The organism is Ralstonia condita (genome assembly GCF_958405655.1).
Classification (GTDB): domain Bacteria; phylum Pseudomonadota; class Gammaproteobacteria; order Burkholderiales; family Burkholderiaceae; genus Ralstonia; species Ralstonia condita.
The window spans coordinates 168,043-224,705 of the sequence record NZ_CATYWO010000005.1; the positions used below are offsets into that span (position 1 = coordinate 168,043).

A 56,663-nucleotide genomic window follows, 5' to 3' on the forward strand; every position below is an offset into this window, starting at 1 on the left:
TTCAAGAAGCAACTGACCGCTGCCGGCTTCCAGCTCAAGGGCTCTGGCTGGTACGTGACGGATTTCCGCGGCGGCTCGGGTGGCACCTCGGCGGCTGGTACGGCAGCCAAGACGGATGCGGCCGCGCCTGCTGCAGCGCCTGCTGCTTCGTCCGACAGCGCGTCGTCCGGCGCCAGCGCGGCTCCGGCAGCATCGGGCGGGTGCGGCACGTCGTGCGCGTGCCATTGACCGCATTGCCCACTCCTCGGTCCACCGCTCCATGAAACAGAAAACCAGCGCACTCAAGACATGGTTCCTGACCGGTCTTCTGGTGCTTGTCCCGCTTGCGATCACGCTGTGGGTGCTGTCGCTCATCATCGGCACGATGGACCAGAGCCTCGCGCTGCTGCCGTCGGCCTGGCAGCCGGATCAGCTGTTTGGCCGGCGCATTCCCGGCGTGGGCGCGATCCTCACGCTGGCGTTCATCCTGATCGTGGGGGTGCTGGCGCACAACTTCATCGGCCAGAAGCTGGTGCTGTGGTGGGAAGCGCTCGTGGGCCGCATTCCCGTGGTCGGCCCGATCTATTCAAGTGTGAAGCAGGTGTCGGACACGCTGCTGTCGTCCAACGGCAATGCGTTCCGCAAGGCGCTGCTGGTGCAATACCCGCGCGAGGGATCGTGGACGATCGCCTTCCTGACCGGCCGCCCCGGCGGCGATGTGGAAAACCATCTGCAGGGCGAGTACGTCAGTGTGTACGTGCCGACCACGCCCAACCCGACCTCGGGTTTCTTCCTCATGATGCCCAAGGCCGACACCGTCGAGCTGGACATGACGGTGGATGCGGCGCTCAAGTACATCGTATCGATGGGCGTGGTGGCGCCTGAAACGCTCCCGCGCCGCATGGACCCGCCTGACGCAACGTCGAAGATGGAGGACCGGTCGCCGGCAGCATCGCCGCGCGACCCTTCGAATCCGAACGCGCTGCCTGATTCCGGCGGCGCCGTATCAGCCCCTTGAGCCGGTAGCGCGAACCGATCCCTTCCGGCTTCCTACTCAACTTTCTCGCGCGACGCCCTGTTGGCGGCGCGCTTCGCGGAAAACCACAACATGCAAATGCGTACTCAATATTGCGGCCAGGTCACCGAACAACTGCTTGGCCAGAGCGTCACGCTGTCGGGCTGGGCGCATCGCCGACGTGACCACGGCGGCGTGATCTTCATCGACCTGCGCGACCGTGAAGGCCTGGTGCAGATCGTGTGCGACCCGGATCGCCCGGAGATGTTCAAGGTGGCCGAAGGCGTGCGCAACGAGTTCTGCCTGCAGGTGAAGGGCATTGTGCGCGCTCGCCCGGAAGGCACCACCAACGCCAACCTGGCCAGCGGCAAGGTCGAAGTGCTCTGCCACGAGCTGACGGTGCTCAACGCCTCCGTCACGCCGCCGTTCCAGCTGGACGACGACAACCTGTCCGAAACCACGCGCCTGACGCACCGCGTGCTGGACCTGCGTCGCCCTCAAATGCAATACAACCTGCGCCTGCGCTACAAGGTCGCGATGGAAGTGCGCAAGTACCTGGACGACAAGGGCTTCATCGACATCGAAACGCCGATGCTGACCAAGAGCACGCCGGAAGGCGCGCGCGACTACCTGGTGCCGTCGCGCGTGAACGCCGGTCAGTTCTTCGCGCTGCCGCAATCGCCGCAGCTCTTCAAGCAGATGCTGATGGTGTCGGGCTTCGACCGCTATTACCAGATCACCAAGTGCTTCCGCGACGAAGACCTGCGCGCTGACCGCCAGCCCGAATTCACCCAGATCGACTGCGAAACCTCGTTCCTGACCGAGCAGGAAATCCGCGACCTGTTTGAAGAGATGATCCGCACGGTGTTCAAGAACACCATGTCGGTCGAGCTGGACGCCAAGTTCCCGGTGATGGAGTTCCGCGAGGCGATGGCCCGCTTCGGTTCGGACAAGCCGGACCTGCGCGTCAAGCTGGAATTCACCGAACTGACCGACGCCATGAAGGACGTCGACTTCAAGGTGTTCTCGGGCCCGGCCAACGCCGAAGGCGGCCGTGTCGTGGCACTGCGCGTACCGGGCGGCGCCTCCCTGTCGCGTGGCGATATCGATGCGTACACCAAGTTCGTCGAAATCTACGGCGCCAAGGGCCTGGCCTGGATCAAGGTCAACGAAGTGGCCAAGGGCCGCGACGGCTTGCAATCGCCGATCGTGAAGAACCTGCACGACGCGGCCATCGCCGAGATCCTCAAGCGCAGCGGCGCACAGGATGGCGACATCCTGTTCTTCGGTGCCGACCGCGCGAAGGTCGTCAACGACGCCATGGGCGCGCTGCGCCTGAAGATCGGCCACTCCGACTTCGCCAAGAGCAACGGCCTGTTCGAAGATGTCTGGAAGCCGCTGTGGGTGGTGGACTTCCCGATGTTCGAGTACGACGAGGAAGATGCCCGCTGGGTGGCCATGCATCACCCGTTCACGAGCCCGAAGGACGAACACCTGGAATACCTGGAAACCGACCCGGGCAAGTGCCTGGCCAAGGCCTACGACATGGTGCTCAACGGCTGGGAAATTGGCGGTGGCTCTGTGCGGATCTTCCAGGAAGAGGTGCAGAGCAAGGTGTTCCGCGCCCTGAAGATCGGCGAGGAAGAGGCGCGCGCGAAGTTCGGCTTCCTGCTGGACGCGCTGCAGTACGGCGCGCCCCCGCATGGCGGCATCGCCTTCGGCCTGGACCGCATCGTCACGATGATGGCGGGTGCCGATTCGATCCGCGACGTGATCGCCTTCCCGAAGACGCAGCGTGCGCAGGATCTGCTCACGCAAGCGCCGAGCCCGGTGGACGAGAAACAATTGCGCGAATTGCATATTCGTCTGCGCGCCGCCGAAGCGAAGGTAGCTGCCCCGACGGCCGCAACGACGGCCTGATCCGCTCGCATCACGCTGCATGACAAACCGCGCCAGCCCGCAAGGGCGGCGCGGTTTGCTTTTGGGCGGCGCGATAGTGCTCAGGCACGTAGCTTGCTGCACGATTTCCTTTGTTGCAGTCGCGTCGGGTGACAAGACGGAGGAATGCCTTGACTGATTTCATTGATTTCATGCGCACGTGGGCGGTCGCGCATGCCGAACTTCTGCTGGCTTGGCTGACTGCTGCGCTGGTCGTCACGAGCGTGGCATGGATCGAGATTCGCCGCGCCACACGCCGCGCGGCCATCGCGATGACCGAAGCGGTGGCGACGACCGTGGCGGCGTGCGTGCCCGAGATCGCGGCGGCGGCGCAGAGTGCACATCCTGGCCTGCGCGCCTCAGGGTCGGGCTCCAGCCTGGCGGAGGCGATGTGCGCCCTGACCGAGTTGTCGACCGAGCGGATGCAGTGGCTCCAGGCGGTTGCCAATCTGCGCTTGGCAGAGGCGGTGCTGCCAACGGTTGTGCCGGTCGCACCCGTCCACCCGCTCATCTATGACACGCCGCGCCCACTCGCCGAAGCGCACCTGGCGGCCGAGCGCCGCTTTACCGACCATGCGCGCGCCTTGCTTGCGGAGCGCCGGTCCCTGCAGGCGCTGGAGACCGCCGAGCGCGAGGGCACTCGCGAACTGCTCCGTATCGAACGCGAAACATCCGCCATCGTTGAGCGCTTCGAGCAAGCCAATGCGCAATCGGAGCAGACCGAGGTGCAACGCTTCCTCATCCAGAAGTTCCACGCCCTCGGCAATCGCGAGCGCGAGTTGACAGCACAGCTCGCTGCGCTACGCCAGCAAATCGGAGAGCGTGCCGAAGCCCTGTGGGCGCAATCCCATGGTGCGGCGGAGAACTATGCTTCGATGCTGGTTCCCCTGCTGGCGGTGGCACGCCACGCGCTTGGCCACGAGACCACCGTCGACGAGACGATGCATTGGCTCGCCCACACCCGCACGGGCGAGCGCCCGTTTCCGCCAGCTTGATTGCCGTGGCATGGCGGTGCGCAGCAGCCAGCGCGGGGCTTCGCTGTGGCATGCTTCTGGCTGCGGTAAGCTATTGCCTTACGGTGCACTCGCGCCGCCCGTCGCAATACGCCCGCCATGTCGCACAAGATTCCCGTCTCCGTCCTCGTCGTGATCCACACGCCCGATCTGCACGTGCTGGTGATGGAGCGGGCGGACCATCCGGGCTTCTGGCAATCCGTGACCGGCAGCTGCGACGCGCTCGATGAGCCCCTGGCCGAAACCGCCCGCCGGGAGGTCTTCGAGGAGACCGGCATCGACGCCGGCGGGCATCGCCTCATCGATTGGGGCCACCATATCGAGTATGAAATCTATCCGCACTGGCGGCATCGCTACGCGCCGGGCGTGACCCGCAACACCGAGCACTGGTTCGGTCTACTGGTCAGCGGCAAGGTGCCGGTGCGGTTATCCCCGCGCGAGCACCTGCAGGCCGAATGGCTGCCCTACGAAGACGCCGCCGCGCGCTGTTTCTCGCGCAGCAATGCCGAGGCGATCCTCCAGTTGCCTGAGCGTCTGGCGGCCTGCACCGCGCGCGAGGCTGCCTCGTTCGGCAAGGGGCGGGCCTGACATGCTGCGCTTGCGCGTCGCCACCTACAACATCCACAAGGGCGTGACGGGGATTGCGCGGCGGGTGCGCGTGCATGATGTGCGGCAGGGCTTGCAGACCATGGACGCCGATATCGTGTTTCTGCAAGAAGTGCAGGACCGCAACGATCGCCTGGTGGCCGCCGAGCTGTTCGATCCCAACTACACGCAACTGCGCTATCTCGCGACCGACGTGTACCCGCACACCGTCTATGGGCGCAATGCCGTCTATGAACACGGACATCACGGCAACGCGATCCTGTCGCGCTATCCGATCCTGCTGTCGGAGAACCTCGATATTTCCGACCATCGCTTCGAGCAGCGCGGCCTGCTGCACGCCGTCACGGATCTCGGCTTTGGCGAGGTACACCTGCTCTGCGCGCATTTCGGTTTGTTTGCGCGCAGCCGGCAGCGGCAAGCCGAAGCGCTGATCGAGCGCGTGCGATCCGTGGTGCCGAAGGATGCACCGCTTGTGGTGGCAGGGGATTTCAACGACTGGAACAACCGGCTTGATCGCGTCATCTGCCAGGCGCTGGGCGCCACCGAAGTGGCAGACAAGGCCGCCGAAGCACGCCCCGTGCGAACCTTTCCGAGTCACCTGCCATGGTTGCGGCTCGACAGGATCTACGTGCGGGGCTTCGATATCGAGCATGCGCACGCCCTGACCGGCCGCGAGTGGGCGCAACGCTCGGACCACGTGCCACTGCTGGCGGAACTGGCGCACCCATGAAGGTCGTGCGCGATGCCGGCCCGCTGCGCTCGGAGTGGCGGCGTGGCAAGCCCTTGCCGGGCAACGACGTCGATCTGCTGTGCGGTGGCGCTGCCTTCTTTCCAGCACTGATCGCTGCCATCGACGCCGCGCAGCGCCGGATTGCGCTCGAGACCTACATCTACACGGACGACGCCACGGCCCGCCGCGTGACTGAGGCGCTCGTGCGTGCCGCACGACGCGGGGTGGACGTGCGTCTCGCCATCGACGGCTTCGGGACGGGCGCGTTGCACGCCGACGTCGCCGCCATGCTCGACGCGGCCGGCGTGACCCTGCGCGTGTATCGTCCCGTCCGCGGCTTCCGCCTTCAGCGCCGTTACCTGCGACGGCTGCACCGCAAGATCGCGGTCATCGATGACGACGTGGCATTCGTCGGCGGCATCAACATCATCGACGACCGCAATCACGCACCATTCGAAGATGAAGCGTTGGGGCCCCGCTATGACTTCGCCGTGCGCGTGCGCGGCCCGCTGGTCGGGCAGATTGCCCTGACCGTCGATCGGCTTTGGTGGCAGATGGGCATGCGTGAAGGTGTGCGCGAAGTGGGCGTGGCGGGCGTTGCTGCCGAGTTTCCGCTGATGACCGACACGCCCAGGCCGCGCCATCGGGGCGCATCCGGACGCGACGGCGCGCGCGCGCGGGGCAGCGTGCTGGCTTCGCTGGTCTTGCGCGATAACGTGCGCAACCGGCGCGCCATCGAGCGCGAATACCTTCGAGCGCTGGGGACGGCGCGGCATGAGGTGATCATTGCGAACGCGTATTTCTTGCCTGGCGTGCGCTTCATGCGCGCGCTCAGCGCCTGCCGCGAGCGCGGCGTGCGCGTGCGCCTGCTGTTGCAGGGGCAGGTCGAATACCGGCTGCAGCACTATGCGACGCGTTCGCTATATCACCTGCTGCTGCGCGATGGTATCGAGGTGTACGAATACACCGCCAGCTTCCTGCACGCCAAGGTGGCGGTGGTGGACGACCGCTGGGCCACGGTCGGCTCCAGCAACATTGACCCGTTCAGCCTGCTGCTGGCACGTGAAGCCAACGTTGTCGCTTGGGATGCCGAGGTGGCCGGCCAGTTGCGCACAGCGCTGGAAGCGGCCATCGAACAACAGTCCCGCCCCGTTCTGGCAGACGCGCACGCCGCGCGCCGCTGGTGGTGGCGCCTGGCGGATTGGTGCGCTTACCAGGTGGTGCGCCTTGGCGTGGTGATCAGCGGGCGCGCGGCACACTATTAGCCCTACCAATCAACACAGAACACAACACAAACAGAGGGAGACATGCAAGTCATCACAGCAGATCAAGCCGCGCGGCTGGTGCAGCCGGGCTGGACGGTGGCTTGCGCCGGGTTTGTCGGCGCAGGCCATGCCGAGGCCGTCACGCACGCGCTGGAGCGACGCTTCCTCGCCACCGGCGAACCTCGTGATCTGACGTTGGTGTATTCCGCCGGCCAGGGCGACCGCGCCACGCGCGGGGTCAACCACTTCGGCAATCCCGGCATGACGCGCTGTGTGGTCGGTGGTCATTGGCGTTCTGCCACGCGATTGGCCGACATGGCGCTCGCCGAGCAATGTGATGCGTTCAACCTGCCGCAGGGTGTGCTCACGCACCTGTACCGTGCCATCGCTGGAGGCAAGCCGGGCGTCCTCACGAAGATCGGTCTGCACACCTTCGTCGATCCGCGCACCAACCTCGACCCGCGCTATCACGGCGCGGCCATCAACGCGCGCGCCAAGGCAGCGCGTGCTGCGGGCTCGGCATCGTGGGTGGAGTACGAACGCTTTCGGGGCGAAGACTATCTCTTCTATCCGAGTTTCCCGCTGCACTGCGTCTTCCTGCGCGGAACGGCGGCCGATCCGCGCGGCAACATCAGCACGCATGAAGAGGCCTTTCACCATGAGCTGCTGGCCATGGCACAGGCCGCCCACAACTCGGGCGGCATCGTCATCGCGCAGGTGCGGCGGCTGGTGGATCGGCATGACAACCTGCAAGCCATCCACGTGCCTGGCATCCTCGTCGACTACGTGGTCGTTGCCGAAGACGAAGCCGAACACCAGATGACCTTCGGCGAGGCGTTCAACCCGACGTACATCCGCCCGTGGCAAGGCGAGGCCGTCCAGTGGAAGGAAGACGCCATCGAAGCCAGCGATGCGCTGCAAGCGAACCTGTCCGGTGCGCTCGACGCCCGCACGCTGGTGCAACGGCGCGCAGTGCTGGAGCTGATGGCGCAGCAACCCCGTGTCGTAAACCTGGGCGTCGGCATGCCGGCCGCCGTGGGTGCACTGGCCGAGCAGGAGGGGGCACGGGGATTCACGCTCACGGTGGAAGCCGGCCCGATCGGCGGCACGCCGGCGGATGGCCTCAGCTTTGGCGCCTCGGCCTATCCCGAGGCGGTGATCGATCAGCCCGCGCAGTTCGACTTCTATGAAGGCGGCGGCATCGATCTCGCCATCCTCGGCCTGGCCGAACTGGATGGCGCAGGCAACGTCAACGTGAGCCTGTTTGGCGAGGGCGGGGACACTGTCGTCGCGGGAGTTGGTGGCTTCATCAACATCACACAGAGCGCGCGCGCGCTTGTCTTCATGGGCACGCTCACCGCGGGCGGCCTGCAAGTCGAAGCCGAGCACGGAACGCTGCGGATCGTGCGCGAGGGGCGGCTCAAGAAGATTGTCCCTGCCGTATCCCATCTCACGTTCAACGGCGAATACGCTGCGCGCTCGGGCATCCCCATCCGCTACGTGACCGAGCGCGCCGTCTTCGAAATGCGTGATGACGGCAAGGGCGGCAGACGCCTCACCCTGACCGAGATTGCACCCGGCATCGACCTGCAGCGCGACGTGCTGGACCAGTGTGATGCCGAGGTTGCCGTGGCATCGGACTTGCGCGAAATGGACGCCCGTATCTTCCGTCGCGGCCCCATGGGCACAAGTGCGACGTCTGCCTGATTCCGTCGGCGGTTTATTTACTGACGAGTAGCACTAGAAACGCCGCTTTCGATGGTGCGCTGCATCGATTTTCTGGATGCGGCGCACGCACCGTAAACCGTTTCTGCATAAGCCTTTGCGGGATTCTTGCTGCAACGCAGGACACGCAATTGCGGCTCACTCATTTAGATGCGGCTTTCTAATAAAACACTTGCCGCTATACAGGGCCCTGTAAATAATTGAACGACCGTTCGATTTTGGGCTAGAGTGTTCGCGCAGGCTGGTTTACAGTCCCGCGCGGCACGAAAAAAGCGCCCCCGCAAAGCCGCAATTTTGCCAGCGCGTCATACCCAGAAAAGAACGGAGAGGAATCATCATGCGTCACCCGAACGCTCGTCTCGAATCGAATCACGTAGCAGCTACGCCGATGCGCAAGGGCGAACTGACGCGTGCAGCGATTCTCGATGCCGCGCTGGACCTGGCCTCACGCGACGGACTGGAAGGATTGACGATCGGTGTGCTCGCGGAGCGCATGCAGATGAGCAAGAGCGGGGTGTTCGCGCACTTCGGCTCGCGTGAGGATCTGCAGGTGGAAGTGGTTCGCGAGTATCACAAGCGGTTCGAGCAGGAAGTCTTCTACCCGAGCTTGACGGAGCCGCGCGGGCTGCCGCGCCTGTGGAGCATGGTGCGACGCTGGATGGAACGTCGTATCCAGGAAGTGACCACGGGCTGCATCTACATCAGCGGCGCGGTGGAGTACGACGATCGCGCCGAAAGTCCGGTCCGCGACGAACTCGTCAAGAGTGTGACGATCTGGCGGGCGGCTCTGACCCGCGCGATCGTGCAGGCGAAGGAAGAGGGCCACCTGCGTGCGGAAGCGGACCCGCGGTTGATGCTGTTCGAGATGTATAGCCTGGAACTCGGGCTGCATCACGATGCACGTTTCCTGCGGCTTCCGGACAGTGCCGAGTTGGCCATGGTGGCACTCAACAAACTGATTCAGTCTTACCGAACCTGACGCGGCATCGCACACCTAGCGGGTCGCGCAGCAACACACCAAGGAGTCCCAGATGGGTCAATACACCGCACCGTTGCGCGACATGCAGTTTGTCCTTCACGAGCTTCTCGACGTCGAAAGCCATCTGAAGGAGATGCCGCAGCACGCGGAAATCGATGCCGACACCATCAACCAGGTGATCGAGGAAGCGGGCAAGTTCTGCTCGGAAGTCATCTTCCCGATCAACCAGTCCGGCGATCGCGAGGGCTGCACATACCACGGCGATGGCGTGGTGACGGCACCCAAGGGCTTCAAGGAAGCGTACCAACAGTATGTCGAGGGTGGCTGGCCCGCATTGGGTTGCGATCCGGAGTTTGGCGGCCAGGGCTTGCCTATCCTGATCAACAATGCGGTGTACGAGATGCTGAACTCGGCCAACCAGGCCTGGACGATGTATCCCGGCCTGTCGCACGGCGCGTATGAAGCCCTGCACGCCCACGGCACCGACGAGCTCAAGCAACGTTACCTGCCCAAGCTGGTGTCCGGCGTATGGACCGGCACGATGTGCCTGACCGAACCCCATTGCGGCACCGATCTGGGCATCCTGCGCACCAAGGCCGAGCCGCTGGCCGACGGTTCTTACGCGATCACTGGCACGAAGATCTTCATCTCGGCGGGCGAGCACGACCTGTCGGAAAACATCATTCACCTGGTGCTGGCACGTCTGCCGGACGCGCCGGGCGGCACCAAGGGCATCTCGCTGTTCGTGGTGCCCAAGTTCATTCCCGATGCGAACGGCAACCCGGGCGAACGCAATGGCGTGAAGTGCGGCTCCATCGAACACAAGATGGGCATCCACGGCAATGCCACCTGCGTGATCAACCTGGATGGCGCACGCGGCTGGATGGTCGGCGAGCCGAACAAGGGCCTGAACGCCATGTTCGTCATGATGAACGCCGCCCGACTCGGTGTTGGCATGCAGGGCCTGGGCCTGACCGAAGTGGCCTACCAGAATTCGGTGGCCTACGCGAAGGAACGCCTGCAGATGCGCAGCCTGTCGGGCCCGAAGGCACCGGACAAGCCGGCTGACCCCATCATCGTGCACCCGGACGTGCGCCGCATGCTGCTGACCCAGCGCGCCTTTGCCGAGGGCGGCCGCGCGTTCACGTACTGGATCGCCCTGCAGATCGACCGCGAGCTCTCGCACCCGGATGAAGCGGCGCGCAAGGAAGCTGCAGACCTCGTGGCGCTGCTTACGCCTGTCATCAAGGCATTCCTGACGGATAATGCGTTCACCTCCACCAACGAAGGCATGCAGGTGTTCGGCGGCCACGGCTACATCGCTGAATGGGGCATGGAGCAATACGTGCGCGATGCGCGCATCAACATGATCTACGAAGGCACGAACACCGTGCAGTCGCTGGACCTGCTGGGCCGCAAGATCCTCGGCGACATGGGCGCCAAGATGAAGAAGTTCGGCAAGATGGTGCAGGATTTCGTCGAGGCCGAAGGTACCAACGAAGCCATGCAGGAGTTCATCAACCCGCTGGCCGACATTGGTGACAAGGTCCAGAAGCTGACCATGGAAATCGGCATGAAGGCCATGGCGAACCCGGATGAAGTCGGTGCGGCAGCCGTGCCCTACCTGCGCGTGGTCGGCCATCTGGTGTTCTCGTATTTCTGGGCCCGCATGGCCAAGATCGCGCTGGAAAAGCAGGCTAGCGGCGATACCTTCTACAAGGCCAAGCTGGCGACGGCACGCTTCTACTTCGCCAAGCTGCTGCCCGAGACCGCGTACCAGATCCGCGCGGCACGTGCGGGCGGCGCGACGCTGATGGCACTCGAAGCCGATCTCTTCTAAGCAGTCATCCTCTTGGGGCGACGCGCACGCGCGTCGCCCTCTTGTCTCTCTCCTCACCTCCCGCGAGGACACCATGACCCGCACTGAACTCTCCACCAGCGCGCAGCCGCAGGCCGGCCAGCGCTCCAACTTCCTCGTCCGGCGCGTTGCTGTGCTGGGCGCCGGCGTGATGGGCGCGCAGATTGCCGCGCACCTGGTCAACGCCAAGGTTCCCGTCACGCTGTTCGATCTTCCGGCCAAGGAATGCCCGAAGAGCGGCATCGCGCTCAAGGCCATTGAAAACCTGAAGAAGCTGTCGCCGGCGCCGCTGGGCATCAAGGACGACGCCAACCTCATCCAGGCTGCCAACTACGAAGACGACATCGAGAAGCTGCGCGACTGCGACCTCGTCATCGAGGCCATTGCCGAACGCATGGACTGGAAGCACGACCTGTATAAGAAGGTCGCGCCGCACATCGCCCCGCACGCGATCTTCGCGTCGAACACGTCGGGCCTGTCGATTACCGAACTGTCGGATGGTTTCGATGCCGAGCTGAAGTCGCGCTTCTGTGGCGTGCACTTCTTCAACCCGCCGCGCTACATGCACCTGGTCGAGCTGATCCCGACCGCACATACGCGTGGCGATATCCTCGACAAGCTGGAAACGTTCCTGACCTCCGCGCTCGGCAAGGGCGTGGTGCGCGCGAAGGACACGCCCAACTTCATCGCCAACCGCGTCGGCATCTTCTCGATCCTGGCGGTGTTTGCAGAATCGGCCAAGTACGGCATTCCGTTTGACGTGGTGGACGACCTCACGGGTTCGAAGCTGGGCCGCGCCAAGTCGGCGACGTTCCGCACGGCGGACGTGGTGGGCCTGGACACGATGGCCCACGTCATCAAGACGATGCAGGACAACCTGAAGGACGATCCGTTCGCCCCGGTCTACGCCACGCCGCCCGTGCTGGCCAAGCTGGTCGAGGCGGGCGCCCTGGGCCAGAAGACCGGCGCCGGCTTCTACAAGAAGGAAGGCAAGGAAATCAAGGTGCTGGACCCGCAAAGCGGCCAGTACGGCCCGAGCGGCAAGAAGGCAGATGACATCGTTGTGCGCATCCTGAAGAAGGAACCCGCCGAACGTCTGAAGCTGCTGCGTGAATCGACCAACCCGCAGGCGCAGTTCCTGTGGGCGGTCTTCCGCGACGTGTTCCATTACATCGCCGTGTACCTGGAGCAGATTGCCGACTCCGCAGCGGAAGTCGATCTGGCGATCCGCTGGGGCTTCGGTTGGAACAGCGGCCCGTTTGAAGACTGGCAAGAGGCTGGCTGGAAGCAAGTGGCCGAGTGGGTGAAGGAAGACATCGAAGCCGGCAAGGCGCTGTCGAACGCAGCGCTGCCGCAGTGGGTGTTCTCCGGCCCCGTGGCTGACAACGGCGGTGTGCATTCGGCACAGGGTTCGTGGTCTGCGAATCAGAGCACGTTCCTGTCGCGCAGCACGCTGCCGGTGTATGGCCGCCAAGTGTTCCGTGCACCGATCAAGGGTGCGACGACGGTCAACCCGCTCACGCATGGCAAGACCATCGAAGAGACCGATGCCGTGCGCATCTGGGTGGACGACGCGGCAGGCCAGGACGACGTGCTGATCGTCTCGTTCAAGAGCAAGATGAACACGATCGGACCGAGCGTCATCGACGGTCTGACGCGTGCCGTTGATCTGGCTGAAGCCGGCTACAAGGGTCTGGTGGTGTGGCAGCCGACGTCGCTCAAGCTGGGTGCGCCGGGCGGTCCGTTCTCCGCCGGTGCCAACCTGGAAGAAGCCATGCCGGCCTTCATGATGGGCGGCGCCAAGGGCATCGAGCCGTTCGTCAAGAAGTTCCAGGACGGCATGATGCGCGTGAAGTACGCCGGTGTGCCGGTCGTGTCGGCCGCATCGGGCATCGCACTGGGCGGTGGCTGCGAACTGCTGCTGCACTCGGCCAAGCGTGTGGCTGCGCTGGAAACGTACATCGGTCTGGTGGAAGTGGGCGTGGGCTTGGTTCCGGCGGGCGGTGGCCTGAAGGAAGCTGCGCTGGCTGCTGCCAAGGCGGCACAGGCAGCAGGCAGCACGAACATCCTGCAGTTCCTGACCAACCGCTTCCAGGCCGCGGCCATGGCCAAGGTGTCGTCTTCCGCGCTGGACGCGCAGAAGATCGGCTACCTGCAGCCGACCGACACCATCGTCTTCAACGTGCACGAACTGCTGCATGTTGCGCGCAACGAAGTGCGTGCGCTGTCCGATTCGGGCTACCGCGCGCCGCTGCGTCCGGTCGGCATTCCGGTGGCAGGCCGTTCGGGCATCGCAACGATCAAGGCGTCGCTGGTGAACATGCGTGATGGCGGCTTCATCTCGCAGCACGACTTCACGATCGCCTCGCGCATTGCTGAAGCCGTATGCGGCGGCGACGTTGAAGCCGGCGCGCTGGTGGATGAAGACTGGCTGCTGGCGCTGGAGCGCAAGGCCTTCGTGGATCTGCTCGGCAGCTCCAAGACCCAGGAACGCATCATGGGCATGCTGCAAACCGGCAAGCCGGTGCGCAACTAATTGCCGCGACGACAGAGAAACAGGAGTTTCATCATGACCAAACAACTGCAAGACGCCTACATCGTCGCCGCGACGCGTTCCCCGATCGGCAAGGCGCCGAAGGGCACGCTCAAGAACCTGCGCCCGGACGATCTGCTGGCGACCATCCTCAAGAGCGCCGTCGCCCAGGTGCCGAACCTGGACCCGGCGCTGATCGAAGACGCGATCGTCGGCTGCGCGATTCCGGAAGCGCAGCAGGGCCTGAACGTGGCGCGTATCGGCGCGCTGCTGGCCGGCCTGCCGAACACGGTGGGCGGCGTGACCGTCAACCGTTTCTGCGCCTCGGGCCTGACCGCCGTGGCGATGGCGGCCGACCGCATCCGCGTGGGTGAATCCGACGTGATGATCGCCGCCGGTGTGGAATCGATGAGCATGGTGCCGATGATGGGCAACTCGCCGTCGATGTCGCCCGAGATCTTCACGCGCGACGAGAACGTGGGCATTGCCTACGGCATGGGCCTGACAGCCGAGAAGGTCGCCCAGCAATGGAAGATCTCACGCGAGGCGCAGGACGCGTTCTCGCTGGCGTCGCATCAGAAGGCGCTGGCCGCGCAGCAAGCCGGCGAATTCAAGGACGAGATCACCCCGATCGAGATCATCGAGAAGTTCCCGAACCTGGGCACGGGCGCCATCGACATCAAGACGCGCACGATGTCGCTGGATGAAGGCCCGCGTGCCGATACGTCGGTTGAAGGCCTCGGCAAGCTTCGCGCCGTGTTCGCCAACAAGGGCAGCGTGACCGCCGGCAACAGCTCGCAGACCTCGGATGGTTCGGGCGCGCTGATCCTGGTGTCGGAAAAGATCCTGAAGCAGTTCAACCTCGTGCCGCTGGCGCGCTTCGTATCGTTTGCGGTGCGCGGTGTGCCGCCGGAAATCATGGGGATCGGCCCGAAAGAAGCGATTCCTGCTGCGCTGAAGGCGGGCGGCCTGACGCAAGATCAGATTGACTGGATCGAACTGAACGAAGCATTTGCGGCGCAATCCCTGGCCGTGATTCAGGACCTGGGCCTGGACACCAGCAAGATCAACCCGCTGGGCGGCGCCATTGCGCTGGGCCACCCGCTGGGCGCGACCGGTGCCATCCGTGCGGCCACGGTGGTGCACGGCCTGCGCCGTCGCAACCTGAAGTACGGCATGGTGACGATGTGCGTCGGCACCGGCATGGGCGCCGCGGGCATTTTCGAACGCGTCTGACCCCACGTGAGGGGGAGGTCTCCGGTGGCTTTCTAGGGCCTTCCCCCGCTTGCTATTCGCCCGTCTCACCACGCATGATTGCGCAGGCTCGCACAGCAATACAAAACCAAGCGAGCCGAAGACTGCGGCCCGGCCATCGGGCACGCCATAGAAGCGGAGCCACGAATCCGCGACAGAGGAGACACACCACCGGGTCACCGGCGGTGCACCAGGAGGAGGGCGCGATGGGGAACACAATCGTGTTGACCGACGCGGCGTGCGACATGCCGCGCTCGATGATCGATCAGCTGGGTTTAGGCGTGGTGCCGTTCCGCATCCGTGCGGGCGAACTGTTTGTGGAAGACCGCCGCGACGAGACTGCGTTACCGCAGCTTTATCGTAAGTACCTGCTCGACAAGCAGGACCACTATGCCGAATCGATTCCGCTGCTGGAGCGCGAAATCGAAGACTTCCTGCTCAAGCATGTGGTGACGCAGTACGATCGCGCGCTGCTGCTGACGATCGCCAGCTCGCGCAGCCATTTCTACAGCCATGCTACCGGCGCCGTGGTGGGCACGACGGCAAAGAGCTTCAAGCCGCGCAAGGACGCGGGCCGTTCGGGCCTGTTTGAACTGACGGTGGTCGACACGGGCGCCATCGGGCCCGGCCAGGCGTTGATGGTTCATGAAGCGGCGCGCATGCTGCGCGAAGGCGCCGAGGTGCGCGACGTCGTGCATGTGATCGAGAATCGCCTGCGCGATGCCTCGCACGTCTATCTCGTACCGGACGAGCTTTTATACATGTACACGCGCGCCAAGCAGAAGGGCGAGAAAAGCATCACCTGGAGCCGCTACATGATGGGCACGGCGTTCAACGTGCGTCCGCTCATCCACATGCATCGCGGAGAGACCGAAGCGATCGCCAAGGTGCGCGGTTCCGACGAGGGAATTCGCCGCCTCCTCGCGCACGCGGAAACCATGATCGCCGAAGAGCGGCTGGCCACGCCCGTGGTGGCAATCACCTATTCCGGTTCGCTCGACAGCGTGCGCCGCATGGAGCCGGTGCAAGCGTTGATGCGCACCGCACAGGCGCACGGCGTGGAGGTCATGCTCGCGCAGATGAGCCTGACCGTGGCGCTGAACGTGGGGGCCAATGCGTTCTCCGTTGGTTATCTATCTGATTCACCCGTGCCGATCTAGTCGTTGCACGGTTTCTTGACTTTGGAGACTTCATGTCGATTCGTACCGAGACCGCAGACGGTGTCCTGACGCTGACCTTTGATCGTCTGGATCGCAAGAACGCGATCACCGCTGCGATGTATCAGACCCTGGCAGATGCACTCGTTGCTGCCGAGACCGATCCGGCCGTGCGCGTGATCGTGATCGCGGGCCACGAAAGCGTCTTCACTGCCGGCAACGATCTCGAAGACTTCATGAAGCATCCGCCGAAGGACGAGACGGCCCCGGTCCATCAATTCCTCAGGGCCATCAGCACGGCCACCAAGCCGCTGATCGCGTCGGTGAGCGGCGCGGCGGTTGGTGTGGGCACGACCATGCTGCTGCATTGCGATCTGGTCTACGCCTCGGAGACGGCCAAGCTGTCGATGCCGTTTGCGCAGCTGGGGCTCTGCCCGGAAGCCGCTTCGAGCCTGCTGCTTCCGCAACTCGCTGGTTATCACCGCGCCGCTGACAAACTGCTCTTCGGCGAACCGTTCGACGCCCACGAGGCGCGCGAGCTGGGCCTCGTCAACCGCGTGCTGCCCGTGGGCGAGCTGGACGCGTTCGTGAGCGCACAGGCGCGTAAGCTCACGCTGCTGCCGCCGGTTTCGCTGCGTGCGACCAAGCGGTTGATGAAGGAAGGCGCCATGCCGCAGGTCGCGGCGCGCATGTCGATCGAAGGCAAGCAGTTCGGCGAAATGCTGCGTGCGCCGGAAGCACGCGAGGCCTTCACGGCCTTCTTCGAGAAGCGCCGTCCGGACTTTTCGAAGTTCAACTGAGCGGTGCGTCGCCCAAAAGAAAACCCGGCCTTGGCCGGGTTTTTTTTCAAGCGTGGCGCCTTACTGCGGCGGCAGGACGCGCGGCTTGCGGCTGTCGTCGGTGGCCACGTAGGTGAGCGTGGCTTCCGTCACCTTGACGGTCTCGTGGCGGCCGCTGCTGCCCATGCGCTGGGCATAGACCTCTACGTCCACGGTGATGGATGTGCGGCCCGTCTTCACCACGCTTGCATAAAAGCTCACGAGGTCGCCTACGTAGACGGGTTGCTTGAAGACGAAAGAGTTGACGGCGATCGTCGCCACGCGGCCGTTGGCGCGTACCACCGCGGGAATCGACCCCGCAATGTCCACCTGCGACATGATCCAGCCGCCGAAGACGTCGCCGTGGACATTGGCGTCGGAGGGCATTGGCATCACGCGCACGGCGGGCTGCTTGTTGGCGGGCAGCGTGACGGTTTCGGTAGCGGCTTGGGTGTCGGACATGATGAGGCAGGGAAGCATGGAGGCGGGGCAGGCACCGTCCGGGCGGCACGGGGCGGACCAGGATGATCGGTGGGAGAATACACAATCCGCTATTTTATTGCACCGCACATGCGTCGCTTCCCTGCCTCCTCCGAACCGCCTCCGCCAGGGGCAGCCGCCCGCGGCGATTGGCGCACCATCAAGAGCCTCTTGCCGTATCTGTTGGCGTACAAATGGCGGGTGGGTCTGGCGCTGTCGTTCCTGATCGCTGCCAAGGTGGCCAACCTTGGCGTGCCGATGGTCATGAAGCGGCTGATCGATTCGATGAACGTCTCGCCCAGCGACCCGCGTGCGCTGCTGGTCGTGCCAGTGGGCATCATCGTCGGCTATGGGCTGCTGCGGCTCTCAACGTCGCTGTTTTCGGAACTGCGCGAAATGCTCTTCGCAAAAGTGACGGAGAGCTCGGTGCGCACGCTTGCGCTGCAAGTGTTCAGGCATCTGCATGCGCTGTCGCTGCGTTTTCATCTCGAACGCCAGACCGGCGGCATGAGCCGCGACATCGAGCGTGGCACGCGAGGCATTCAATCGCTGATCTCGTATTCGCTGTACAGTATCCTGCCGACGCTGGTCGAGGTCGGCCTCGTCATCACGTACTTCTTTGTGAAGTACGACGTGTGGTTCGCGCTCATCACGTTCTGTGCGCTTGTGACCTATATCGTCTTTACCGTGACGGTGACGAACTGGCGCACGCACTTCCGCCGCAGGATGAACGAACTCGATTCGCGCGCCAACCAGAAGGCGATCGACTCGCTGCTCAATTTCGAAACGGTCAAGTACTTCGGCAACGAGGATTACGAGGCGCGCCGCTACGATGAGAACCTGAGGCACTACCGCGCCGCGGCGATCCGTTCGCAGCAATCGCTGTCGATGCTCAACTTCGGCCAGCAGTTCATCGTGGCCACAGCACTCGTCCTCATCCTGTACCGCGCAACGCAAGGCGTGGCAGCCGGACACATGACACTGGGCGATCTGGTGCTGGTCAACACGCTGATGCTGCAGATCTACATCCCGCTCAACTTCCTGGGCGTCATCTACCGCGAGTTGAAGCAGGCCGTGACGGACATGGATCGGATGTTCCAACTGCTGCACACGAACCGGGAGGTGGCTGACAAGCCAGGCGCGCCGCCGCTGGCCGTGCATGCAGGCGAAGTGCGATTCGCGCACGTCGACTTCGGTTATGAGGCGAACCGGCAGATCCTGTTCGATGTGGATTTCACCATTCCCGCCGGTACGACCACGGCCGTGGTGGGGCAGAGCGGCTCCGGCAAATCCACCCTGGCGCGATTGCTGTTTCGCTTCTATGACGCCAAGTCCGGCGCGATCGAGATCGACGGTCAGGACGTCCGCGATGTCACGCAGGCCAGCGTCCGTGCGGCGATCGGCATCGTTCCGCAAGATACGGTGCTGTTCAACGACAGCATCTTCTACAACATCGCCTACGGCCGCCCGGATGCCACACGCGAAGAGGTGATCGAAGCCGCCCGCGCGGCGCAAATCCATCATTTCGTCGAATCGCTGCCAGAGGGTTACGACACGCAGGTCGGCGAGCGAGGCCTCAAGCTCTCGGGCGGCGAGAAGCAGCGCGTCGCCATTGCGCGCACCTTGCTCAAGCGCCCCCCGATCCTCGTGTTCGACGAGGCGACCTCCGCGCTGGATTCGCGCACCGAGCATGCGATCCAGGGCGAGCTGATGCGCCTCGCGCAGAATCACACCACGCTGGTGATTGCGCACCGACTTTCCACCATCGTCGGTGCGCACCAGATCCTGGTGATGGAGCACGGTCGCATCATCGAACGCGGTACGCACGAATCATTGTTGCGCGCGGATGGCCGCTACGCGCAGATGTGGCGCATGCAGGCCCGCGAGCCCGAGCGAACGCCGGTTGAGCCGGAACAGGCCGAGGACGCCTAAGCAGGATGGGGAAGAGGGAACCCGATGGAACTCAAATGGCTGGAAGACTTCATCAGCCTCGCCGAGACGCACAGCTTCTCACGCTCGGCCGAATTGCGGCACGTCACGCAGCCCGCGTTTTCGCGGCGCATCCAGTCGCTGGAGGCGTGGCTGGGCAATGAGCTGATCGATCGATCAAGCTACCCGACACGGCTCACGCCTGCAGGCGAGGTGTTCTACGAGCAGGCCCTGGCGATGCTCGCGCAGGTGAGCGAGACGCGTGCGCTGATGCGTGGCCAGCGTCCCGCGAGCGCATCCACCATCGACTTTGCCGTGCCGCACACGCTGTCCCTCACGTTCTTTCCGGGCTGGCTAGCGCAGGTGGAGGAGCGGATCGGCAAGCTGCAATGCCGGCTGCGCGCGCTCAATGTGCACGACGCCGTGATGACACTGGTGGAGGGTGGCTGCGATCTCGTCATGGTCTACCACCATGCGCGCCAGATGATCCAGCTCGACCCCACGCGCTACGACATGCTGGTGCTCGGCACGGAGCGGCTATCACCGTTCTCCAAGCCTGACGCGAACGGGCGGCCTATCTATCGGCTGACTCCCACGGCGCGCAAGCCTATCGCCTATCTGAGCTATACGCCCAATGCCTTTCTCGGCCGCATGGTCGACGTGTTGCTGGAGAACTCACCGGTGGCGCCGCTGCTCGACAAGTGCTACGAGACCGACATGGCGGAAGCGCTCAAGGTGATGGCGCTCGCCGGCCACGGCGTCGCGTTCCTGCCCGAGAGCGCGGTGCGCGAGGAGGTGGCTGCGGGGCGTCTGGTGCGCGCGGAAGGCAAGGGCGGCGGCACGTTGTCGATCGAAATGGAAATCCGGCTGTACCGCGAACATCCGCAGAACGGGGCACATGACCGTCGTCACCCGCAGTCCAAGCGCAAGCGAGAGCTGATCGACACGCTGTGGAGCGCACTCGGAGGCTAAAGACGCCTTGCTTGCCTTTCGTGTGGTTATGCGTTTCGCGCATAACCCGATGTAAAAACAGCATTGGATTTCGTTTTGGGGCATCCCTAAGCTGGCGGGCATTTTGTGGGACTTGAAGGGCCTTACCGAGGTCCAAAAAAGGAAGACAACCATGTCCAATGTCGCATCTCCGACGACACTCCAGCACGCCATTCCGTCCTATCTGCCGGCCGACAATCTCGGCCCGTGGGGCATTTACCTGCAGCAGGTCGACCGGGTCACCCCCTACCTCGGCTCGCTCGCACGTTGGGTCGAAACGCTCAAGCGGCCCAAGCGCGCGCTGATTGTGGATGTGCCCATCCAGATGGATGACGGCAGCATCGCCCACTACGAGGGCTATCGCGTGCAGCACAACACCTCGCGCGGCCCCGGCAAGGGCGGCGTGCGTTTCCACCAGGACGTGACGCTGTCGGAAGTGATGGCATTGTCTGCATGGATGTCGGTGAAGAACGCGGCCGTGAACGTGCCGTACGGCGGTGCGAAGGGCGGTATCCGCGTCGACCCGCGCAAGCTGTCTTCCGGTGAACTCGAACGCCTGACCCGCCGCTACACCAGCGAGATCGGCATCATCATCGGCCCGAACAAGGACATTCCGGCGCCGGACGTGAACACCAACGCGCAGATCATGGCGTGGATGATGGACACGTATTCCATGAACGAAGGCTCCACCGCCACCGGCGTGGTGACCGGCAAGCCGATCGCACTGGGCGGCAGCCTGGGCCGTCGCGAAGCCACTGGCCGCGGCGTGTTCGTGGTGGGCAGCGAAGCCGCACGCAACCTCGGCATCGACGTCAAGGGCTCGCGCGTGGTCGTTCAGGGCTTCGGCAACGTCGGCAGCGTGGCCGCCAAGCTGTTCCATGACGCCGGCGCCAAGGTCATTGCCGTGCAAGACCACAAGGGCATCGTGTTCAACGGCAACGGCCTCGATGTCGACGCGCTCATCAAGCACGTTGACCACAACGGCAGCGTGGCCGGCTTTGCCGCAGAGACCGTCTCGCAAGACGACTTCTGGGCATTGGACTGCGAATTCCTGATCCCGGCCGCGCTGGAAGGCCAGATCACCGCGAAGAACGCGCCCCATATCAAGGCAAAGATTGTCGTGGAAGGTGCAAACGGCCCCACGACGCCCGAGGCCGACGACATCCTGCGCGACCGCGGCATCCTGGTCTGCCCGGACGTGATTGCCAACGCCGGCGGTGTGACGGTCAGCTATTTCGAATGGGTGCAGGATTTCTCGAGCTTCTTCTGGACCGAAGACGAGATCAACCAGCGCCTGGTACGGATCATGCAAGATGCCTTCCGTGGCGTCTGGCAAGTGGCGCAGGACAACAAGGTTACTCTGCGTACGGCGGCGTTCATCATCGCCTGTACGCGGATTCTGCAGGCCCGCCAAGAGCGCGGTCTGTACCCCTGATCGGCGACGCGTCGGTCAATACCGGCGCGATGCCCCACCAGGGCGCCGCTCCGGTCTTTCGCGTCGCCGCTGATCAGGCGGCCATGCGCGACGGTTGAAGAAAGCCGGTGCTCATGGGACGAACCATAACGTTCCGGAGCACCGCACCATGAGAAGGGCGAAGACATCATCGTCCTTCCCATCCTCAAGTCGGGTTCGTTAAGCGACAGAGAGCGCACATCGGGCGGGCTTTATTTCCCTTGTCTACGCTTCGCATTGGCGGTTTTCGCTCAAGCGTTCGTGCGCGTGCGCCGATCGTGCAGAGCGTTTTCCATCGTCGGTGCTGCGCGGCTTTTCCGGTTTTCCGGAAAAGCGCAATGTAAGGTGTCCGATTGCCCGGAATTCCGCGCTGCAGTTGGGTTTGTGCGATCGGAAAAACCCGTTGGATTCAACGATTTAGTGGCAACACCGATACTGTCGCCAAACGTTTTTTGGTACAGTCCCGTCTTTCTCTTTCATGGTCAAAAGGAGACTTTCATGAACCTCGCCAAGCTGGCAACCGTGCTTGCAGCCGTTGGTGTCGCCGTTGGTACATTCGGCAGCATTGCTCACGCAGAAGAGCTGACTGGTACGCTCAAGAAGATCAAGGACACCGGCACCATCACGCTGGGCGTGCGCGATTCGTCGATTCCGTTCAGCTACAACGTCGGCGGTGTTCGCACGATCGGCTATTCGTACGACGTGGCCACCAAGATTGCCGAGGACGTGAAGAAGCAGCTCGGCCTGAAGGATCTGAAGATCAACGAGATCCCGGTCACGTCGCAGAACCGCATCACGCTGCTGCAGAACGGCACCATCGATCTGGAGTGCGGCTCGACCACGAACAACCTCGAGCGTCAGAAGCAGGCATCGTTCACGAACACCATCTTCATCATCGGCACGCGCATCATGGTGAAGAAGGATTCGGGCATCACCGACTGGGCACAGCTCAAGGGCAAGAACGTCGTGACCACTGCCGGCACGACGTCGGAACGCCTGCTGCGCAAGATGAACGATGAAAAGCAGATGGGCATGAACATCATCAGCACGAAGGACCACGGCCAGTCGTTCCTGACGCTGGAATCGGGCCGCGCCGTTGCGTTCATGATGGACGACGCCCTGCTGTACGGTGAGCGCGCCAAGGCCAAGAACCCGGCTGACTGGGTGGTCGTGGCCAAGCCGCAATCGCGCGAAGCCTATGGCTGCATGGTTCGCAAGGACGACAAGCCGTTCAAGGCGCTGGCCGACAAGACCATCGCAGGCATGATGAAGGACGGCACGATCGCCGCCGAATACAAGAAATGGTTCGAGCAGCCGGTTCCGCCCAAGGGCGTGAACATGGAGTTCCCGCTGTCGGACGACATGAAGGCGCTGATCAAGAACCCGAACGACAAGGCTCTTGACTGATCGGCTCCCTCAACGGGCCTGAAACAAGCGTCATCGGAACGGAAGGCAAAGACCGGTCAACAGGTCCATCCCTTCCGTTTCTTTTTAGGAGTCTGTTCCCGTCCACAGCGAGCGGCCCAAGGTCGGTCTCGAATCTGCCGAGTGCGGCAGATATCGCAAGGTCAAGATCAGGACGCGCAGGAAGGGGGCAGGCGCAGAGGGAACCATCATGAATTACCACTGGAACTGGGGTGTCTTCTTTACGGAAGCCGCCCAGAATCAGACCTATCTCGACTGGCTGCTGGCGGGGTTGAAGACGACCGTCGTACTCGGCCTGTCTTCCTGGATCATCGCGCTCGTCATCGGCTCCGTGCTGGGCGTGCTGCGTACGGTGCCGAACAAGTGGCTGTCGGGCCTTGCCGCTGCGTACGTTGAGCTGTTCCGCAACATTCCGCTGATCGTGCAGCTCTTCATCTGGTACTTCGTCATGCCCGAACTCGTGCCGGGTGGCGACTACATCAAGCAGATGAACCCCAATACGGCGATGTTCCTGTGCGCGATGCTGTGTCTCGGTACCTTTACCGCGGCGCGTGTCTGCGAGCAGGTGCGCTCCGGTATCAATTCGCTTCCGCGCGGTCAACGCAACGCCGGCCTGGCCATGGGCTTCACGCTGGCGCAGACGTATCGCTACGTGATGCTGCCGATGTCGTTCCGGATCATCGTGCCGCCGCTCACGTCGGAGTTTCTGAATATCTTCAAGAACTCGGCCGTGGCATCGACCATCGGTTTGCTTGAGCTTGCCGCACAAGGCCGCCAACTGGTTGACTACACCGCGCAGCCGTACGAATCGTTCATCGCCGTGACGCTGATGTACATGCTGATCAACCTGACCGTAATGGGCCTGATGCGCTGGGTGGAAGCACGTTCCCGGCTGCCTGGCTTCATCGGTGGCAAGTAATCGGGCGAGGACTCTTCATGGCTTATCAATTCGATTTCTCGTCCATCAACGCCGACAACATGCGCGTGCTCGGCGAGGGGATGGTCCTCTCGCTCCAGATTACGGGCACGGCCATCCTGGTCGGCATCGTCTGGGGCACGCTGCTGGCGATGATGCGCCTGTCTGGCATCAAGCCGCTGCAGTGGTTCGGGCAAGCCTACGTGAACCTTTTCCGTTCCATTCCGCTGGTGATGGTGCTGCTGTGGTTCTTCCTCATCGTGCCGCAGGTGCTGCAGAAGATCTTCGATCTGTCTCCGGCCACCGACATGCGCATGACCTCCGCACTGGTCGCGTTCGCGCTGTTCGAGGCGGCGTACTACTCGGAGATCATCCGCGCCGGTATCCAGAGCGTTTCGCGCGGGCAGATGTTCGCGGCCTATGCGATGGGCATGACGTATGGCCAGGCCATGCGCCTGGTGATCCTGCCGCAGGCGTTCCGCAACATGATCCCGCTGCTGCTCACGCAGGCCATCATCCTGTTCCAGGATACGTCGCTGGTGTACGTGAGCGCGCTGTCGGACTTCTTTACGCAGGCATACAACATCGGTGAGCGCGACGGCCGCATCGTCGAACTGCTGCTGTTTGCCGGCTTTTGCTATTTCGTGATCTGCTTCGGCGCCTCCGTGCTGGTGAAGCGGCTTCAGAAGAAGGTGACCCAATGATCGAGATCAAGAACGTTTCCAAGTGGTACGGCAGCTTCCAGGTGCTGACCGACTGCACCACCAGCGTGAAGAAGAGCGAGGTGGTGGTGGTGTGTGGCCCGTCGGGTTCGGGCAAGTCCACGCTCATCAAGACCGTCAACGCGCTGGAGCCGTTTCAGAAGGGCGAGATCTTCGTCGATGGGATCTCGGTGGGCGCGAAGGGCACGAACCTGCCGAAACTGCGCTCGCGCGTGGGCATGGTGTTCCAGAACTTCGAACTGTTCCCGCACCTGTCGATCACCGAAAACCTGACGATCGCCCAGCAGAAGGTGCTGGGCCGTTCCAAGGAAGAGGCGATGGCCAAGGGCCTGAGATACCTGGATCGTGTGGGCCTGAAGGCGCACGCTGCCAAGTACCCGGGCCAGCTGTCGGGCGGTCAGCAGCAGCGCGTGGCCATCGCGCGTGCGCTGTCGATGGACCCGATCTGCATGCTGTTCGACGAGCCGACCTCCGCGCTGGACCCGGAAATGGTCAACGAAGTGCTCGACGTGATGGTGGAGCTGGCCAAGGAAGGCATGACCATGATGTGCGTGACCCACGAAATGGGTTTCGCCCGCAAGGTTGCCAACCGCGTGATCTTCATGGACCAGGGTCACATCGTTGAAGACTGCGAGAAGGAAGAGTTTTTCGGCAACATCGACGCTCGTTCCGACCGTGCCAAGCAGTTCCTGTCGAAGATCCTGTCGCATTGATCGACGGTTCCCGGCAATAAAAAGCCGCTCCGGGTGTAGCCACTCGGAGCGGCTTTTTTTACGGGCGATGCGGCGTCAGGTGCAGGCGGTGTTTGCCGCGTTGGCGGCCTGGACCGCCTCTGGGATCGGCACCTTGGTCGCCATCGTGGGCTGGCCCGATTCGAACATCAGCAGCTCGCCCGGCACGAATTGCGTCCAGACTTCGTTGTCGGTGAGCGGCGCTGTGGCGATGACGGCCACGCGGTCGGCAGGCGTCGTGTATTTGGCGAAGTCGATCGTCATGTCGGCGTCGATCAAATGCGCCGTCGAGAACGGCCACTGCCGCACGATGTAGTAAAGCCGCGTCGAGCAATGCGCAAACTGCGCCTGCCCGTTGCACAACAGGAAATTGAACACGCCGTAGCGGGTAATTTCCTTGGTGATGTCAGACAGCGCGTAGAACAGTTCGTTGAGCGGCGGCTGCGATCCCGGAAAGCGCTTGCGCAGCGCCTGCATGATGAAGCAGAAGGCGAGCTCGCTGTCGGTATCCCCCACCGGCTGATAGACACCCGAGAGGAACGGCGAGAAGTTCTTCAGGTCGCCGTTGTGGGCGAAGATCCAGTGCCGCCCCCACAGCTCGCGCATGAAGGGGTGGCAGTTTTCCAGCCGCACCGTGCCCTGCGTCGCCTTGCGGATGTGCGAGATGACGTTCTTGGACTTGATCGGGTAGCGCTTGACCAGCTCCGCGACCGGCGAGGTGCCGGCGGACTGGTTGTCGATGAACAGGCGGCAGGCCTTGTCTTCGAAGAACGCCACACCAAAACCGTCGGCATGGTGGTCCGTCACGCCACCGCGCGCGGCAAACCCCGTGAACGAGAACGTCACATCGGTCGGTTCGGCGCAGTTCATGCCCAGCAGCTGGCACATGGTGGTGGGAAAGTCGGATGCAATAAAATAGTCATTATCCTGCGCGCCGCCGGGGGTGCCAAGCGCCTTTTCCGTGGCGACGCCGGTCCTGGCGCCGGCCCGTTGCGCTCACGCCGCATCGTGCAGGATCACCTGCCAGACCTGGCATCTCGACCGCCGCTCAACCGGAAGCCATTCCCATGAAGTCTTATCGCATCGCAGTGATCCCCGGAGACGGGATCGGCAAGGAAGTCGTACCTGAAGGTCTGCGGGTGCTGGATGCGGCCGCCCGCAAGTTCCGCTTTGCGCTGCAGGCGGATCACTTCGATTTCGCGAGCTGCGACTACTATGTCCGCCACGGCAAGATGCTGCCGGACGACTGGTTCGACACGCTGCGCGGCTACGATGCCATCTTCTTCGGCGCCGTGGGCTGGCCCGATACCGTGCCCGACCACATTTCGCTGTGGGGTTCGCTGCTGCAGTTCCGCCGTGGCTTCGACCAGTATGTAAACTTGCGGCCCGTGCGCCTGATGCCCGGCATCCGCAGCCCGCTGGTTGACCGCAACGGCCAGCCGCGCGCCCCCGGCGCCATCGACTTTTACGTGGTGCGCGAGAACACCGAGGGCGAATATTCCAGCGTCGGCGGCCGCATGTACGGCGGAACCGAGCGCGAGATCGTCATCCAGGAAACGGTCATGAGCCGAACCGGCGTCGACCGCATCCTCAAGTTCGCCTTCGATCTCGCGCAGCGCCGCGAGGCGAAGCACCTCACGTCTGCCACCAAGTCCAACGGTATCTCCATCACCATGCCGTACTGGGACGAGCGCGTCGAGGCGATGGCCAAGCAATTCCCCGAGGTCAGTGTCGACAAGTTCCACATCGACATCCTCACCGCGCATTTCGTGCAGAAGCCCGAGATGTTCGACGTGGTGGTCGCCAGCAACCTGTTCGGCGACATCCTTTCCGATCTGGGGCCGGCGTGCACGGGCACGATCGCCATTGCGCCGTCGGGCAATATCAACCCGGACCGCACGTATCCGAGCCTGTTCGAGCCGGTGCACGGTTCGGCGCCGGATATCGCGGGTAGAGGCATCGCCAACCCAATCGGGCAGATCTGGTGTGCGGCCATGATGCTCGAACATCTCGGCGAGCCCGCGGCGGGCGCGGCAGTGTTGAGCGCCATCGAACACGTGCTGGCAGCGGGACCCGGCCACGCGCCGCTCACGCGCGACATTGGCGGCACGGCGGGCACGGTGGATCTGGGTCGCGCGATCGCAGAGGCGCTCGCATGAAGCTCGACCGCGCCGCTGCACGCGCCCTGCTGCTGGAGAGCTACACCGCAGCCGTCGGCGCCGCCGATCCGCTCAAGACCGTCGCTGCTTTTCTGCCCCCGCCGCATGCAGGCGGCAAGACACTGGTGGTCGGCGCGGGCAAGGCTGCGGCGTCGATGGCGCTGGCCGTGGAGCTGGCCTATGACGGGCAGGCCCGGATCGAGGGCCTGGTCGTCACGCGCTATGCGCACGGCCTGTCGACGTCGCATATCCGTGTGGTCGAGGCCGGTCATCCGGTGCCCGATGAAGCCGGCGAGCAGGCGGCACAGGAGATCCTTGACCGCGTATCTGCGCTGACCGAGAACGACCGCCTGATCGTTCTGGTGTCGGGCGGAGGCTCAAGCCTGCTGTCGTTGCCCGCCGATGGCATCCCGATGGCCGATCTGAAAGCGGTGACGCGGGAACTGCTGCGTTGCGGCGCGCCCATCACCGACATGAACATCGTGCGCAAGCATCTGTCGCGCATCCAGGGTGGGCGGCTGGCAGCGGCATCGCGTGCGCCCGTGACGACGCTGATCGTCTCCGACGTTGCGGGCGACGACCCGAGCGCCATCGCCAGCGGCCCGACAGTGCCCGACCCGAGTACCTATGTCGATGCGCTGGCCATTCTTGGCCGCTGGGGCGCGCAGATACCCGACACCGTGCGCGCGCATCTGGAGCGCGGCGCCCGCGGCGAGGTTCCTGAAACACCGAAGCCGGGCGACGCCTGCTTTGCCCGGGTCGCCAATCACGTCATCGCCACCGCGCAGCAGAGTTTGCAGGCCGGCGCGCAGGTCTTTGCGGCGCGCGGCATGCATGCGGCCATCCTCGGCGACACGGTGACGGGCGAGGCGCGTGATGTCGCGCAGGTGTACGGCGCGCTGGCGCGGCAGATCCGCCAGCACGGCACGCCCTTCGCGGCGCCGGTCGCGCTCGTCTCCGGCGGTGAATGCACCGTGACGATTCCGCCAGGCCTGACCGGCGGGCGGGGCGGGCGCTGCGCTGAGTTCCTGCTTTCCCTTGCCGTGACGGTCGAGGACATGGGCGACGTCTACGCACTTGCCGCTGATACAGACGGCATCGACGGATCGGAGGACAATGCGGGTGCGCTGCTCGATCCGGAGTCCATTGCCCGCGCTGCCGGCAAGGGCGTCGCCGCTCGCGCCGCCCTCGACGCACACGACGCCTATGGTTTCTTCGCTGCCGCCGATGACCTCATCGTCACCGGACCGACGCGCACCAACGTCAATGACTATCGTGTCATCCTCATTCTCTGATTCACGTTTTTGCTGACTGCTGCCTCACGCATCATGACCGACACCCTCACCATCGTCCGCCCCGATGACTGGCACCTGCACCTGCGCGACGGCGATGCGCTCGCCGACGTCGTGGGCGACACCGCGCGCCAGTTCGGGCGGGCGATCATCATGCCGAACCTCAAGCCGCCCGTGACGACGACCGCACAGGCGCGTGCCTATCGTGATCGCATCCTCGCTGCGCTGCCGGCCGGCACGCCGTTCGAACCGTTGATGACGCTGTACCTGACCGACAACACGTCGCCCGAGGTGATCCGTGAAGCCAAGGCGAGCGGCTTCATCCACGGCGTGAAGCTGTATCCGGCCGGCGCCACCACCAACAGCGATGCCGGCGTGACCGACCTGCGCCGCTGCGCCAAGACGCTCGAAGCCATGCAGGAAGTCGGCATGCCGCTGCTCGTGCATGGCGAAGTGACCGACCCGACCGTCGACATTTTCGACCGCGAGGCCGTCTTCATCGACACGGTGATGCTGCCGCTGCGTCGCGACTTCCCCGCGCTGAAGGTCGTGTTCGAGCACATCACCACCAAGCAGGCGGCCGAGTACGTGCGCGATGCGGAGGGGCCGGTCGGCGCCACCATCACCGCGCACCACCTGCTGTACAACCGCAATGCGCTGTTCGTCGGCGGCATCCGGCCGCACTACTACTGCCTGCCCGTGCTCAAGCGCGAGACGCATCGCCTGGCCCTCGTAGCCGCAGCAACGTCGGGCCACCCGCGCTTCTTCCTCGGCACCGACAGCGCACCGCACGCCAAAGGCGTGAAGGAACACGCCTGCGGCTGCGCCGGCTGCTACACCGCGCTGCACGCCATGGAGCTCTATGCCGAGGCCTTTGAAGACGCCAACGCGCTCGACAAGCTCGAAGGTTTCGCCAGCCTGCACGGCCCAGACTTCTACGGCCTGCCGCGCAACGCCGGGACGCTTACGCTCACCCGTTCGCAGTGGCAGCTGCCAGCCGAAGTCCCGTTCGGCGAGCAGACGCTGGTGCCCTTGCGTGGCGGTGAAATGCTGCGTTGGAAATCCGTCTGAGCGCGTTGAATTGGCGATCGAGGGTCTGGGGGCGATCGACTGGAGCCACCCTGCGTTTGCGCCGCTCGCACAGATCGGCGCGCCCATCGCCGACGCGATTGCGCTCGGTGTCGATCTGCGGGCGGCGCTGAATGCGCATCCTGCCACACAGGCGATCTGCACATCCGGTGGCCATGCCTTGTGCTTCATCCCGCAAGACATGCTGCCTGCGGACACCGCTTATGAAACGCACATCGCCACCACGGGCGAAGTGCCGACGCGAGATAATCTCCACGATCTGTTCAACGCGCTGATCTGGCTGCATTGGCCGCGTGCGAAGGCGGCGCTCAACGCGCGGCAGGCGCGGGTCATCATGCACGATGGCGTCGGCGCCGCCCGCGGCACGGTGCGCGATGCCGCCACGCTGTTCGACGAAAACGCGCTCATCTTCCTGCACACCGACGACGCTCCCGAGCGCCACCTGACCGGCTTCGACTGGCAGCGGCTGTTTGTTCAGGGAAGGGACCGGTGGGGAACCTCGTGCGCGGTGCTGCCGTTTGGTCACGCCTTGCTGGAAAAGCTGGTCGCCCCTTACAAGTCGATCACCGCGCACGCGTGGCCGGTCCGCGTCGCCACGCTGCAAGCCGATCGGGTATCGCTTGACGCGTCGCTGGCCCAGATGCTGCTGCACACCGAACTGACGCCCCGCGACTTTCGTCCGCTGCCGGTCATGGGGATACCCGGCTGGTGCGCTGCGAACTGGGACGCCGCCTTCTATGCCGACACGGCCGTCTTTCGCGCGGGCCGCCGAAAGGCTGTGTAAGCGGCCGGGCCTCGAATGGTGCTAGACTCGCGCCTCGCGAAGCGGACCAGACAATCGCTGCTTCCGCCGCCTCGCGCGCGCGGAAGGGGAGGAAAGTCCGGACTCCATAGAGCAGGGTGATGGCTAACGACCATCCACGGTGACGTGCGGAATAGGGCCACAGAGACGAGTCTTCGCCCCGGCTTCGGCCAGGGCGAAGGGTGAAACGCGGTAACCTCCACCCGGAGCAATCCCAAGTAAGCAGGCGACGAAGCGGCTCGCTGAGTCTGCGGGTAGGGAGCTTGAGCCGGCTGGCAACAGCCGGTCTAGAGGAATGGTTGTCACGCCGCCAGGTTTCGGCTTGGCGGCGCACAGAATCCGGCTTATCGGTCCGCTTCGCTTCTTATTCCGATGCCGTCGGCTGCGCGGCCAGATCTACCAGTTCCAGCGAGTGCGTGATCTCGGCCGTCTTGGCCAGCATGATCGACGCCGAGCAGTACTTCTTGTGCGACAGCTGGACCGCACGCTCGACGGTTTCCCGCTTCAGGTTGCGCCCCGTCACCGTAAAGGTGAAGTGAATGCGCGTGAAAACCTTCGGGTCGGCTTCGGCGCGGTCGGCATGCAGCTTGACGCTGCAGCCCTGCACATCCTGGCGCCCGCGCTTGAGGATCAGCACCACGTCATACGCGGTGCAGCCCCCGGTGCCCAGCAGCACCATTTCCATGGGGCGCGGCGCGAGATTACGGCCCCCGCCATCGGGCGCGCCGTCCATCGTCACGAGGTGGCCGCTGCCGGTTTCCGCCAAAAATGCCATCCCTTCCGGGCCGGTCCAGCTGACTGTGCAATCCATGTCCAATCCTTATGCAGATGTCGACCGGGGCCGACGAAGAGCCACATTGTAGCGACCGGCCCCTGGTCTCGCAGGCTGGTTAGGGTGAATTCGGCTTGACAATGGTGCCCGTGCAAAAAGGTGCAACCCGTGAATTGCGCACCGAAATGGCACCGCATCTGGAGGAAAACTTCTAGGTCGCCGCATCCGGTGTGCCATGGTTTAAGCATAAGCTATTGATTCGTATGAAAATAAACGGCTGAGCTACGCTCCAATCTGCATTCCGTATTACGAAACACAATTTCGCAGTGCAAATTCCCTTGCGCATGCCCCACAAATGGGTATAATTTGCACCATTGGATCGGCCGATGTGGTGCAACCCGCCAAGTCGACGATCAGCAGGTGTCTCCTCCACCCTCCTCCTTTGGTGGATTCAAACCCAAGCTCACCAGCTTGGGTTTTTTTTCGCCTGTCCGGCCGAGGTGTGCCTTTTTCCTTGTGTCAAGGGTTCTGGGCGGGGTAGAATCGAAATCTTTTCCGGATTGCCCGCGGGAAAGAATCCAGAGAGCCCGCACCAACAAGCGGGAAGGCGGGCCGGCGATGACCTCGCATGGGGTTGCGCAGGCGTCCGCAAGACGATCCGTTCGTGAGCAGTCTGAACGTGAGTTCTCAGCACGATACGGGTCCACTCGGGCACTGACTCAATATTTGGAAAAATCATGAAGACCTTTTCCGCAAAGCCCCATGAGGTGAAGCGCGATTGGTACGTGATTGACGCGACGGACAAGGTCCTCGGGCGTGTCGCCAGCGAAGTGGCACACCGACTGCGCGGCAAGCACAAGCCCGAATTCACTCCGCACGTCGATACCGGCGATTTCATCATCGTCATCAATGCGGCCAAGCTGCGTGTGACGGGCGCCAAGACGACCGACAAGAAGTACTATCGCCACTCGGGTTACCCGGGCGGTATCTACGAAACGACGTTTGGCAAGATGCAGCAGCGTTTCCCGGGCCGCGCCCTGGAGAAGGCTGTGAAGGGCATGCTGCCAAAGGGTCCGCTGGGCTACGAGATGATCAAGAAGCTGAAGGTTTACGCTGAAGGCTCGCATCCGCACGAAGCTCAGCAGCCGAAAGCGCTGGAAATCTAAGGGGCCTAATCCATGATCGGAAACTGGAACTATGGCACCGGCCGCCGCAAGAGCGCTGTGGCACGTGTCTTCATCAAGTCCGGCAAGGGCGACATCATCGTCAACGGCAAGGCCATCAACGAGTACTTCGCTCGTGAAACCTCGCTGATGATCGTGCGCCAGCCGCTCGAGCTGACCAACCACGCAGCGACGTTCGACATCAAGGTGAACGTGGTGGGTGGCGGCGAAACCGGCCAAGCCGGTGCCGTGCGTCACGGTATCACCCGCGCCCTGATCGATTACGATGCAACGCTCAAGCCCGCCCTGTCGAAGGCCGGTCTGGTGACGCGCGATGCACGTGAAGTCGAGCGTAAGAAGGTTGGTCTGCGCAAGGCCCGCCGCGCCAAGCAGTTCTCGAAGCGTTAATTCGTTTCCTGCTGCTTTCGCAAAAAACCACACCCTAGGGTGTGGTTTTTTGTTTTGAGCGCTCCAATCAAACGGTGTGATGTTTTCGGCTCGTCGCTTACCCTTTGCAACAGCTTCGACATGTCGCCGAGACTACAATCCACACTCTGTCAGCGTTCGAGACGTATGATGCAATCCGCTGTTCTGCCTAATCCGATTCTGATTCGCCGTGCGGGTCGGGAGGGTGCCGCGTGAAGGCGCGCCGTCTGCTGCGTCGTGCTTCGGTGCTCGCCCCGAATGTCACGGTGCGTTCGCGCCTGCCGTGGCCAGTGACCATCTTGATGATCGCGGTGGTGTTGGGGCTGGCCGCAGCGGCGGCTCTGTGGGCCTTCGAGGAAGGACGCCGCCTGACGGGGTCCCACGACAGTGACCTGCGTGCTATGAACCGCGAACTGTCCGCCAGGCTGGCTGCCGTCCAGGCCGAGCGCGACAAGCTGTCCGCGTCCGCCGGCACCGTGGACGCCCGTCTGAGCATGGCTGAGGGCGCGCAGGCGCAGATGGCCGAGCAACTCAAGGCACTGGAGGCCGAAAACGCACAGTTGAAGGAGGATTTGGCCTTTTTCGACAGCTTGCTGCCCGCGCCTACCAACACCGCCGGCATTTACGTGCGCAGCTTCCGCATTGCACCGGACGAGGCCCAGCCGACCCGCTTGCACTTCCGCGTGCTGCTGATGCAGGGCGGCGGCAAGGCCTTCGCACCGGTCTCCGAGTTTGAGGGGCAGCTTGCGCTCAAGCTGAATGTGGTGCAGGGAGGCAAACCTGCTACGATCGATTTCCCGGGTCCGTCCAACGGCGGAACGGCGGCGCAGGCAGTACGCGTCAAGCTGACGCACTACCAACGTCTCGAAGGGACGGTGGATGTGCCTCCCGGCACGACGGTGCAGTCGGTGATGGTGAAGGTGCTGCAGAACGGCAAGATCAAGGCGAGCCAGAGTTTTTCCATCTGACGGGCATGCCCGCTCGGATCCTGCATGAATAGGAGTCGACGATGCTGTTTGGCAAAAAGAAGGGACTGGCAATCGAAACCCTGCTGGGCGCCCACACCAAGCTCGAGGGCGATCTTCGTTTCTCCGGCGGGCTGCGGATTGACGGTGCCATCAAGGGAAACGTCTACGGCGATCCGGACAAGCCCAGCATGCTGGTCGTCACCGATACGGCGCGTATCGAAGGTGAGGTGCATGTCGGACACCTGATCCTGAATGGCACCGTGGTTGGGCCCGTGCATGTGGCCGAGCTGCTCGAATTGCAGCCGAAAGCGCGTATCGAGGGCAACGTGCAGTACGCCGCACTGGAGATGCATCAGGGTGCTGTCGTCATGGGTACGTTGGCGCACTCGGTACCGGGCGATGTGAAATTGCTGCCCAATCTGAAGCTGGCGTCCAATCAGGACTGAGTGCCGAGCACGCCTGTCGACCGCTGTGGCCGTTGCTGGCACACCGCACAATAGCCTCTTGAAACCTGGGGCTTCGGCACGATTTGCAGCTTGCGCTTAAAATACGTGCAGGTTTTGAGACGTTCCCACAGGAGATTTTCCATGAACGCAGTCGCGCAGGCAGCCACGCCCGATGTGAACGAGGTTCCGGCTCCGCTGGTCTTTACCGACAGCGCTGCGGACAAGGTCAAGCAACTGATTGAAGAAGAAGGTAACCCGGAGTTGAAGCTGCGCGTGTTCGTGCAAGGCGGCGGGTGCTCGGGCTTCCAGTATGGCTTCACCTTTGATGAGGATACGAACGAAGACGACACGACCATGACGAAGAATGGCGTGACGTTGCTGATTGATTCGATGAGCTACCAATATCTGGTGGGCGCCGAGATCGACTACAAGGAAGACATCAGCGGCGCGCAATTCGTCATCAAGAATCCGAATGCCTCGACCACTTGCGGTTGCGGCTCTTCGTTCTCGGTCTGACGATTCATTGCAGGCAAAAAAAGCGCACTCCGGTGCGCTTTTTTGTTGCCTGCTCGGATCTGCGCGATCTAGGCGGGATAGATGGTTCCGAGCACGCGAGGCCCCGCGGCGCCGGTCGCATGATGAAGATTGCCCGGCTCGCGGCGCACGCATTGGCGGGCGAGCCACGCGAACGCCAGTGCCTCGACTTGATTGGCCGGCACGCCAAACTTGTCGCTGGGTGCGATGTCGACACCGGGCAACTGCTCGGAGAGGCGCGCCATCATCGCGCCGTTGCGTGCGCCTCCGCCACAGACCACCAGCGACTTTGCAAGGGGCGCATGGCGGCGCACCGCGCTCGCGATGGTATCGGTCGTCAGGGCGAGCAGCGTCGCTTGCACGTTCTGGGGGCGCAGACGTGCGAGCGCTTCGCCGGCCTGGTGTTTCAGCCAGGCAGGGTTGAACAGGTCGCGGCCGGTGCTCTTGGGCGGTGGCAGATCGAAGAAAGGCTCGCTGCACAGGCGGGCAAGCAGGGTCGCGTCGACGTCGCCGGTGCGCGCCCAGGCGCCGTCGCGATCGTAAGCCTGTCCGTGGTGCGTGTGGACCCAATGGTCCAGCAGCGCATTGCCGGGGCCGCAATCAAAACCGAGCACGGAATCGCGTGCGTCCGAGGCTTGCGGTGGCAGCACCGTAAGGTTCGCGATGCCGCCGATATTGCAGACCACCTGCCACGCATCGGGCTGCCCGAACAACGCGCGGTGCACGGCAGGCACCAGCGGGGCGCCCTGTCCTCCAGCGGCAACATCGCGGCTGCGGAAGTCAGCAATGACGTCGATGCCCGTGCGCTCTGCCAGCACGGCGGCGTGTTGCGTCTGGCGCGTGTAGCCGAGGCCATCGTGGGCTCCCGGCTGATGGCGAATGGTCTGGCCGTGCGCGCCGATGGCACGGATCTCCCGCCGGATGCAGCCGCTTTTCTTGAGCAACTGTTCGACGCATTCCGCGTACAGGCTGGCGAGTGCATTCGCCGCGAGGGCCTCGCGGTGGATCTCGTCGTGGCCGGCCTGCTGCAGATCGAGAAACGCCCGCCGCAGGTCAGGCGGAAACGCCACGTAAGCGTCCGCGACCAATACCGGGTGGGCGCCGGAGAAGTCGACGAGCACGCCATCGACGCCATCCAGGCTGGTGCCTGACATCAGGCCGATGTAGAGCTCGCTATGAGAGTGAGGGACGGTCGTCATGCGCGTGAGCATACCAGCGGCAGCGGCCGAGCAGGACCCGTGCAGGGCGTGTCGCGAGGGGTCCTTTGGGCGGGACGACGCATCACGGTAAAATCGCGGGATCGCGCACGGACGACCATGTCGTCCATCGCGCACGCCTGTTTCCCGATTGTTGACTTCTCGTCCGCGCCGCCGGCCTTTCTGGTCAGCGCGTGGTCACCATTCTTTTTGCCATGACCGCATCCGACGCCTCCACTGCCCCCGCCGCTGACCACACTACGCAGGGCAAGACGAAGTATCCGATCACGCCGGAGGTGCTGCACGCGATGGAAGTCTCGCTGCGCGGCTGTGACGAACTGCTGATCGCCTCGGAGTGGGAGCAGAAGCTGGCGCGCAGTGCTGCCACGGGCGTGCCCCTGCGCATCAAGCTTGGCCTGGACCCGACCGCGCCTGACATCCACATCGGCCACACCGTGGTGCTGAACAAGCTGCGCCAACTGCAGGATCTCGGTCATCAGGTGATCTTCCTGATCGGCGATTTCACCTCCACGATTGGTGATCCGTCCGGCCGCAACGCCACGCGCCCGCCGTTGACGCGCGAGCAGATCGAGGCCAATGCGCAGACGTACTACCGCCAGGCCAGCATGGTGCTGGACCCGAGCAAGACCGAGATCCGCTACAACAGCGAATGGTGCGACCCGCTCGGCGCGCGCGGCATCATCCAGCTCGCCGCCAGGTACACCGTCGCCCGCATGATGGAGCGCGACGACTTCACCAAGCGCTACAAGGCCGGCGTGCCGATCTCCGTGCACGAATTCCTTTACCCGTTGATGCAGGGTTACGACTCGGTCGCGCTCAAGTCGGACCTGGAACTGGGCGGCACCGATCAGAAATTCAACCTGCTCGTGGGCCGCGAGCTGCAGAAGGAATATGGCCAGGAGCCGCAGTGCATCCTGACGATGCCGCTGCTGGTGGGCCTGGACGGCGTCGAGAAGATGTCAAAGTCCAAGGGCAACTACGTTGGTATCAGCGAGGCGCCGAACGACATGTTCGGCAAGCTGATGAGCATTTCCGACGACCTGATGTGGACGTACTACACGCTGCTGTCGTTCCGCCCGCAGGCCGAAATCGACATGATGAAGGGCGAGATCGCGCTGGGCCGCAACCCGCGCGATTGCAAGGTCCTGCTGGCGCAGGAGATCGTCGCGCGCTTCCACAGCCAAGCCGACGCGGAGCGCGCGCTGGAAGACTTCAACCACCGCGCGCGCGGTGGCGTGCCCGACGATATTCCGCAGATCGAGCTGTCCGGCGCGCCGCTGGGCATTGCGCAACTGCTCAAGCAGGCGGGCCTGTGCCCGTCCACGTCGGAGGCCAACCGCAACATCGAGCAGGGTGGTGTGAAGATCGATGGCACCGTCATCAGCGACAAGGCACTGAAGGTTGAGGCGGGCACGTTCGTGATACAGGTTGGCAAGCGTCGCTTTGCGCGCGTGGTGCTGAAGTGATCGGGCTGATCCAGCGTGTCTCGCAGGCTGCCGTGCGGGTGGAGGGTCGCGTAGTCGGCGAGATCGGTCCGGGGCTGCTCGCGCTGGTCTGTGCCGAGCGCGGCGACACCCCCGCCGAGGCCGATCGCCTGCTCGAGAAGCTGCTGAACTATCGCGTGTTCTCCGATGCACAGGGCAAGATGAACCTGCCGGTGCGCAACATCGATGGCAACGGGCAAGCGGGCGGTCTGCTGGTGGTGTCGCAGTTCACACTGGCGGCGGATACCAAGTCTGGCACACGCCCGAGCTTTACGCCGGCAGCGGCCCCCGAGGATGGCCGCCGGCTGTACGAGCACTTCGTGACGCGTGCCCGCGCGCAGCACGCCATCGTGGCCACGGGTGAGTTTGGCGCGATGATGCAGGTCTCCCTCGTCAACGATGGCCCAGTCACGTTCTGGTTGCAGGTGTCGCCGCAAGCCGCATCGTCTTCGACCAAGGCGGCCAGGGCGGAAGCCTCCCCATCTGTCTGACTGCTCAGACGTGTTCAGGAACCCGTGATGCCTCGCGCCGCCGCCGTCCCCATGCCGATTCCGCAAATCACCCATATCGTGCTGGTCCGCCACGGCGAGACCGACTGGAACCGCGAGCGCCGCCTGCAAGGCCAGCTCGACGTGCCGCTGAATGCGCAAGGTCAGGAGCAGGCCGCGCAACTGGGCAAGGCGCTCGCCCGCGAGCCGTTCGACGCGGTCTACGCGAGCGACCTGTCGCGCGCCAGGCAGACAGCGCAGGCCCTAGCTGACGAGATCGGTATCACTGTGCGCGACGATGCTGGCCTGCGCGAGCGTTGCTATGGACAGTTCGAGGGGCTGACCTACGCTGAAGTCGCCGAGCAGCATCCGGCCGAATTCGAGGCGTGGCAGAGCCGCGTTCCCGAGTTTGCACCGCCCGGTGGCGAGACACTCACCGCATTCCACGAGCGCGCCGTGGAAACCGCGCTGCGCCTGATCCGCCGCCACCCCGGCGAGCGCATTGCCCTGGTCAGCCATGGCGGTGTCCTCGATTGCCTCTACCGCCACGCCAATGCGATGACGCTCACCGAGCCGCGCCAGCATGAGCTACGCAATGCCAGCATCAACCGGCTCTCGTCGGACGGTCATCAATTGACCGTGGTGCAATGGGGGGACGTCACGCACCTCGATCTGCTGGTGCTCGACGAGGTCGACCGGCGCGTGCCTTAGACCTTCAGCTTGAACGGCGTGAAATCGGTGTCGCGGTCGTAATAATCTTCGTGCTCGACGCGCTTGAGGAAGGCGACGACGCGGTAGGTGAGCGGCGTCGCCACCACCTCCCAGCCGGTCTTCAGAATGTATTGCGCGATGGCCACGCGCAGCAATTGCTGGTGCGGCCAGATGCCGTAGAAGGCGATTACGTAGAAGAGCGACGAATCCACTGCCTCGCCCACCACCGTGGACCCGATGAGCCGTGTCCACAGCCACTTGCCTTCACTCCAGATCTTCATCTTCGCCAACGTGTAGCTGTTGGCGAAGCTGCCGCTCCAGAAGGCAATGAGCGAACCGGCCACGATGCGCGGCGTGTTGCCGAACACATCGTTCAGGCTCTTCTGGTATCCGGCCATGAACGGCGCGACCGGCAGCGCCAGCACCACCAGCGACATGAACGACGCAAAGATGAGCGCGGCAAAGCCGGCCCAGACCACGCGACGGTCACGTCCGTAGCCGTACACCTCGGTGAGGATGTCGCCGAAGATGTATGAGATCGGGAAGAACAGCACGCCCGCGCCAAAGGTGACGGGCCCCAGGACCGGCAATGTGACCTGAGCCGCCTTGGCCGCGCCGATGAGGTTCGAGCACAGCAGCACCGTGACAAAGGCTGCCATGACGAAGTCGTAGTAGCGGTAGGTGCGGTTGGGATGGTGTGGGGCGGCGGACATGTCGGGGGCGGTCCGGGTGAGTGGTTATTGGCTATCGTTCCAGAGATCGCGGACCGGGCCGCTCTTGGGGGCGCCCAGCCCGAAGTGCTGGTACGCGGACGCCGTGGCGACGCGCCCGCGAGGCGTTCGCTGCAGATAGCCCTGCTGGATCAGATATGGCTCAAGCACGTCTTCGATCGTGTCGCGCTCTTCGCCAATCGCGGCTGCGAGGTTGTCGATGCCGACCGGGCCGCCGTTGAACTTGTGCAGGATCGCTTCGAGCAGCTTGCGGTCCATCAGATCGAAACCCACCGCGTCCACATCGAGCATGGCGAGGGCGGCGTCGGCCACCTCGCGCGTGATGACGCCATCAGCCTTCACCTCGGCGTAATCGCGCACGCGGCGCAGCAGGCGGTTGGCGATACGCGGCGTCCCGCGCGAGCGCTTGGCGATCTCCAGCGCGCCGTCTTCGGCAATGCGCGCATTGAGCAGCCCCGACGAGCGCGTGACGATCTTCGCCAGTTCGGCAGGCGTATAAAACTCAAGCCGCGCGACGATGCCGAAGCGGTCACGCAGCGGGTTGGTCAGCATGCCGGCGCGCGTGGTGGCGCCCACCAGCGTGAACGGCTGCAGATCGAGTTTGACCGAGCGCGCCGCCGGGCCCTCGCCGATCATGATGTCGATCTGGTAGTCCTCGAGCGCCGGGTACAGGATTTCTTCCACCACGGGCGAGAGCCGATGGATCTCGTCGATGAAGAGGACGTCGTTGGCTTCGAGGTTCGTGAGCAGTGCGGCCAGGTCGCCCGGGCGCTCTAGCACGGGGCCGGAGGTCTGGCGCAGGTTGACGCCCATCTCGCGCGCAATGATGTGCGCCAGCGTCGTCTTGCCCAGGCCCGGCGGGCCGAACAGCAAGACGTGGTCCAGCGCCTCGCTGCGGTTTTTTGCCGCAGTCATGAAGATGTCGAGTTGGCCGCGCACCTTTTCCTGGCCGACATATTCGTCGAGCAACTTGGGACGCAACGCGCGCTCGAAGGCCTCCTCGTTGGGCGAGACAGGGGCGGCTGAGATGATGCGCTCAGCAGAAACAGCCTTGGCGGCGAGCTTATCGGTTTCGATCATGACGGGCGGATGGCGCCGGGAAGGCGCGAGCAGGCCATTCTACCGTCTTGCCGCTTCCTGAGCGTCAGCCCTTGGAGAGCGCCTTGAGCGCCAGCTTGATGCCTTCGGAGACGCCCGTACCGGCCGGCACCTGCTTGATGGCGAGCGCCGCTTCCTTGTCGGAATACCCCAGGGCCAACAGGGCATTGAGCACGTCGACCGCATCGTCCGAGACGGCGGGGCCGCCGGGTACTGTACCCAAGTCGGCGCCCAGCTTGCCTTTAAGCTCCAGCAGCAGGCGCTCGGCCGTCTTCTTGCCGATCCCCGGGATGCGCGTCAGCCGCCCGGCTTCCTGCAGCGTGACGGCCTGCGCGAGTTCGGCCACCGACATGCCCGACAGCACCGCCAGCGCGATGCGCGCGCCGATGCCGGAAATTTTGATGAGCTGGCGGAAGGTTTCACGCTCGGCCGCCGTGCCGAATCCGTAGAGCAGATGGGCGTCCTCACGCACGATCTGCTGGGTCAGCAGCACGACTTTTTCGCCGGTGGCGGGCAGGTTGTAGAACGTGCTCATCGGCACGTCGATCTCGTAGCCGACGCCGTGGCAATCGACCAGCAGGTGCGGCGGGTTCTTTTCGATCAGCGTCCCGGCGATGCGTCCGATCATGGGTGGGGTTCCTCGTCCAAAACGGGACGCAGTGTAGCCCAAACCTTCTGCGAGACCCGATCCGGGGTCGGCCGCTCGCTACGGATTGATGCGCGAAAACTAACGCTGGAAGGTCGATACGGCTTGCCGCCCGACAGCCGGGTCATCGGTGAAGAAGCCGTCGACGCCCGCACGCAGGAACGCCTGGATTTCCGTAATCGAGCCGTTGACGTTGCGCGTGTTGTCGGCGCCGCTGCGCAGCGACGGCGGCAAGAAGGTGTTCTCGGGGCGGAATGTGTACGGGTGGACGATCAGCCCGGCGTCGTGCGCGTTGCGGATCAGGTCGGTCGGGTCAGTGAGTCGGCCGTTGGCATCCAGGCCCATGATGCTGTTCTTGTCAGGGCCGACACCATTGGCATACGCGGCGATGTCGCGCATGCCTTGGCTGGTCATCATGTCGCCGAAGGTGCGGCTGTCTTTGGCGACCACAAAATCGTAGGGCTGCCGGTTGGATGTGCCCATCAGTTGCACGAGCTTCCAGTTGGGTTGGCTGCTGCCGATCTTGTTGCGAATCGCCTTGAGGTTGGCGACTTCGAACGACTGGATGTAGACCGTGGTGCGGCTGGCCGTAAAGGCGTCGCGGCGCAGGCCGTCGATCAACCTGTCTTCGAGCGGCAGGCCGATCGACTGGAAATACGTCGGGTGTTTCGTTTCCGGATAGATGCCGATGTTGCGGCCGAGCCTGGCGGATTGGTCCCGCGCCAGCGCGATGATCTCGTCGAGCGTGGGGATGTCGAACTGGTCGTTGTAGGCGACGTTGTCGGGGCGGATGCTCGGGATGCGCTCGCGTGCGCGCAGCGTTTTCAGTTCCCCCAGCGTGAAGTCTTCGGTGAACCAGCCGGTGACACTCTGGCCGTCGATCGTCTTGGTGGTCTTGCGGCCGGCAAACGCTGCCACGTCGGCCACGTTGGTCGTGCCGGAGATTTCGTTCTCGTGGCGCGCAACCAGCACGCCGTCCTTGGTGGAGACGAGATCGGGCTCGATGATGTCGGCGCCATCGTCGATGGCCTTCTGGTACGAGGCCAGCGTGTGCTCGGGCCGCAGTGCAGGCGCACCGCGATGGCCGATCACCTGGACGGTGGCGATGGGCGTGGTGTTGCCCCCGCCGCCGTCGCCGTGGTTGTATTCCAGCCGGCAGGCCGACAAGGCCAGGGAGGCGCTCAAGACGAACGGGCTCAGCAGGATGAGACGGCACAGCATCGGAGGCTCCTGAAGACGGATACCCGCATGGTAGTCGCCGTGTATGCGCGCAGCTACCCGTCGTCCTTAAGAATCCTGTCAGCCGACGAGGCGCCCGCGCCGCACGCGCAAGCCCTTTTGCGCAAGCTGCGGCGCCAGCCCGGCCATGGCGGCCAGTGTCTCGCCGCCGTGCGCATGACAGATGGCCACGCCCAGCGCGTCGGATGCATCGGCACCGGGTTTGCCTTCGAGGTTGAGCAGGCGCACGACCATTTCCTGCACCTGGTCCTTGTTGGCGCGGCCGTAGCCGACCACGGCCTGCTTCAGTTGCAGCGCGGTGTATTCGAACACGGGCAGGTTGCCGCTCATCAGACCGCAGATCACTGCGCCGCGGGCCTGGCCCAGCAGCAGCGTCGATTGCGGGTTGACGTTGACGAACACCTTTTCGATGGAAGCGCAGTCCGGCCGGTATGTGCTCACCAGTTCAGAGACCCCGTCGTACAGCGTCTTCAGGCGGCTGGGCAGATCGGCATTGCCGTTGCTCTTGATCGTGCCCGAGGCCACGTAGACGAGCTTGTGGCCGTGCCGTTCGAGCACGCCGAAACCCGTGGTGCGAAGGCCGGGATCGATGCCGAGGATGCGCATGAAATGGAGCGGAGCAGAAAAGAAAAACGGGGCAGGCGCCAGTCTACGCCTTGCCCCGCTGATCGGTCGAACGACCGCGCCGTTTAGTGGCGGAAGTGGCGCGTGCCCGTGAAGATCATCGCCACGTTGCGCTCGTCGGCGGCGGCGATCACTTCATCGTCGCGCACCGAGCCGCCCGGCTGGATCACGCACGAGGCGCCCGCATCGACCACCACGTCCAGGCCGTCGCGGAACGGGAAGAACGCATCCGATGCCACAGCCGAACCGGCCAGCGTCAGGCCGGCGTTCTGCGCCTTGATGCTCGCGATGCGGGCCGAGTCCACACGGCTCATCTGGCCGGCGCCCACGCCCAGCGTCATGCCGCCGCCGCAGAACACGATGGCGTTCGACTTGACGAACTTGGCGACGCGCCAGGCAAACATCAGGTCGTCCATTTCCTTCGGCGTCGGGTGGCGCTTGGTGACCACGCGCAGCTCGCTCGGCTGCACGTTCTTGGCATCTGGGCTCTGCACCAGCAGGCCGCCGCCAACGCGCTTGAAGTCATACGCGTTCACGCCCTTGCCGAGAGCAATCTCCAGCACACGCACGTTTTGCTTGGCAGCAAACACCGCACGCGCGCCTTCCGAGAAGCCCGGGGCGATCAGCACTTCCACAAACTGCTTGGCGACGATCTGCGCCGCGGCTTCATCCAGCGGCACGTTGAAAGCGATGATGCCGCCGAAGGCCGAGGTCGAATCGGTCTTGAAGGCCTTCTCATACGCTTCCTGCGCGGTACCGCCGATGGCCACGCCGCACGGGTTGGCGTGTTTGATGATGACGCACGCGGCGCCTTGGGCCGCATCGAACGACTTTACGCATTCCCACGCGGCATCGGCGTCGGCGATGTTGTTGTACGACAGCTCCTTGCCCTGCAGTTGCGTGTAGTTGGCGAGCGCGCCGTCCACGACCTTCAGGTCACGGTAGAACGCGGCGGACTGGTGCGGGTTCTCGCCGTAGCGCATTTCCTGCACCTTGTCGAAGGCCAGGTTCAGCGTTTGCGGATAGGCGCTGCGCGTGCTGTGCGACTTGTCGGCGCCAAGGCTCGTCAGGTAGTTGGTGATGGCGCCGTCGTACTGCGCGGTGTGTGCGAACACCTTCTTGGCCAGCATGAAGTTGGTCTCGTAGCCAACCGTGTTGTTGTTGGCCTGCATTTCGGCCAGCACGGTGGCGTAGTCGGCCGGATCGACGATGACCGTCACATCACGATGGTTCTTGGCCGCCGAGCGCAGCATGGTCGGGCCGCCGATGTCGATGTTCTCGATGGCGTCGGCCAGCGAGCATTCGTCCTTGGCCACCGTCTGCTGGAACGGGTACAGGTTCACCACCAGCAGGTCGATGGTCGGGATGCTGTGCTCGGACAGGGCGGCCATGTGTTCGGGCAGGTCGCGGCGGGCCAGGATGCCGCCGTGCACTTTCGGATGCAACGTCTTGACGCGGCCGTCGAGCATTTCCGGAAAGCCGGTGTAGTCCGCCACTTCCGTCACGGGCAGGCCGGACTCGGCGAGCAGCTTGGCGGTGCCGCCGGTGGAGAGGAGCTTGACGCCGCGCTCGTGCAGGGCACGGGCAAAGTCGACGATGCCGGTCTTGTCGGAAACGGAAAGCAGGGCTTGCTGGATCATGGTGGAAACGCCGGAGGGCGGGTGTGGCGCTGGGTTTGCCAAACTGGCAGGAGGCGCCGTCAGAAAGGAAATCGGTTCAAAGGCCGGCCTGCGACCTCAGATGAGGCCGTGCTGCTGCAACTTCTTGCGCAGCGTGTTGCGGTTGATGCCGAGGTAGTCGGCCGCCTGCGACTGGTTGTTGGAAGCCCATTCCATCACGGTTTCCAGCAGCGGCCGTTCAATGGCCTGCAGCACCATGTCGTAGACGTTGGACGGGTTCTCGCCGTCCAGGTCGCGGTAATACGCATCCAGGCTGTCGCGGATGCAACGTTCGATCGGGTTGCGGCTCATGCGGCAAGCAGTTCCTTGTTGTTGTCGTTGTTGCCCGTCGTGGGGTGGCCGCCACCGGTGGTCTGGTCTTCGTAGACCAGACGGTCGGACAGTGCACGCTGCTCGTCGAAGAACGCGTTGACGGCCGCCAGTTGGGCCGCGGTGTCTTCGATGGTGTTCATGCGGTGGCGGAACAGGTTGGCCCCCGCCAACCCGCGCGTGTACCAGGCGATGTGCTTGCGTGCGGTGCGCACGCCGGTGTATTCGCCATAGAACGCGTAGTGCTCTTCCAGATGCGCATTCATGATGCCGCGAATCTCTTCGACTTCCGGTGCGGGCAGCAGCGTGCCGGTCTGCAGGAAGTGGGAAATCTCGCGGAACAACCACGGGCGCCCCTGCGCTGCGCGGCCGATCATGATGGCGTCGGCGCCCGTCACGGCCAGCACGTGCTTGGCCTTGGCCGGCGTGGTGATATCGCCGTTGGCCACCACCGGAATGCGTACCGACGCCTTGACCGCGGCGATGGTGTCGTATTCCGCTTCACCGTGATACAGATCGGCGCGCGTGCGGCCGTGCACGGTCAGCATGCTGATGCCGGCGTCCTGTGCAATGCGCGCCACGCTCAATGCGTTGCGGTGTTCGCGATCCCAACCGGTGCGGATTTTCAGCGTGACGGGCACACGATCGCCCACCGCACCCACCACCGCCTCGACAATGCGCTGGACCAGCGGCTCGTTCTGCAGCAGCGCAGAGCCGGCGGCCACGTTGCACACCTTCTTGGCCGGGCAGCCCATGTTGATGTCGATGATCTGCGCACCGCGATCGACGTTGTAGCGTGCGGCCTCGGCCATCATCATCGGCTCGGCGCCGGCGATCTGCACGGCGATCGGCTCGACCTCGCCCGTGTGGTTGGCGCGCCGCATCGTCTTCTCGCTCTTCCACAACTGCGCGTTGGACGCGACCATCTCCGACACCGCGTAGCCCGCGCCCAGCCGTTTGCACAGCTGGCGAAACGGGCGGTCCGTTACGCCCGCCATGGGCGCGACGAACAGGTTGTTGCGAAGGGTATGGGGTCCGATCTGCAAGGTTGCGAGAAGAAGCGGCTTGGAAGAAACGAAAAAATACCCCCTCCGCCCAGGGCGGATTGACCGAGCGGGCGAAGCGACGGGAGTCAAAAATGCGAGGACGGGATTTTACCGCCAAACCGCCAGATTGCCTAAATGTTGTGCACAAACTATGCGGCGGTGCGGCGCCACGCGCTAGCCCCGTTGTCCGAACATCATCTGCCGTGCCAGCCCATGCTTGAGCGGCGGCAGGCATTCCAGCAACGTCAGCGCCGCCCCGCGCAGGTGGCCCAACGGCCGGCCCGGCAGCGCGAATGCGCGCGGCAGCAGATCGGTCAGGCCGATGGTGACGGCGCGGTCGAAGGCGCGTTCACGGGCAAAACGCGCCAACGCTGCCGGGGTGGCGCCATCGCGCAGCGCGCGCGCCATCTCGAATGCATCGCGCAGGCCCAGGTTGAAGCCCTGGCCGGCCACGGGGTGGATGGTCTGCGCCGCATTGCCGATGGCCGCGACACGTCGGTCGACCGGCACGCGCTGCGCGTGCAGGCCCAGCGCGAACGTGTGGCGCGGGCCCACATGGGTGAACCGGCCCATGCGCTCACCGAAGGCGGCGCCGAGTTCAGCAAGGAAGGCATCGTCCGGCAGCCCTGCGCGGCGACGGGCTTCGTCTGGCGAGCAGCACCAGACAAGCGCGTAGCCGGGACCCTGGGCGTCGTCCTGCGGCAGCAGCGCAAGCGGGCCCTCTGGCGTGAAGCGTTCCCACGCCCAGCCTTCGAGCGGCGCGCTGCAACGCACGTGCGCAACGATGGCGGTCTGGCCGTAGTCGCGGCGGCGGGCGTGCGATAGGCCGCCTGCCTGCCTGCGCGTGTCATCGAACAGGCCCCCTTCGGCCTGGATGACGACCTCGGTTTCCACGGCCAGCGGATGCCGCCCTTCGCGCAACGCCCGCACGCGCGCGGGGGCAATGCTGCCGTCGGCGCGCGGGAGTTGTTCGACGCGCTCGACCGGCGTGTGGTCGTAGCGGATGAGGCGGTTCGGGCGACGCTGCATCTGCGCGGTGAGTGCAGCGTTGAGCGCGGCGCTCAAGTCGCCGTACTGCACGACATGGCCAAGTGCGGGGATGTCGTAATCCTCGCGGCGGATGTGCGCCTGCCCGAAGTGGCCGCGCTGCGAGACGTGAATGTGCGTGATGGGCGTAGCACGCGCAGGCCAGCCGCCGATCGCCTGCAGGAGCACGCGAGAGCCGTGCGAAAGCGCCAGCGAACGCGGGTCACGCGCGGCGGACTCGGCATCGCGCGCATCGAACAGGGCGATGCGCCAGTCCGTGTCGCGCAGCAGCCAGTTGGCGAGGGCCAGCCCGACTGGCCCGGCACCGACGATGGCGACGTCGAAGTCCGAAGCCACAGTGGTGTCCATCACGCTTGCCCTCGCATGATGGCTTCGATGTCGCTTGCGGTGACGGGCACGTCGCGCGTGATCAGCTCGCAGCCGTTGGGCGTGACGATGGCGTCGTCTTCGATGCGGATGCCGATGTGCCAGTAGCGCTCCGGCACGCCGGGCGCGGGGCGCACGTAGATCCCGGGTTCGATCGTGAGCACCATCCTGGCTTCCAACGGACGCCACGGGCGCTCTCCGTCAGCCGGGGCGGACGTGCCCGGCGTGCGGTATTCGCCAACGTCATGGACGTCCATGCCAAGCCAGTGGCCGGTGCGATGCATATAGAACTGGCGGTACTGGCCACCGGCGATGACGTCATCGAGCGTGCCAACCTGGTTCGCATCGAGCAGGCCGGTGTCGAGCATGCCCTGCGCCAGCACGCGGGTCGCGGCGTCGTGGGGCACGTTGTACGGAACCCCCGGGCGTGTTTCGGCGATGGCAGCCTCCTGCGCGGCCACCACGAGGTCATACAGCTCGCGCTGTGCGCCGGTGAAGCGACCATTCACGGGGAAGGTGCGCGTGATGTCCGATGCGTAGCCATCGAGCTCGCAACCGGCGTCGATCAGGCAGAGGTCGCCGTCGCGCAGCTCGGCGTTGCCGGCCCGGTAGTGGAGCACGCAGGCGTTGGGCCCCGTCGCAACGATGGAGTTGTAGGCAACGCTCTGCGCACCGTGGCGGCGGAATTCGTAGAGCAGCTCGGCTTCGAGGTGATATTCGCGCATGCCGGCGCGCGACGCCTGCATGGCGCGCACGTGCGCGCCGGCAGAGATGCTCGCGGCACGACGCATGATGTCGAGTTCGCCGGGATCCTTGAACAGGCGCATCTCGTCAAGGATCGCGCGCACATCGAGTGCCTGGTGCGGCGACGAGACGCCCGCGCGGCCCTGCACGCGCACGGTGTCGAGCCAGCGGCGCATGCGCCGGTCGAACATGCCCGACTCGGCCAGCGGATAGGCGACCGCCGCTGCATTGGCGAGCAGCTTGGGCAGCGTCGTGTCGATCTCTTCCACGGAATGGGCTTCGTCGAGGGCGAACGCCTCCCTGGCGGCTTCGGGGCCAAAGCGGAAACCATCCCAGATTTCGCGCTCTTCATGCTTCGGACGGCAGAACAGGACGCTGCGCGCCGGTCCATCGCCGGCCGGCACCACGACAGCGAGTACCGCCTCGGGCTCGGTAAAGCCGGTCAGGTAATAGAAATAGCTGTCATGCCGATAGGGGTAGTCGCTGTCCCGGTTGCGCATGGCTTCTGGCGCGGTCGGCACGATCGCCACGCCGCCGCCCGCCGCGCGCAGCCACTGCGCGACGCGCTCGCGGCGCTGCCGATAGGTCTGGAGGAAGGCGAGTTCAGTAGCGGACATGGCGTGCATTCGGACTGCAGAAAGGATGGGGCTGATTGTAACGCCGCGCCTGTCGGGCCATCGGAGCCGGCTTGATCGGAAGGAAAGTTGGTGGCGGGCAGTGCCGTCCACTAAAGTCTCGGGCCGGTGCGGTCGATAACCCTTGATGTCGCATTCCGCGGATTGCGACGTCCGCCCGCCATGGAACGGCCGCATTGGATCGGTCTGCCCCCCCCAAAAAGCCGATGCTCGCCACCAGTTACAACTCCCTTCTCGTTCTGCTTTCCCTCTTTGTCGCCATTCTGGCGTCCTACACCGCGCTGGACATGGCCGGACGCATTGCCGCAGCGCAGGGGCGCGCGGCGTCCTGGTGGCTGGTCGGCGGCGCTTCGGCAATGGGCCTGGGCATCTGGTCGATGCACTTCGTCGGTATGCTGGCCTTCAGGTTGCCGATCCCGCTCGGATATGACGTCTGGATCACGCTGGCCTCGCTTGCCATCGCGATCGCCGCGTCGGCATTTGCGCTGTGGCTGGTCAGCCAACACGAACTGCCGTGGCAGCGTCTGCTCGGCGGCGCCTTGCTGATGGGCACGGGCGTGGCTGGCATGCACTACACCGGCATGGCGGCGCTGCGCATGACGCCGGGCATCCTGTACGACCCATCGATGTTCGGGCTGTCCGTGCTGGTTGCCGTGTTTGCTTCGGGCGCGGCATTGTGGATCGCCTTCCGACTGCGGCGCCAGTCGCACCGGGCGCGGGCGCTGCGGGTGGGCTCGGCTGTGGTCATGGGCGTGGCCATCGTCGGCATGCATTACACGGGCATGGCGGCCGCGGCATTCCCGCTCGGCAGCGTGTGCAGCGCCGCGGGCTCGGGGGTGAGTGCCGAATGGCTGGCGCTGGTCATCATCGTTGTGACGCTGGCCGTGCTGGCCATTGCGCTGGTCATTTCGGTGCTGGACATGCGCATGGAGGTGCGCACCGCAGCCTTGGCCAGCTCGTTGGCCGAGGCCAACCAGGAGCTCGCCTACCTGGCGCTGCACGACAACCTGACCAAGCTGTCCAACCGGCTGCTGTTGGAAGACCGCCTCGGTCAGGCGATGCGCACGGCCGACCGCGAAAAAGGCCGCTTTGTCCTGATGTTCATGGACCTCGATGGCTTCAAGGCCGTCAACGACGTGTACGGTCACCATGTGGGTGATCTGCTGTTGATCGATGTCGCGCAGCGCATTGTCGGCCGTGTGCGTCAGCAGGACACCGTGGCACGGGTGGGCGGCGACGAGTTCGTCGTGCTTGCACAGGTTGACGATCCACAGGACGCCGGTACCCTGGCCGATGCGCTGCTGCAGGTGGTGCGCGAGCCGTTCATGGCAGGGGGGCATGAGCTGCGGGTCTCCACCAGCATTGGCATCGTGATCTACCCGGGCGATGGCGTCAGCCAGCACGACCTGCTCACCAACGCCGATGCGGCGATGTACCACGCCAAGGGCCTGGGCCGAAATGCCTACAGCTTCTTCGAGCCGTCGATGAATGCCAATGTGCACGCGCAACTGCAGCTTGCCCAGGACCTGCGCCTGGCGATCGAGCGCAACCAGTTCGTGTTGCACTATCAGCCGAAGTTCCAGGCGCCGGACGGGCCGATCGCCGGGGTGGAAGCCCTGGTGCGCTGGCAGCATCCGGATCGTGGTCTCATTCCGGCCAGCGAGTTCATCCCGCTGGCAGAAAAGACTGGCCTGATCGTGCCGCTGGGGGCATGGGTGCTGGATGAAGCCTGCCGCCAGATGGCGCAGTGGCGACGCGAGGGGCATGCCACCTGGAGCGTCGCCGTCAACCTTTCTGCGCTGCAGTTCGGGCACGCCGCGCTCATCGGCAACGTGCGCGATACGCTTGCGCGCCACGCGCTGGAGCCACAGTGTCTGGTGCTGGAGATCACCGAGTCCACCGCCATGCGTGACGCTGATGCCAGCCTGCAGATCCTCCAGCAGCTGGATGCCATGGGCGTGCGCATCTCGATCGACGACTTCGGTACCGGGTATTCGAGCCTGCTGTACCTCAAGCGCCTGCCTGCCAGCGAGTTGAAGATCGACCGCGGCTTCGTGCGCGACCTGGCGCATGACACGGAGGACGCAGCGATCGTTTCGGCCATCGTGGCACTTGGCCAGACGTTGAACCTGAGGATCGTGGCGGAAGGCGTGGAGACGAGCGAGCAGCAGGTGTTTCTCACGCGGCTTGGCTGCGACTCCTTGCAGGGCTACCTGCTCGGCCGCCCCATGACGGCCGCCGCGCTGAGCGCCGCCGCAATCTGAGCCTGCCAGTCAGGCCGATTGCAGACGGATTTCAGCGTCCAGCGCAGCCAGTTGCGCCGGCGTGCCGACGTTCTCCCAGCGACCGTCGAAGCGCTCGCCCGTCGCGCGGCCTTCTGCAATGGCCTGGTGGTACAACGGCGTCATCGCAAGCCTTGTACCGCGCGGGATGCCGGCAAACAGGCGCGTGTCATATACGCCGATGTTGCCGAAGGTGAGGCGGTTTGCGCCGTCGGCATGAAGTGCGCCGTCCGGTGCCAGCGCGAAGTCGCCGCGCGGGTGATACGCCGGATTGGGCACCATCACCAGATGCATGCCGGGCGCGGTCTGCGAGGCCAGCGCCGAGGCGCGTGCGCGCAGGGCGACGAAATCGTAGTGGCAGAACACGTCGCCGCTGACGGCGATGAATATGCTGTGACCTTCGCCGGCATGCAGCAGGGGCATGGCCTGGGCGACACCGCCTGCCGTCTCCAGCGCTTCGCCCTCGGGCGAATACGCCAGCCGTACGCCCCACGCGCTGCCGTCGCCGAGCGCGGCTTCGATCTGCGCGCCGAGCCAGGCGTGGTTGATGACGATGTCGCGCACGCCGGCGGCGGCCAGGCGCTCGATCTGCCAGACGATCAGCGGTTTGCCCCCGACGCAGAGCAGTGGCTTGGGCGTATGGTCGGTCAGCGGGCGCATGCGGTCGCCGCGGCCCGCCGCAAAAATCATGGCTTTCACGCCATCACCTTCATGAGAATCAACAGGACGGCCATGCCGCCGACGATCGTCCACATCGCGCTCTTGGTGACCCGCGCAATGACGATGGCGACGATGCCGGCGAGCAGACGTGGGTTGTCGACCGAGACGGCCAGCGTGCCATCGCGCATCAACAGGTCGGGCGCGATCAACGCTGTCAGCATCGCGGCCGGCACATACGGCAGCGCGCTGCGGAACCACAGCGGCAGGTGCATGCGGCCTTCGAGCGCAATGAAGGACAGGCGGATCAGGTAGGTTGCCGCGCCGGAAATGAGCAGTACGCCAAGCAGGATCAGGGCTTTCACGCGGCAGCCTCTTTCTTCGGCCGGCTCACCAGCCGCTCGACAAGCGCGCCGATGGCAATGCCGGCGCACGCCGCGCCCATGAGCCCGAGCTTGTGCGGCCAACCCGTCCAGGCCACGGCGAGGACGGCACCGGTCAATGCCGCCGCCAGCTGCGCGCGTGTGCGCAGTGCGGGCACGACGATCGCGATGAACGTGAGCGGCAGGAAAAAGTCTAGCGGCCACGAGGTGGGGACTTGCGCGCCAAGCGCCACGCCGACGATGGTCGAGGCCTGCCAGCTCGTCCACAGTGCCACGCCGGCGCCCAGAAAGTACCAGTGGCGGTAGGCCGATTCTTCCGTGCCCGGGCGTGTGTTCACGACACGCCGGTTCATGGCGGCGAACGCTTCATCGGTGAGCAGATAGGCGATCAGCCATTTCCAGCGGCGCGGCAGGTGCGCCAGCGCCGGGGCGATGCTGGCCGAATAGAGTGCGTGCCGCAGGTTGACCATCGACACCGTTGCCGCTATCACCAGCGCGGGCGCGCCGCCGGCCCACAGTTGCACCAGGATCATCTGCGAGGCGCCGCCGAAAACGATGGCGCTCATTGCCACCGCGAGCCATGCGGGCATGCCTGCCGACGTGGCGAGCACGCCGTAGATCAGGCCGAACGGCACCACGCCCAGCAGCATGGGCGCCAGCGCCAGCACGCCAGCGCGGAATTCGGCAGCGCGTGCAGAAGCCATGGGCGTCAGAACGTGTAGCCGACCTGCTGGGCGCGGTCTTCGAGTTGGTCGAGCAGGCGAGCCAGCGGTGCCAGCGCGTTGTAACGGCCGCACACGCGACGCAGGTACGCGATGAAACGCGGGGTGTCTTCGACGTAGCCGGCCTTGCCGTCGCGGTAGCGCAGGCGCGCGAAAATGCCGGCCACTTTCAGGTGACGCTGCGCGCCCATCCATTCGAGCGCGCGGTAGAACTCGCCGAAATCCTCGTCCACCGGGAGCTTGGCGCGGCGGGCGGCTTCCCAGTAGCGCACGGCCCAGTCCAGCTCCTGCTCCTCCTCCCACGACAGGAAGGCATCGCGCAGCAGCGAGGCGGCGTCATACGTGATCGGGCCGTAGACGGCGTCCTGGAAGTCCAGCACGCCCGGCTGCGACGGATCGGCCGCGTTGGTCATGAGATTGCGCGGCATGTAATCGCGGTGCACGTACACGCGCGGCTGGGCCAGGGCGCTGTCGACCAGCAGCTTGAAGACCTTGCCGAGCGATTCGCGCTGGGTGGCGTCGAGCGGACGCTGCAGATGGCGGTCGACATACCAGTCGGGAAACAGCGCGAGCTCCCGGCGCAGCAGGGCCTCGTCATACGGCGGCAGCTCGCCCTCGCGCGAGGCCAGCTGCCAGCGCACCAGCGTGCCGATGGCCGGGCGGAACAGGGTGTCGGCGTAAGCGAGGTCAAAGTCGCGTTCGCGCAGCGATTGAAGGTAGGTCTGCGGGCCGAGATCGGTCAGCAGCAGAAACCCCTGCGACAGATCCTGCTCCAGCACTTGCGGGGCGCGCACGCCGGCGCCGTTCAGCAGACCAGCGACATGGACGAACGGGCGGCAGTCTTCCTGTGGCGGCGGTGCGTCCATGACGATCAACGTACGGTTGTCGCCTTCCGCGCGGAAATAGCGGCGGAAGCTGGCATCGGCCGATGCGGGTTGCAGCGTGTCGATGCGCAGGCCGTGCGCGGCTGGCAATGTGCGGAGCCAGTCGCGCAATTGGTCGAGGCGTGCGTCGGTTGCGCCTGCGGTGGCGCCAGGGGTTGAAACCATGCTGAAGGAACGCTGGAATGAAGCCGGAAGGAAGGCCCGTATAATACCCGACCGAGTTTCGCCGCGAGCGAGCGCGAGCCCCGCCGGGGCCGCACGCGACGGCGAAATACCGACGATGATGTGCCCAGCGCGTGCCTTTGCGCGCGCAGCCCAGTTCCCGATCTGCATGACCGAACCGAACCGAGCCAGGAAAACCCGGCAGCGCACCGCTGTGACCGTGCCCGATCAGCGGACCGCCAACCGCCGCAGCACGCTGGTCATGCGCCCGCTCGTGTTCGCGCTGGCCGGTGTCTGGACGGCAGCGGCGTCGGCGCAGAGCCAGGACGCCGCGCAACCGGCGACTTCGACGTCGACGACGGCATCGTCCGTCACGGCGATGGCAACCTCGGGGCCCACCACGCCGGGCGGAAGCCCGCTGGTGCCGAAGATGGCCGAGCCGATCCAGCGCCCCGATAATGCGGTCCCGACCTTTGCCGCGGCCGACACGATGGATGGCCGCACCAACGAAGACGTCCACCTGCGCGGCCACGGCGAACTGCGCCGCAACGGCACCGTCGTCAAGGGCGACACGCTGGACTACAACCAGGACACCGACGTTGCCACCGCCACCGGCAACGTGCGGCTGTTCCGCGGCGGCACGCTCGTGACCGGTCCGGATGCCAAGCTCAAGGTCACGGCCAACGAAGGCACCATGAGCACGCCGGCATACGAGTTCCATGCCAACGGCGGCCACGGCACCGCAGATCGCATCGATTTCATCGACAAGGACAACAGCCGGATCACGCACGGCACCTACACCACCTGCTCGCCCGATAACGTCGACTGGTACTTCAGCGCCAGCCGGATCGATATCGACAGCGATCGCCAGGTGGGGACGGGTCGCAATGGCGTGCTGCACTTCTTCGGTGTGCCGGTCTTTGCGGCGCCGGTGATGGATTTTCCGCTCAATGACGACCGGCGCAGCGGTCTTCTGGCGCCGGTCTTCGGCTACAACAGCCGCAGCGGCACCGACATCACGCTGCCGTATTACTTCAACATCGCACCCAACCGCGATCTGACGCTATACCCGCGTCTGCTGACGCAGCGCGGCCTGCAACTTGGGGCCGAATACCGCTACCTCGACACGTCATACAGCGGCGTGCTGCGCGGCGAGTTCCTGCCCGATGATCGCGAAGCCGGCCGCAACCGCTGGTCGATTGCCCTTCAGCACAGCCAGCGCCTCGCGCCTGGCCTGAACGCCTACGTCAACTACAACAAGGTCTCGGACAACACCTACCCGGATGACCTTGGCCGCAGCATCGTCACCGCGACGCAGCGGCAGTACACGCAAGAAGGCGGCGTCACGTATTCGATCGGCGACTGGGTGGCCCAGGCGCGCGTGCAGAAGTTCCAGACGCTGTCCACGGCCACCACGCCGTTGTCGCCGCCGTACGAGCGTCTCCCGGAGTTGAGCCTGGCGTACAACCGCTACGATGTCGGCGGGTTCGACATCAACTTCCTGACCGATTACACGCGCTTCTCCATCCCGACCGCCAATACCGTCCAGGGCGAGCGCCTGTTCATGCAGCCGACGATCAGCTATCCGATCGTCCGCCCGGGCTGGTTCGTTACGCCCAAGTTCATCCTCAACACGACCGCCTATCGGCTGGACCGTCCGGCGGGCGACACGCAGGACGCGCAGATCAACCGCACGCTGCCGACGTTCTCGCTCGATTCCGGCCTGACCTTCGAGCGTGATGCACCGGCGGTTTCCAAGCTGTTTGGCGTCAGCTATATCCAGACGCTGGAGCCGCGCCTCTTCTATGTCTACACGCCGTACAGCGACCAGTCGCAGATCCCGCTCTTCGATACGGGCCAGTCGGACTTCAATCTCGGGCAGATCTTCACCGAGAATCCGTACACAGGCTACGACCGCATCGCAGACAACAACAAGTTGACGGCTGGCGTGACCACGCGGTTCATCGAAGCGGAATCGGGTATCGAACGCCTGCGCGCCACGCTTGCGCAGCGCCTCGATTTCGAAGGCCAGCGCGTGACGCTGGCGGGCGCGGCACCCACCTCGGTGCGCCGCAACTCGGACATCCTGGGTGCCACGACCATCCAGATGTTCCGCGGCATCTTTTTCGATACGAACCTTCAGTACAATCAGGACATCGATCGCGTCATGCGCTCGACCGTGGCGTTCAGCTGGAAGCCGGAAGCCAACAAGGTCATCAACCTGGGCTACCGTTACTACCGGCAGGATGCCAACACCGGCCAGTTGCCGCTGGAGCAGACCGATGTCTCGGCGCAGTGGCCAATCACGCGGCGTCTGTACGGGCTGGGCCGCATCGGTTACG

At 64.5% G+C, this 56,663-nt stretch carries 53 protein-coding genes and 1 other RNA gene (2 of these 54 only partly in view); 36 read left to right on the top strand and 18 right to left on the bottom strand.

Translation table 11 applies throughout. The features are described 5' to 3' along the window. The 14 genes from R2N03_RS16555 to R2N03_RS16620 form a co-directional block, all read left to right on the top strand. Window positions 1-228: the 3' portion of an FmdB family zinc ribbon protein gene (locus R2N03_RS16555; RefSeq protein WP_316658834.1), read on the top strand. Its footprint begins 108 nt before the window's first position; the window shows 228 of its 336 coding nt (coding positions 109-336); its start codon lies beyond the left edge, outside the window; it ends in the stop codon at window positions 226-228. Between the two features lie 31 nt (window positions 229-259). Further along, the gene (locus R2N03_RS16560; protein ID WP_316658837.1) at window positions 260-997 is read left to right on the top strand and encodes a DUF502 domain-containing protein; all 738 of its coding nucleotides are present in this window, start codon (window positions 260-262) and stop codon (window positions 995-997) included. A gap of 90 nt (window positions 998-1,087) precedes the next feature. After that, window positions 1,088-2,914 carry an aspartate--tRNA ligase gene (aspS, locus tag R2N03_RS16565; RefSeq protein ID WP_316658839.1) on the top strand — a complete coding sequence of 609 codons (1,827 nt, stop codon included), beginning with the start codon at window positions 1,088-1,090 and terminating at the stop codon, window positions 2,912-2,914. A gap of 149 nt (window positions 2,915-3,063) precedes the next feature. Further along, on the top strand, window positions 3,064-3,927 hold the full coding sequence (locus R2N03_RS16570) for a hypothetical protein (protein WP_316658840.1): 864 nt from the start codon (window positions 3,064-3,066) through the stop codon (window positions 3,925-3,927). A gap of 117 nt (window positions 3,928-4,044) precedes the next feature. Further along, window positions 4,045-4,533 carry a dihydroneopterin triphosphate diphosphatase gene (gene nudB / locus R2N03_RS16575; protein WP_316658842.1) on the top strand — a complete coding sequence of 163 codons (489 nt, stop codon included), beginning with the start codon at window positions 4,045-4,047 and terminating at the stop codon, window positions 4,531-4,533. A gap of 1 nt (window position 4,534) precedes the next feature. Then, entirely contained in the window at window positions 4,535-5,281 is a 747-nt protein-coding gene (locus tag R2N03_RS16580; RefSeq protein WP_316658844.1) for an endonuclease/exonuclease/phosphatase family protein, read from the top strand. Next, window positions 5,278-6,546 (top strand): cardiolipin synthase ClsB, encoded by a 1,269-nt coding sequence (gene clsB, locus R2N03_RS16585; RefSeq protein ID WP_316658846.1) that lies wholly within the window; start codon window positions 5,278-5,280, stop codon window positions 6,544-6,546. The genes R2N03_RS16580 and clsB overlap by 4 nt, the downstream gene beginning before the upstream one ends. Before the next feature lie 42 nt (window positions 6,547-6,588). After that, complete coding sequence (locus R2N03_RS16590) at window positions 6,589-8,253, top strand: acyl CoA:acetate/3-ketoacid CoA transferase (protein ID WP_316658847.1); 1,665 nt, start codon at window positions 6,589-6,591, stop codon at window positions 8,251-8,253. A 406-nt stretch (window positions 8,254-8,659) separates the two neighbouring features. After that, window positions 8,660-9,250 carry a TetR/AcrR family transcriptional regulator gene (locus tag R2N03_RS16595; RefSeq protein WP_316658978.1) on the top strand — a complete coding sequence of 197 codons (591 nt, stop codon included), beginning with the start codon at window positions 8,660-8,662 and terminating at the stop codon, window positions 9,248-9,250. Window positions 9,251-9,302: 52 nt separating this feature from the next. Further along, complete coding sequence (locus tag R2N03_RS16600) at window positions 9,303-11,090, top strand: acyl-CoA dehydrogenase C-terminal domain-containing protein (RefSeq protein WP_316658850.1); 1,788 nt, start codon at window positions 9,303-9,305, stop codon at window positions 11,088-11,090. A gap of 73 nt (window positions 11,091-11,163) precedes the next feature. Then, the gene (locus tag R2N03_RS16605; protein ID WP_316658851.1) at window positions 11,164-13,644 is read left to right on the top strand and encodes a 3-hydroxyacyl-CoA dehydrogenase/enoyl-CoA hydratase family protein; all 2,481 of its coding nucleotides are present in this window, start codon (window positions 11,164-11,166) and stop codon (window positions 13,642-13,644) included. Between the two features lie 33 nt (window positions 13,645-13,677). Continuing rightward, complete coding sequence (locus tag R2N03_RS16610; RefSeq protein ID WP_316658852.1) at window positions 13,678-14,877, top strand: acetyl-CoA C-acyltransferase; 1,200 nt, start codon at window positions 13,678-13,680, stop codon at window positions 14,875-14,877. A 224-nt stretch (window positions 14,878-15,101) separates the two neighbouring features. Continuing rightward, entirely contained in the window at window positions 15,102-16,055 is a 954-nt protein-coding gene (locus R2N03_RS16615; RefSeq protein ID WP_316658854.1) for a DegV family protein, read from the top strand. Between the two features lie 32 nt (window positions 16,056-16,087). After that, window positions 16,088-16,852, top strand: coding sequence for an enoyl-CoA hydratase (locus R2N03_RS16620; protein WP_316658856.1), 765 nt, complete (start codon window positions 16,088-16,090; stop codon window positions 16,850-16,852). A gap of 60 nt (window positions 16,853-16,912) precedes the next feature. On the opposite strand, the gene R2N03_RS16625 is transcribed toward R2N03_RS16620, so the two are convergent. After that, entirely contained in the window at window positions 16,913-17,350 is a 438-nt protein-coding gene (locus tag R2N03_RS16625) for an acyl-CoA thioesterase (RefSeq protein ID WP_316658857.1), read from the bottom strand. A gap of 90 nt (window positions 17,351-17,440) precedes the next feature. Between R2N03_RS16625 and R2N03_RS16630 the strand changes: the two genes are divergently transcribed. From R2N03_RS16630 to R2N03_RS16660, 7 genes are all read left to right on the top strand, one after another. Continuing rightward, the gene (locus R2N03_RS16630) at window positions 17,441-19,282 is read left to right on the top strand and encodes an ABCB family ABC transporter ATP-binding protein/permease (RefSeq protein ID WP_316658858.1); all 1,842 of its coding nucleotides are present in this window, start codon (window positions 17,441-17,443) and stop codon (window positions 19,280-19,282) included. A gap of 24 nt (window positions 19,283-19,306) precedes the next feature. Beyond that, window positions 19,307-20,251 carry a LysR substrate-binding domain-containing protein gene (locus R2N03_RS16635; RefSeq protein WP_316658860.1) on the top strand — a complete coding sequence of 315 codons (945 nt, stop codon included), beginning with the start codon at window positions 19,307-19,309 and terminating at the stop codon, window positions 20,249-20,251. A 151-nt stretch (window positions 20,252-20,402) separates the two neighbouring features. Continuing rightward, window positions 20,403-21,704, top strand: a complete 1,302-nt coding sequence (locus R2N03_RS16640) for a Glu/Leu/Phe/Val family dehydrogenase (protein WP_316658862.1) — start codon at window positions 20,403-20,405, stop codon at window positions 21,702-21,704. 516 nt (window positions 21,705-22,220) lie between these two features. Further along, on the top strand, window positions 22,221-23,129 hold the full coding sequence (locus R2N03_RS16645) for a glutamate/aspartate ABC transporter substrate-binding protein (RefSeq protein WP_316658863.1): 909 nt from the start codon (window positions 22,221-22,223) through the stop codon (window positions 23,127-23,129). A 208-nt stretch (window positions 23,130-23,337) separates the two neighbouring features. Beyond that, window positions 23,338-24,066 carry an amino acid ABC transporter permease gene (locus R2N03_RS16650; protein WP_232041950.1) on the top strand — a complete coding sequence of 243 codons (729 nt, stop codon included), beginning with the start codon at window positions 23,338-23,340 and terminating at the stop codon, window positions 24,064-24,066. Window positions 24,067-24,083: 17 nt separating this feature from the next. After that, a complete protein-coding gene (gltK, locus tag R2N03_RS16655; RefSeq protein WP_316658864.1) occupies window positions 24,084-24,767 on the top strand; it encodes a glutamate/aspartate ABC transporter permease GltK in 684 nt (227 codons plus the stop codon). After that, window positions 24,764-25,498, top strand: coding sequence for an amino acid ABC transporter ATP-binding protein (locus tag R2N03_RS16660; protein ID WP_316658867.1), 735 nt, complete (start codon window positions 24,764-24,766; stop codon window positions 25,496-25,498). Before gltK ends, R2N03_RS16660 begins: the two co-directional genes overlap by 4 nt. 75 nt (window positions 25,499-25,573) lie before the next feature. Here R2N03_RS16660 and R2N03_RS16665 read toward each other — a convergent pair whose 3' ends face one another. Further along, a complete protein-coding gene (locus tag R2N03_RS16665) occupies window positions 25,574-26,404 on the bottom strand; it encodes a class II glutamine amidotransferase (protein ID WP_316658868.1) in 831 nt (276 codons plus the stop codon). Window positions 26,405-26,583: 179 nt separating this feature from the next. On the opposite strand from R2N03_RS16665, the gene R2N03_RS16670 reads away from it, so the two are divergent. The 5 genes from R2N03_RS16670 to rnpB all read left to right on the top strand — a co-directional run bounded on the left by R2N03_RS16670 (window position 26,584) and on the right by rnpB (window position 31,221). Then, window positions 26,584-27,675 (top strand): tartrate dehydrogenase, encoded by a 1,092-nt coding sequence (locus tag R2N03_RS16670; RefSeq protein ID WP_316658869.1) that lies wholly within the window; start codon window positions 26,584-26,586, stop codon window positions 27,673-27,675. After that, the gene (locus R2N03_RS16675; protein WP_316658870.1) at window positions 27,672-28,970 is read left to right on the top strand and encodes a glycerate kinase type-2 family protein; all 1,299 of its coding nucleotides are present in this window, start codon (window positions 27,672-27,674) and stop codon (window positions 28,968-28,970) included. Before R2N03_RS16670 ends, R2N03_RS16675 begins: the two co-directional genes overlap by 4 nt. Before the next feature lie 33 nt (window positions 28,971-29,003). After that, the gene (pyrC, locus tag R2N03_RS16680) at window positions 29,004-30,038 is read left to right on the top strand and encodes a dihydroorotase (RefSeq protein WP_316658871.1); all 1,035 of its coding nucleotides are present in this window, start codon (window positions 29,004-29,006) and stop codon (window positions 30,036-30,038) included. Window positions 30,039-30,054: 16 nt separating this feature from the next. After that, a complete protein-coding gene (locus tag R2N03_RS16685; RefSeq protein ID WP_428984424.1) occupies window positions 30,055-30,840 on the top strand; it encodes a DUF3025 domain-containing protein in 786 nt (261 codons plus the stop codon). Between the two features lie 38 nt (window positions 30,841-30,878). Then, an RNA gene (rnpB, locus tag R2N03_RS16690) (RNase P RNA component class A) lies at window positions 30,879-31,221 on the top strand. Between the two features lies 1 nt (window position 31,222). Here rnpB and R2N03_RS16695 read toward each other — a convergent pair. After that, window positions 31,223-31,669 carry an OsmC family protein gene (locus tag R2N03_RS16695; protein WP_316658873.1) on the bottom strand — a complete coding sequence of 149 codons (447 nt, stop codon included), beginning with the start codon at window positions 31,667-31,669 and terminating at the stop codon, window positions 31,223-31,225. A gap of 698 nt (window positions 31,670-32,367) precedes the next feature. Here R2N03_RS16695 and rplM point away from each other — a divergent pair. From rplM to erpA, 5 genes are all read left to right on the top strand, one after another. After that, window positions 32,368-32,796, top strand: coding sequence for a 50S ribosomal protein L13 (gene rplM / locus R2N03_RS16700; RefSeq protein WP_316658874.1), 429 nt, complete (start codon window positions 32,368-32,370; stop codon window positions 32,794-32,796). A 12-nt stretch (window positions 32,797-32,808) separates the two neighbouring features. After that, the gene (gene rpsI, locus R2N03_RS16705) at window positions 32,809-33,201 is read left to right on the top strand and encodes a 30S ribosomal protein S9 (protein WP_004633190.1); all 393 of its coding nucleotides are present in this window, start codon (window positions 32,809-32,811) and stop codon (window positions 33,199-33,201) included. A gap of 230 nt (window positions 33,202-33,431) precedes the next feature. Beyond that, window positions 33,432-34,187, top strand: coding sequence for a DUF6776 family protein (locus tag R2N03_RS16710; protein WP_316658887.1), 756 nt, complete (start codon window positions 33,432-33,434; stop codon window positions 34,185-34,187). Between the two features lie 41 nt (window positions 34,188-34,228). Beyond that, complete coding sequence (locus R2N03_RS16715; protein WP_316658888.1) at window positions 34,229-34,633, top strand: bactofilin family protein; 405 nt, start codon at window positions 34,229-34,231, stop codon at window positions 34,631-34,633. A 141-nt stretch (window positions 34,634-34,774) separates the two neighbouring features. Further along, complete coding sequence (erpA, locus tag R2N03_RS16720) at window positions 34,775-35,149, top strand: iron-sulfur cluster insertion protein ErpA (protein ID WP_316658889.1); 375 nt, start codon at window positions 34,775-34,777, stop codon at window positions 35,147-35,149. Between the two features lie 68 nt (window positions 35,150-35,217). Here the strand turns inward: erpA and R2N03_RS16725 are convergent, their stop codons facing one another. Continuing rightward, a complete protein-coding gene (locus R2N03_RS16725) occupies window positions 35,218-36,378 on the bottom strand; it encodes an anhydro-N-acetylmuramic acid kinase (protein ID WP_316658890.1) in 1,161 nt (386 codons plus the stop codon). A gap of 200 nt (window positions 36,379-36,578) precedes the next feature. Between R2N03_RS16725 and tyrS the strand changes: the two genes are divergently transcribed. Genes tyrS through R2N03_RS16740 form a run of 3 tightly spaced genes read left to right on the top strand, consistent with a single transcriptional unit; the run spans window position 36,579 to window position 39,067 of the window. Further along, entirely contained in the window at window positions 36,579-37,850 is a 1,272-nt protein-coding gene (gene tyrS, locus R2N03_RS16730) for a tyrosine--tRNA ligase (RefSeq protein ID WP_316658892.1), read from the top strand. Continuing rightward, window positions 37,847-38,359 (top strand): D-aminoacyl-tRNA deacylase, encoded by a 513-nt coding sequence (gene dtd, locus R2N03_RS16735; protein WP_316658894.1) that lies wholly within the window; start codon window positions 37,847-37,849, stop codon window positions 38,357-38,359. The genes tyrS and dtd overlap by 4 nt, the downstream gene beginning before the upstream one ends. Window positions 38,360-38,386: 27 nt before the next feature. Further along, window positions 38,387-39,067: a histidine phosphatase family protein gene (locus R2N03_RS16740; RefSeq protein WP_316658895.1), complete on the top strand. Its 681-nt coding sequence runs from the start codon at window positions 38,387-38,389 to the stop codon at window positions 39,065-39,067. Here R2N03_RS16740 and R2N03_RS16745 read toward each other — a convergent pair. The 10 genes from R2N03_RS16745 to R2N03_RS16790 all read right to left on the bottom strand — a co-directional run bounded on the left by R2N03_RS16745 (window position 39,064) and on the right by R2N03_RS16790 (window position 49,213). Further along, window positions 39,064-39,780 carry a queuosine precursor transporter gene (locus R2N03_RS16745; protein WP_316658896.1) on the bottom strand — a complete coding sequence of 239 codons (717 nt, stop codon included), beginning with the start codon at window positions 39,778-39,780 and terminating at the stop codon, window positions 39,064-39,066. The two genes, R2N03_RS16740 and R2N03_RS16745, sit on opposite strands and share 4 nt — an antisense overlap. Window positions 39,781-39,804: 24 nt before the next feature. Beyond that, entirely contained in the window at window positions 39,805-40,878 is a 1,074-nt protein-coding gene (gene ruvB, locus R2N03_RS16750) for a Holliday junction branch migration DNA helicase RuvB (RefSeq protein WP_316658897.1), read from the bottom strand. 64 nt (window positions 40,879-40,942) lie between these two features. Further along, window positions 40,943-41,524, bottom strand: a complete 582-nt coding sequence (ruvA, locus tag R2N03_RS16755) for a Holliday junction branch migration protein RuvA (protein WP_004635578.1) — start codon at window positions 41,522-41,524, stop codon at window positions 40,943-40,945. Between the two features lie 99 nt (window positions 41,525-41,623). Then, entirely contained in the window at window positions 41,624-42,763 is a 1,140-nt protein-coding gene (locus R2N03_RS16760) for a glycerophosphodiester phosphodiesterase (protein WP_316658901.1), read from the bottom strand. Between the two features lie 78 nt (window positions 42,764-42,841). Then, on the bottom strand, window positions 42,842-43,387 hold the full coding sequence (gene ruvC / locus R2N03_RS16765) for a crossover junction endodeoxyribonuclease RuvC (RefSeq protein WP_004635567.1): 546 nt from the start codon (window positions 43,385-43,387) through the stop codon (window positions 42,842-42,844). A gap of 83 nt (window positions 43,388-43,470) precedes the next feature. Next, window positions 43,471-45,045: a bifunctional phosphoribosylaminoimidazolecarboxamide formyltransferase/IMP cyclohydrolase gene (purH, locus tag R2N03_RS16770; RefSeq protein WP_316658902.1), complete on the bottom strand. Its 1,575-nt coding sequence runs from the start codon at window positions 45,043-45,045 to the stop codon at window positions 43,471-43,473. Window positions 45,046-45,141: 96 nt separating this feature from the next. Continuing rightward, on the bottom strand, window positions 45,142-45,375 hold the full coding sequence (locus tag R2N03_RS16775; RefSeq protein WP_004635563.1) for a Fis family transcriptional regulator: 234 nt from the start codon (window positions 45,373-45,375) through the stop codon (window positions 45,142-45,144). Next, window positions 45,372-46,439 (bottom strand): tRNA dihydrouridine synthase DusB, encoded by a 1,068-nt coding sequence (dusB, locus tag R2N03_RS16780; protein ID WP_316658904.1) that lies wholly within the window; start codon window positions 46,437-46,439, stop codon window positions 45,372-45,374. Before dusB ends, R2N03_RS16775 begins: the two co-directional genes overlap by 4 nt. Window positions 46,440-46,613: 174 nt before the next feature. Beyond that, a complete protein-coding gene (locus R2N03_RS16785; RefSeq protein ID WP_428984425.1) occupies window positions 46,614-47,834 on the bottom strand; it encodes a UbiH/UbiF/VisC/COQ6 family ubiquinone biosynthesis hydroxylase in 1,221 nt (406 codons plus the stop codon). Continuing rightward, complete coding sequence (locus R2N03_RS16790) at window positions 47,834-49,213, bottom strand: aminopeptidase P N-terminal domain-containing protein (RefSeq protein ID WP_316658907.1); 1,380 nt, start codon at window positions 49,211-49,213, stop codon at window positions 47,834-47,836. Before R2N03_RS16790 ends, R2N03_RS16785 begins: the two co-directional genes overlap by 1 nt. Before the next feature lie 224 nt (window positions 49,214-49,437). On the opposite strand from R2N03_RS16790, the gene R2N03_RS16795 reads away from it, so the two are divergent. Further along, window positions 49,438-51,495 carry a putative bifunctional diguanylate cyclase/phosphodiesterase gene (locus R2N03_RS16795; RefSeq protein WP_316658908.1) on the top strand — a complete coding sequence of 686 codons (2,058 nt, stop codon included), beginning with the start codon at window positions 49,438-49,440 and terminating at the stop codon, window positions 51,493-51,495. A gap of 9 nt (window positions 51,496-51,504) precedes the next feature. On the opposite strand, the gene murU is transcribed toward R2N03_RS16795, so the two are convergent. From murU to R2N03_RS16815, 4 genes are read right to left on the bottom strand one after another with little or no spacing between them, the layout of a single operon-like run. Beyond that, complete coding sequence (gene murU, locus R2N03_RS16800) at window positions 51,505-52,212, bottom strand: N-acetylmuramate alpha-1-phosphate uridylyltransferase MurU (protein ID WP_316658910.1); 708 nt, start codon at window positions 52,210-52,212, stop codon at window positions 51,505-51,507. Next, the gene (locus tag R2N03_RS16805; RefSeq protein ID WP_316658911.1) at window positions 52,209-52,535 is read right to left on the bottom strand and encodes an AzlD domain-containing protein; all 327 of its coding nucleotides are present in this window, start codon (window positions 52,533-52,535) and stop codon (window positions 52,209-52,211) included. The genes murU and R2N03_RS16805 overlap by 4 nt, the downstream gene beginning before the upstream one ends. Next, the gene (locus tag R2N03_RS16810) at window positions 52,532-53,257 is read right to left on the bottom strand and encodes an AzlC family ABC transporter permease (RefSeq protein WP_316658913.1); all 726 of its coding nucleotides are present in this window, start codon (window positions 53,255-53,257) and stop codon (window positions 52,532-52,534) included. Before R2N03_RS16810 ends, R2N03_RS16805 begins: the two co-directional genes overlap by 4 nt. A 5-nt stretch (window positions 53,258-53,262) precedes the next feature. Next, window positions 53,263-54,324 carry an aminoglycoside phosphotransferase family protein gene (locus R2N03_RS16815; RefSeq protein WP_316658914.1) on the bottom strand — a complete coding sequence of 354 codons (1,062 nt, stop codon included), beginning with the start codon at window positions 54,322-54,324 and terminating at the stop codon, window positions 53,263-53,265. Between the two features lie 166 nt (window positions 54,325-54,490). On the opposite strand from R2N03_RS16815, the gene R2N03_RS16820 reads away from it, so the two are divergent. Next, a protein-coding gene (locus R2N03_RS16820; RefSeq protein WP_316658915.1) for an LPS-assembly protein LptD crosses the window boundary here: on the top strand, window positions 54,491-56,663 show its 5' portion. Its footprint extends 257 nt past the window's final position; only the first 2,173 of its 2,430 coding nucleotides appear in the window; it begins with the start codon at window positions 54,491-54,493; the stop codon falls past the right edge of the window.

Excerpts from the sequence above, each read along its gene's own strand:
- R2N03_RS16790 (WP_316658907.1), bottom strand. The coding sequence starts at position 49,213 with ATGTCCGCTACTGAACTCGCCTTCCTCCAGACCTATCGGCAGCGCCGC.
- R2N03_RS16745 (WP_316658896.1), bottom strand. The coding sequence starts at position 39,780 with ATGTCCGCCGCCCCACACCATCCCAACCGCACCTACCGCTACTACGAC.
- R2N03_RS16645 (WP_316658863.1), top strand. The coding sequence starts at position 22,221 with ATGAACCTCGCCAAGCTGGCAACCGTGCTTGCAGCCGTTGGTGTCGCC.
- R2N03_RS16775 (WP_004635563.1), bottom strand. The coding sequence starts at position 45,375 with ATGAGCCGCAACCCGATCGAACGTTGCATCCGCGACAGCCTGGATGCG.
- ruvB (WP_316658897.1), bottom strand. The coding sequence starts at position 40,878 with ATGATCGAAACCGATAAGCTCGCCGCCAAGGCTGTTTCTGCTGAGCGC.
- R2N03_RS16810 (WP_316658913.1), bottom strand. The coding sequence starts at position 53,257 with ATGGCTTCTGCACGCGCTGCCGAATTCCGCGCTGGCGTGCTGGCGCTG.
- R2N03_RS16610 (WP_316658852.1), top strand. The coding sequence starts at position 13,678 with ATGACCAAACAACTGCAAGACGCCTACATCGTCGCCGCGACGCGTTCC.
- erpA (WP_316658889.1), top strand. The coding sequence starts at position 34,775 with ATGAACGCAGTCGCGCAGGCAGCCACGCCCGATGTGAACGAGGTTCCG.
- R2N03_RS16740 (WP_316658895.1), top strand. The coding sequence starts at position 38,387 with ATGCCTCGCGCCGCCGCCGTCCCCATGCCGATTCCGCAAATCACCCAT.
- R2N03_RS16815 (WP_316658914.1), bottom strand. The coding sequence starts at position 54,324 with ATGGTTTCAACCCCTGGCGCCACCGCAGGCGCAACCGACGCACGCCTC.
- R2N03_RS16620 (WP_316658856.1), top strand. The coding sequence starts at position 16,088 with ATGTCGATTCGTACCGAGACCGCAGACGGTGTCCTGACGCTGACCTTT.
- rplM (WP_316658874.1), top strand. The coding sequence starts at position 32,368 with ATGAAGACCTTTTCCGCAAAGCCCCATGAGGTGAAGCGCGATTGGTAC.
- R2N03_RS16595 (WP_316658978.1), top strand. The coding sequence starts at position 8,660 with ATGCGCAAGGGCGAACTGACGCGTGCAGCGATTCTCGATGCCGCGCTG.
- nudB (WP_316658842.1), top strand. The coding sequence starts at position 4,045 with ATGTCGCACAAGATTCCCGTCTCCGTCCTCGTCGTGATCCACACGCCC.
- R2N03_RS16725 (WP_316658890.1), bottom strand. The coding sequence starts at position 36,378 with ATGCTCACGCGCATGACGACCGTCCCTCACTCTCATAGCGAGCTCTAC.
- R2N03_RS16665 (WP_316658868.1), bottom strand. The coding sequence starts at position 26,404 with ATGTGCCAGCTGCTGGGCATGAACTGCGCCGAACCGACCGATGTGACG.
- R2N03_RS16605 (WP_316658851.1), top strand. The coding sequence starts at position 11,164 with ATGACCCGCACTGAACTCTCCACCAGCGCGCAGCCGCAGGCCGGCCAG.
- R2N03_RS16560 (WP_316658837.1), top strand. The coding sequence starts at position 260 with ATGAAACAGAAAACCAGCGCACTCAAGACATGGTTCCTGACCGGTCTT.
- R2N03_RS16590 (WP_316658847.1), top strand. The coding sequence starts at position 6,589 with ATGCAAGTCATCACAGCAGATCAAGCCGCGCGGCTGGTGCAGCCGGGC.
- R2N03_RS16670 (WP_316658869.1), top strand. The coding sequence starts at position 26,584 with ATGAAGTCTTATCGCATCGCAGTGATCCCCGGAGACGGGATCGGCAAG.
- rpsI (WP_004633190.1), top strand. The coding sequence starts at position 32,809 with ATGATCGGAAACTGGAACTATGGCACCGGCCGCCGCAAGAGCGCTGTG.
- R2N03_RS16675 (WP_316658870.1), top strand. The coding sequence starts at position 27,672 with ATGAAGCTCGACCGCGCCGCTGCACGCGCCCTGCTGCTGGAGAGCTAC.
- R2N03_RS16615 (WP_316658854.1), top strand. The coding sequence starts at position 15,102 with ATGGGGAACACAATCGTGTTGACCGACGCGGCGTGCGACATGCCGCGC.
- R2N03_RS16580 (WP_316658844.1), top strand. The coding sequence starts at position 4,535 with ATGCTGCGCTTGCGCGTCGCCACCTACAACATCCACAAGGGCGTGACG.
- R2N03_RS16660 (WP_316658867.1), top strand. The coding sequence starts at position 24,764 with ATGATCGAGATCAAGAACGTTTCCAAGTGGTACGGCAGCTTCCAGGTG.
- R2N03_RS16600 (WP_316658850.1), top strand. The coding sequence starts at position 9,303 with ATGGGTCAATACACCGCACCGTTGCGCGACATGCAGTTTGTCCTTCAC.
- pyrC (WP_316658871.1), top strand. The coding sequence starts at position 29,004 with ATGACCGACACCCTCACCATCGTCCGCCCCGATGACTGGCACCTGCAC.
- gltK (WP_316658864.1), top strand. The coding sequence starts at position 24,084 with ATGGCTTATCAATTCGATTTCTCGTCCATCAACGCCGACAACATGCGC.
- R2N03_RS16625 (WP_316658857.1), bottom strand. The coding sequence starts at position 17,350 with ATGCTTCCCTGCCTCATCATGTCCGACACCCAAGCCGCTACCGAAACC.
- R2N03_RS16630 (WP_316658858.1), top strand. The coding sequence starts at position 17,441 with ATGCGTCGCTTCCCTGCCTCCTCCGAACCGCCTCCGCCAGGGGCAGCC.
- R2N03_RS16695 (WP_316658873.1), bottom strand. The coding sequence starts at position 31,669 with ATGGATTGCACAGTCAGCTGGACCGGCCCGGAAGGGATGGCATTTTTG.
- R2N03_RS16715 (WP_316658888.1), top strand. The coding sequence starts at position 34,229 with ATGCTGTTTGGCAAAAAGAAGGGACTGGCAATCGAAACCCTGCTGGGC.
- ruvC (WP_004635567.1), bottom strand. The coding sequence starts at position 43,387 with ATGCGCATCCTCGGCATCGATCCCGGCCTTCGCACCACGGGTTTCGGC.
- R2N03_RS16785 (WP_428984425.1), bottom strand. The coding sequence starts at position 47,834 with ATGGACACCACTGTGGCTTCGGACTTCGACGTCGCCATCGTCGGTGCC.
- aspS (WP_316658839.1), top strand. The coding sequence starts at position 1,088 with ATGCAAATGCGTACTCAATATTGCGGCCAGGTCACCGAACAACTGCTT.
- R2N03_RS16640 (WP_316658862.1), top strand. The coding sequence starts at position 20,403 with ATGTCCAATGTCGCATCTCCGACGACACTCCAGCACGCCATTCCGTCC.
- ruvA (WP_004635578.1), bottom strand. The coding sequence starts at position 41,524 with ATGATCGGACGCATCGCCGGGACGCTGATCGAAAAGAACCCGCCGCAC.
- purH (WP_316658902.1), bottom strand. The coding sequence starts at position 45,045 with ATGATCCAGCAAGCCCTGCTTTCCGTTTCCGACAAGACCGGCATCGTC.
- R2N03_RS16760 (WP_316658901.1), bottom strand. The coding sequence starts at position 42,763 with ATGCTGTGCCGTCTCATCCTGCTGAGCCCGTTCGTCTTGAGCGCCTCC.
- clsB (WP_316658846.1), top strand. The coding sequence starts at position 5,278 with ATGAAGGTCGTGCGCGATGCCGGCCCGCTGCGCTCGGAGTGGCGGCGT.
- tyrS (WP_316658892.1), top strand. The coding sequence starts at position 36,579 with ATGACCGCATCCGACGCCTCCACTGCCCCCGCCGCTGACCACACTACG.
- R2N03_RS16650 (WP_232041950.1), top strand. The coding sequence starts at position 23,338 with ATGAATTACCACTGGAACTGGGGTGTCTTCTTTACGGAAGCCGCCCAG.
- R2N03_RS16635 (WP_316658860.1), top strand. The coding sequence starts at position 19,307 with ATGGAACTCAAATGGCTGGAAGACTTCATCAGCCTCGCCGAGACGCAC.
- R2N03_RS16795 (WP_316658908.1), top strand. The coding sequence starts at position 49,438 with ATGCTCGCCACCAGTTACAACTCCCTTCTCGTTCTGCTTTCCCTCTTT.